Origin of the sequence: Candidimonas nitroreducens (assembly GCF_002209565.1) — a bacterium.
Classification (GTDB): domain Bacteria; phylum Pseudomonadota; class Gammaproteobacteria; order Burkholderiales; family Burkholderiaceae_B; genus Candidimonas; species Candidimonas nitroreducens.
On record NZ_NJIH01000011.1, the window covers coordinates 173,015 to 230,300 of the forward strand.

Genomic DNA, 57,286 nt, shown 5'->3' on the forward strand with positions numbered 1-57,286 from the left:
GCGAATTGCTGAAGTCCATGGCCGGGCTGCAGATCCAGCACGTACCCTACAAGGGGATCTCGCCCGCGATGGCAGACTTATTGGGCGGACGCGTCTCGATGACCTTCGACATGGCCACCGTGCTGCCCTACGTCCAGCAAGGGCGCCTGCGGCCGATCGCCGTGGCCAACCCGAAGCGCTCCGAGGCATTGCCGAAAGTCCCCACCATTGCCGAGGCCGGGGTGCCGGGCTATGCGGCCAGCGCCTGGTACGGCGTGTTTGCGCCCAAGGGCACTCCGCCAGAGATCGTCAGTCGGCTGAACCAGGCCATCAACCACATTGTGGCGCAGCCCAAGGTGCGTGCGGAATTGCTGCGCCTGGGCGCCGAGCCTTCCCCCATGTCCGCCGACGGCTTCAGGAAGTTCGTGGCCGACGAATCGGCCAAGTGGGAAAAGGTGCTGGGCCACGGGCCCGCGCACCATTGAAGCCGCTGCCGGCCCGCGGTGGCACAGGTGCCGCGGCAAGGCTGTTTGACCAGCGGGGCGGCGGCCGGTTGTGCCGCCGCCTCGGCCTACGCTACAGCGCCTCGCTGGCGTAGTCGGCCAAGCGCGAACGTTCGCCGCGCTGCAAGGTGATGTGGCCGGCATGCGGCCAGCCCTTGAAGCGATCGACCGCGTAGGTCAGGCCCGAGCTGCCTTCGGTAAGATAAGGCGTGTCGATCTGGGCGATGTTGCCCAGGCAGACGATCTTGGTGCCGGGGCCAGCGCGCGTGACCAGGGTCTTCATCTGCTTGGGCGTTAGGTTCTGCGCCTCGTCGATGATGAGGAACTTGTTCAGGAAGGTGCGGCCGCGCATGAAATTCATGGACTTGACCTTGATGCGCGAGCGGATCAGTTCCATGGTGGAATTCTTCGACCAGTCCGGGCCCGGGGCGGCGCCGGCGAGATCGCTGCCGTTGGCGCCCAGGTGCAGCACTTCCAGGTTGTCTTCCAGCGCGCCCATCCAGGGCAGCATTTTTTCTTCTTCTGTGCCGGGCAGAAAGCCGATGTCGTCGCCCACCGGCACGGTGGCGCGGGTGATGATGATCTCGTTGTAGCGCTTGGTTTCCAGGGTCTGGGTCAGCCCGCTGGCCAGCGCCAGCAGGGTCTTGCCGGTGCCGGCCTGGCCCAGCAGCGATACGAAATCGCAATCGGGATTCATCAGCAGGTTCAGCGCGAAGTTCTGCTCGCGGTTGCGCGCGGTAATGCCCCAGACATTGTTCTTGCCGTGGCTGTAGTCGCGCAGCGTGGCCAGCACCGCGCTCTTGCCGCTGACTTCCTTGACCTGCGCATACAGCGGCAGTTCGCCCTCGAAGTAGACGAATTCATTGACGATGAATTCGCTGCACAGCGGGCCCTTGACGCGGTAGTAGGTGGTGCCGCCCTGTTGCCAGGATTCGACGTCCTTGCCGTGCTTGGTCCAGAAATTTTCCGGCAGCGGCAGCACCCCGTCGTACAGCAGGTCGGAGTCGTCCAGTACGTGATCGTTGAAATAGTCTTCGGCGTGCAGGCCCAGCGCCCGCGCCTTCAGGCGCATGTTGATGTCTTTGGACACCAGGATGACCTGGCGCTTGGCGTAGCGGTCTTGCAGCGCATGCACCACGCTGAGGATGACGTTGTCGGCCTTGCCGGCGGGCAGCTCGATGGGCAGGCGCGCCTGCATGGCCGAAGTCTGGAACATCAAGGTGCCCAGCGCTTCCTGGTTGCCCAGCGCGTCCAGCGGCACGCCCTTGTCCAGTTCCTTCGTGCCGCCGGCCAGCCCGTCGAGCGAGCGGCTGACCTGGCGCGCATTGCGGGCCACCTCGGACATGCCCTTTTTTTGATGATCGAGCTCTTCGAGCACGATCATCGGCAGGAAGATGTCGTGCTCTTCGAACTTGAACAGCGAGTTGGAATCGTGCAGCAGCACGTTGGTGTCGAGCACGAACAGCTTGCGCTTGGCGACCGGCAGCCGGGTTTTTTTCTTGGCCGCCCGAAGCTGCCTGACCGGAGCGGGGGAGGCCGGCTGCACGGCGGCGGCCGCCGGCGCGGGTGCGCTGGTCTGGCGCGCCGTGGGCACCGCCGCCAGCAATGGCGGCGCTGCTGCCTCTATGGGGTCGGCCTGTGGCTCGGCATCGTTGCTGGGCGCAAGCAGTACTCCCATGCGGGTGGGCAACTTGGGTAGCGGCATATGGTGTCGGCTCCTGGTGCGGTAAGAGATGTGCGTAAGAGGTGTGCGGCGTAGGTGCTGTGGCGGGCGATGTGCTGCAAGGGTTGGGCGTAAGACGGGTTATGAAGGGTTATGTGTAAGGGTTACGTTGGGGGCGGGACGGTACGGATCCGCAAGGGCTGTCGGTTTCAGGCAATGCCGCGCACTGCCTGCAGCACTTCGTTGACGTGGCCGGGCACGCGCAGGCCGCGCCATTCCTGCACCAGCACCCCATTGGCGTCGACCAGAAAGGTGCTGCGCTCGATGCCGCGCACCTGCTTGCCGTACATGTTTTTCATTTTGATGACATTGAACTTGCTGCACAGGGTTTCGTCATCGTCCGAGATCAGCGGGAAGGGCAGGCTTTGCTTCTCGGTGAAGCTGGCGTGCGACTTGAGCGAGTCGCGGGATATGCCTACTACCTGGCAGTGGGCGGCCAGGAAGTCCTGGTAATGGTCGCGGAAATCCTGTGCCTCGGTGGTGCAGCCCGGGGTGTTGTCCTTGGGATAGAAATACAGCACCGCCGCCTTGCCGCGCAGGCTCTCGGGGCTGATTTCGCCTTGGGTGCTGGGAGCCTTGAAAGAGGGCAGCGGCTTGCCTATGGCGGCCTGGCGTGTCGCGCTCATGGGGTGTTCTCCTCGTGGGGCAGCAGGGCGGCGATCACGCGCCGGCCTTCGGCCATTAGTATGTTGTAGGTGCGGGCGGCCGCCTGGGTGCTCATGGTTTCCACGCCTATGCCCAGGCGGATGAGTTCGCGGGTGACGTGTTGCGGTAGGAATTGCTGCTTCAGGCCGGTGCCCACCAGCACCACCTCGGGGGCGTCGGGCGGCTTGGCGGGGGCGGTGCCGGCGTCCAGGAAGTCGAGCGGGTCGGCGGTGGCGGCGCCGAGGCCGGCCGCCAGGCGCAGTTGCTCGGCGGTGATGTCTGCGGTGGTCTTGACTTCCCAGGCGCGGATGTCGCCTTGCGGCCCGAAATAAACGGCGTGCTCGTAGGAAACCTGGTTGATTTCGATGTAGTCGCGCCCGTAGGCGGTTACCGTGTTGAGTGCGGGATTCGATTCGGTCTGCAGTTGCACAAAAATGCTCCCTGATTCATTCCGATGATAGCGCAATTGACCGGACGTTCCGTTGACGATATTCCCGGTTTTGCAGTTTTTTCGTATGGATTAAACTATCTGGCCGCGTTCGGGACGCGTGGCCCGGGGCGCACGCCCGTGACGGCCGGTTCGCAGCGCACAATCGGGAAAGCAGCCCAGGCCTGCGCGCTTCCTCCAGGCGGCCTGTCTGCGGCTCGCTTGCTCGCGGCCTGCGCTTAGGCTAGATTAGTACTTTTGCTGCGCTGCACACATCGAGCCCGCACGTTCATCCCCTAGGACTTCTCATGACGAACTTTCCCCGTATCGAGCGTTTACCGCCCTATGTCTTCAACATTACCGGCGAGCTGAAAATGGCGGCGCGGCGGCGGGGCGAGGACATCATCGATATGTCGATGGGCAATCCGGACGGGCCGACTCCCAAGCACATCGTCGACAAGCTGGTCGAGGTGGCCAGCCGCCCCGATACTCACGGTTATTCGGTTTCCAAGGGCATACCGCGGCTGCGCAAGGCGATTTCCGGCTGGTACGAGCGCCGTTACGGCGTACAGATCGACCCCGATTCCGAGGCCATCGTCACCATAGGTTCCAAGGAAGGCCTGGCGCACCTGATGCTGGCCACGCTCGACCGCGGCGACACGGTGCTGGTGCCCAATCCCAGCTACCCCATACATATCTACGGCGCGGTCATCGCCGGCGCCAACATCCGCTCGGTGCCCATGACGCCCGGCACCGACTTCTTCGAAGAAATCGAGCGCGCGGTGCGGGAAAGCATACCCAAGCCGAAGATGATGATTCTGGGCTTTCCCAGCAACCCCACCGCGCAGTGCGTCGACCTGTCTTTCTTCGAGCGGGTGGTGGCGCTGGCGCGCGAGCACGGCATCCTGGTGGTGCATGACCTGGCGTACGCGGACATCACCTTCGACGGCTACGTGGCGCCGTCCATCATGCAGGTCGAAGGCGCGCGCGACGTGGCGGTGGAATTCTTCACCATGAGCAAGAGCTACAACATGGCCGGCTGGCGCGTCGGCTTCATGGTGGGCAATCGCGAGCTGGTCAATGCGCTGGCGCGTATAAAAAGCTACCACGACTACGGCACTTTCACGCCCATCCAGGTGGCCTCGATCGCCGCGTTGGAAGGCCCGCAGGACTGTGTGGCGCGGGTGGTCGAGCAGTACCGCAACCGGCGCGACGTGCTGGCCAAGGGCCTGCACGAGGCGGGCTGGGAAGTGGACATCCCCAAGGCCTCGATGTACATCTGGGCGCGCATCCCCGAGTTCTACCAGAGCATGGGCTCGCTGGAATTCTCCAAGCGCGTGCTGGCCGACGCCAAGGTGGCGGTGTCGCCGGGCATAGGCTTCGGCGATTACGGCGACGGCTACGTGCGCTTCGCCCTCATCGAAAACGAGCAGCGCACGCGCCAGGCGGTTCGCGGCATCAAGGAAATGTTTCGCAAGGACGGCCTGAGCAAATGAAGCCCATCAAGGTAGGCCTGCTCGGACTGGGCGTGGTGGGCGGCGGCACCTGGAAGGTGCTGACGGCCAATGCCGAAGAAATCGCGCGCCGCGCCGGACGCCGCATCGAGGTCGCGGCCGCGGCCGTGCGCGACCTGGACAAGGCGCGCCACCTGGTGGGCGAGGGCGTGCGGCTGACGCGCGACGGCATGGACGTCGTGCGCGACCCCGAGATCGACATTGTGGCCGAGCTCATCGGCGGCGACACGGTGGCGCGCGACTGGGTGCTGGAAGCCATCCGCCAGGGCAAGCATGTGGTCACGGCCAACAAGGCGCTGCTGGCCAAGCACGGCAACGAGATCTTCGCCGAGGCGCATCGCCGCGGCGTGATGGTCGCGTTCGAGGCGGCGGTGGCCGGCGGCATCCCCATCATCAAGGCCATGCGCGAGGGCCTCACCGCCAACCGCATCCAGTGGCTGGCCGGCATCATCAACGGCACTACCAATTTCATTTTGTCCGAGATGCGCGTGCGCGGCCTGTCGTTCGGCGAGGCGCTGGCCGATGCGCAGCGCCTGGGCTACGCCGAGGCCGACCCCACCTTCGACATCGAAGGGGTGGACGCGGCGCACAAGCTGACGCTGCTGGCCTCGCTGGCCTTCGGCATTCCGGTGCAGTTCGACAAGGCCTACGTGGAAGGCATTTCCGCCCTGGCGCAGGAAGACATCGCGCATGCCGAGCGCCTGGGCTATCGCATCAAGCTGCTGGGCATCACCAAGCGCCGTCCCGACGGTATCGAGCTGCGGGTGCACCCTACGCTGATTCCGACCGAGCGCCTGCTGGCCAATGTGGAAGGCGCCATGAACGCCGTGGTGGTGTGCGGCGACATGGTCGGCGCCACGCTGTACTACGGCCAGGGCGCCGGCGCGCTGCCCACGGCTTCGTCGGTGGTGGCCGACCTGGTGGATGTCACGCGCCTGCAGGCGGCCGACCCCGAGCACCGCGTGCCGCTGCTGGCGTTCCAGCCCGATGCGCTGGCCGACACGCCCATTCTGCCCATGTCCGAGGTCGAATCTTCTTACTACCTGCGCCTGCGCGTGCACGACCAGCCAGGGGTCTTGGCCGACCTGGCGCGCATCCTGGCCGATGGCGGTATTTCCATCGATTCGATGTTCCAGGAACCGCACGGCGAGCACGACGCCGACATCATCTTCCTGTCGCACCGGGCGCGCGAGGGCGCGGTCGACAAGGCGATCGCGCAGGTGCAGTCCCTGCCGTTCGTGAAATCGCCGGTTACGCGCCTGCGCGTGGAGCACCTGTCATGAAATACCTGTCTACCCGCGGCGGCATGAAGCCGCAAGCCTTCTGCGATATTTTGCTCGAGGGCCTGGCCCCCGACGGTGGGCTGACCATGCCCGAATTCCTGCCCAAGGTCAGCGCCGATACGCTGGAGTCCTGGCGCGGCCTGAGCTACGCCACGCTGGCCACCGAGGTGCTGGGCTATTTCATTACCGATATTTCCAAGGGCGACCTGAACAAGCTCACGCGCGCGGCCTATACCAAAGACATCTTCTCCACCGAAGACATTGTGCCGCTCAAGCCCTTGTCCCGCGACCTGACGCTGCTGGGCCTGTCCGAGGGGCCGACGCTGGCGTTCAAGGACATGGCCATGCAGTTCCTGGGCCAGGTCTTCGAGTACGTGCTGGGCAAGCGGCGCACCTCCATCACCATACTGGGCGCCACCTCCGGCGATACCGGCTCGGCGGCCGAATACGCCTTGCGCGGCAAGCGCGGGGTCTCGGTGTACATGCTGTCGCCGTATGGCCGTATGAGCGATTTCCAGCGCGCCCAGATGTACACCCTGCAAGACGAGAACATCCACAACCTGGCCATCCGCGGCGTGTTCGACGAATGCCAGGACATCGTCAAGGCGCTGTCGTCCGACCTGGAGTTCAAGGCGGCGCATCGGGTAGGCGCCGTCAATTCCATCAACTGGGCGCGCATCGCCGCGCAGGTGGTGTACTACTTCTGGGGCTGGCTGCGCAGCACGCGCAAGGCCGGCGAAGTGGTCTCGTTCGCCGTGCCCTCGGGCAATTTCGGCAACATCCTGTCGGGCCACATTGCGCGCGAAATGGGCCTGCCCATACGCAAGCTGGTGCTGGCCACCAACGAGAACAATGTGCTCGAAGAGTTCTTCCGCACCGGCGTGTACCGCCCGCGTTCGGCCGAGCAGACGCACGCCACCTCCAGCCCGTCCATGGACATTTCGCGCGCCTCGAACTTCGAGCGCTTCGTCTACGACCTGGTAGGGCGCGACCCGGCGCGCGTGCGCGAGCTGTGGCAGCAATTGGCCGATAAGGGCGAGTTCGACCTGAGCGCGCTGCGCAGTAGCTTCGAGCAGCGCTATGGTTTCGTCAGCGGCGTCAGCACGCATGCCGACCGGCTGCAGACCATACGCGACGTGCACCGCGACAGCGGCGTGCTGATCGACCCGCACACGGCCGACGGCGTCAAGGTGGCGGCCGCGCACGTCGAGCCCGGCATTCCCATGCTGGTGCTGGAAACCGCGCTGCCGGCCAAGTTCGGCGCCACCATCGAAGAGGCTATCGGCGAGTCCGCGCCCATCCCCGCCAAGCTGCAGGGCCTGGCCGATCTGCCGCAGCGTGTCGAGGTCATGGACTGCGATGCCCAGTTAGTGCGGGAATATATCCAGAGCCATTCCGCCACCGCATAGGGCCGGCGAGACGGGGTGCGGCCCCGGCGGGGGCGCGCAAGCCTGCGCATTCACCGCGCAGCTGCCACGCATCCGCCGTGCAGCCACGGTGCAATGGCGCCGTATTGCTCGCGGATGCGGCGCCGGCTCGGATCCGCGTGCCGGCGCGGCGCCGGCCGCTATTCAGAAATACCGGTAGGTCTTCAAGTGCAGGCTGGTCTCGCTGCTGCTGATGCCGCGTATCAGGCGGATGCGTTCCAGCACTTCCGACATTTCCGCCAGATTGGCGGCGCGCAGCTCGGCCAGCAAGTCCCAGCGGCCGTTGGTGTCGTGCAGCGCCGCCACGCCGGGCTCGCCCAGCAGGCTGGCGATGACCACCCGGGTTTCATTGCCTTCTACCGCAATGCCCATCCAGGCGCGGATTTCCTGTGGCTCGGCATCGGGCCGCAGCCGCAGCGTGTAGCCCGCGATCACCCCCGCGGCCTCGAGCTTGGCGATACGGTTGTTGACCGTGCCGCGCGACACCCCGAGTTTTTTTGCCAAGGTGGCTACGCTGCTGCGTGCATTGCTGCGCAGCAGTGATATCAATGCCTGGTCTGTAGCGTCCATGAGCGGCCTGGGCTTGAAAGCGTGGTTGGATGATTGGAAATTGGGAAATTGGGAAATTGGGAAATTGGGAAATTGGGAAATCGGAAAATCGGGAAATCGGGAAATCGGGAAATCGGGAAATCGGGAAATCGGGAAATCGGGAAATCGGGAAATCGGGAAATCCAGGCAGCTCAAATTATGCACTGCCATTTCGATATTATTTTATGACGAAAATCATAATTTAATAGCATATTCTGCACAATAGTGACGATTTACATTGTCACGCGGCGGATCCAAACTAAGTGGGAATCAAGGGAAGTGCCGGCCGATCCGGCCCGGCTTCCCGGCGTCCGGCTTGCCCAGCCCCGTGGGCCGAGGGTAGAAGGCGCCAAGAGCCTGTATGCCACCAAGTTCCCATATGCCATTTAGGCTCCATTCATTCCATTTCAAGGAGACCGCCATGAGACACACTGGATCCAGCTCCCCATTGCAAACCCTGTTCCTGGACAGTGGCGACATTGCCGCCATGGTGCGTCGCAAGGGCCTGGACGCCTGCTTCGAAGGCCTGGAGGCGGCACTGCGTGCCGATTTCTTGCGCTGGAACGAGTTCGACAAGTCGGCGCGGGTTGCGCGCTACGGCCCGCAGGGCGTGATCGAGCTGATGCCGATCGCCGATGCGTCTACCTACGGCTTCAAGTATGTCAACGGGCATCCGGGCAATACGCGCCTGGGCCTGCCCACCGTCAGCGCCTGCGGCGTGCTGGCATCCATGCGCACCGGCGTGCCCGAACTGCTCAGCGAGCTGACGCTGACCACGGCCTTGCGCACCGCCGCCACCTCAGCCATGGCGGCGCGCATCCTGGCGCGCCCCGGCTCGCGCAGCATGGCGCTGATCGGCAATGGCGCGCAGGCCGAATTCCAGGCCCAGGCCTTCCGCTCCTTGCTGGGCTTGCGCGAACTGCGCCTGTACGACATCGACCCGGCCGCCACCGCCAAGCTGCAGCGCAATCTCGCGGGCAGCGGCCTGCGGCTGCAGGTCTGCGGCTCGGTGCGCGAGGCCGTGCGCGGCGCCGACATCGTCACCACCCTCACGGCCCACAATGGCCATGCCACGGTGCTGCGCGCCGACATGCTGGAACCCGGCATGCACGTCAACGCGGTGGGCGGCGACAGCCCCGGCAAGACCGAGCTGGAACCCGCTGCCCTGCGCCGCGGCCCGGTATTCGTGGAATTCGAGCCGCAGACCCGTGTCGAGGGCGAGCTGCAGCAACTGCCGCCGGACTTTCCGGCCACGGAATTATGGACGGTGCTGGCCGGCCTGGCGCCGGGCCGCGGCGATGCGCGCCAGATCACGCTGTTCGACTCGGTGGGATTTGCGTTGGAAGACTATTCGGCATTACGCTTTATGCGCGATCTGGCGCGTGAGCTGGGTGCGGGCCGGCCGGTACGGCTGGTGCCCGACATGGCGGATCCCAAGGATCTGTACTCCTGCCTGGCGCTGCCGGCGTCCGTGCAGGCGCCTGTAGCACCCCTGGAGGAATTGTTGCAATGAGCAGTGACCCACCCCGGATCAGCCTGATCGGCGTGCCCACCGATGTGGGCGCAAGCTGCCGCGGCGCCAGCATGGGGCCCGAGGCGCTGCGTGTGGCCGGGCTGGCGCAGGCACTGCAGCACCTGGGGGTGGAAGTTGTCGATTGCGGCAATGTCGGTGGCCCTGCCAACCCCTGCCTGCCTCCGGTGCATGGCTTTCGCCACCTGGCCGAGGTGGCGCAGTGGGCCCGGCTGGTGCACGCCGCCACATACGAGCAGCTCGTGGCCGGCAGGCTGCCGCTGCTGCTGGGCGGCGACCACAGCATGGCCATAGGTTCCATCAGCGCCGTGGCGCGCCACTGCCGCGCCAGCGGCCGGCCGCTGCGGGTGCTGTGGCTCGATGCCCATGCCGACTTCAACACCGCGCAGCTTACTCCCAGCGGCAATATCCACGGCATGCCGGTGGCGTGTCTGTGCGGCTACGGCCCGGCGGAACTCACCGCGCTGGGCACCGATGCGCCGGTGCTCGAGCCCGGGCAGATCCGGCAGATCGGCATACGCAGCGTCGACGAGGGCGAGAAGCGCTTCGTGCACGACGTGGGCATCGAAGTCTTCGACATGCGCACCATAGACGAGGTCGGCATGCGCCAGGTCATGGAACTGGCCTTGGGCGGGCTGGGCCCAGATACGCATCTGCACGTCAGTTTCGATGTGGATTTTCTCGACCCGGACATCGCGCCGGGCGTGGGCACGCCGGTGCGCGGCGGCCCCAGTTACCGCGAGGCACAGCTGTGCATGGAAATGCTGTTCGATTCCGGCCGGCTGGGCTCGCTGGACGTGGTAGAGCTGAACCCGGCCCTGGACGTGCGCAACGAGACCGCGCGCCTGGCCGTGAGCCTGCTGGAAAGCCTGTTCGGCAAGACCACTTTGATGCGCAAGTCCGCGGAACGGTAGGCCCGTTCCCATCTCTTCCCACAAGGAAAACATCGTGAGCCGCAAGACCCCCATAGAACGCTATCGCAACATCGGTATCAGCGCCCATATCGACGCCGGCAAGACCACGACCACCGAGCGCATTCTTTTCTATTCGGGAGTCAGCCACAAGCTGGGCGAAGTCCACGAAGGCATGGCCACCATGGACTGGATGGAGCAGGAGCAGGAGCGCGGCATCACCATTACTTCGGCGGCCACCACCTGTTTCTGGAAGGGCATGGCCGGCAATTACCCCGAGCATCGTATCAACATAATAGATACACCGGGGCACGTGGACTTCACTATAGAAGTCGAGCGCTCGATGCGTGTGCTGGACGGCGCCTGCATGGTGTACGACGCGGTCGGCGGCGTGCAGCCGCAGTCCGAGACCGTCTGGCGCCAGGCCAATAAATACAAGGTGCCGCGCCTGGCCTTCGTCAACAAGATGGACCGCGTCGGCGCCGATTTCTTCCGCGTGCAGCGCCAGATCCGCGAGCGCCTGAAGGGCAACCCGGTGCTGGTGCAGATCCCGCTGGGCGCCGAAGAAAATTTCCACGGCGTGGTCGACCTGGTGCGCATGAAGGCCATCGTCTGGGACGATGCCACGCAGGGCGTGAAGTTCGATTACATCGAAATTCCCGAGGCGCTGCGCGAGTCGGCGCAGCAGCATCGCGCCGCAATGATCGAGGCCGCCGCCGAGGCCGACGAGGCCTATCTGCAGAAATACCTCGACGGCGTCGAGCTGAACGAGGACGAGATCCGCGATGCCCTGCGCCGCCGCACCATCGCCGGCGAGATCGTGCCCATGCTGTGCGGCAGCGCCTTCAAGAACCGCGGCGTGCAGGCGCTGCTGGACGCGGTCATCGACTACCTGCCGGCGCCCACCGACATCCCGCCGGTGCAGGGCCACGATGCGCGCGACCAGCCGGCCGAGCGCCGCGCCAGCGACGACGAGTATTTCTCGGGGCTGGCCTTCAAGATCATGAGCGACCCCTTTGTCGGCCACCTGACCTTTTTCCGCGTGTATTCCGGCGTCATGCGCTCGGGCGACTCGGTGTACAACCCGGTCAAGGACAAGAAAGAGCGCGTCGGGCGGCTGCTGCAGATGCACGCCAACCACCGCAACGAGATCACCGAGGTCTATGCCGGCGACATCGCCGCGGCGGTGGGTCTGAAAGACGTCACCACCGGCGAGACGCTGTGCGATCCGCAGCACGTGATCACCCTGGAGCGCATGGTGTTCCCCGATCCGGTGATCTCGCAGGCGGTCGAGCCGCGCACCAAGGCCGACCAGGAAAAAATGTCCATCGCCCTGTCGCGCCTGGCCGAAGAAGACCCGTCTTTCCGCGTGCACACCGACGAGGAATCCGGCCAGACCATCATCTCGGGCATGGGCGAGCTGCACCTGGAAGTATTGGTCGAGCGCATGCGGCGCGAGTTCGGCGTCGAGGCCACCGTGGGCAAGCCGCAGGTGGCCTACCGCGAGACCGTGCGCAAGGTCTGCGAGTCCAGCGAAGGCAAGTTCATCAAGCAGTCGGGCGGCCGCGGCCAGTACGGCCACGTGGTGCTGAAGATCGAGCCGCAGCCGGCCGGCAAAGGCTTCGAGTTCGTCGATGCCATCAAGGGCGGCGTGGTGCCGCGTGAATTCATCCCGGCGGTGGAAAAGGGCGTGGTCGAGGCGCTGAACACCGGTGTCATCGCCGGCTATCCGGTGGTCGACGTCAAGGTGACGCTGATCTTCGGTTCCTACCACGACGTCGATTCCAACGAGAACGCCTACCGCATCGCCGCGGCCATGGCGTTTCGCGACGGCTGCCGCAAGGCCAGCCCGGTATTGCTCGAACCCATGATGGCGGTCGAGGTCGAGACGCCCGAGGAAAAAATGGGCGACGTCATCGGCGACCTGTCGTCGCGCCGCGGCATGATTCAGGGCATGGAAGACATCCCAGGCGGCGCCGGCAAGGCGGTGCACGCCGAAGTGCCGCTGGCCGAGATGTTCGGCTATTCCACGGCACTGCGTTCGCTGACCCAGGGGCGCGCGACCTACACCATGGAATTCCGCCACTATTCCGAGGCGCCGGCGGCGGTGGCCGAGGCCGTGATCCGTTCGCGCAGCCCGCAGGCGCGCAATTGATCAGGGCTAGCCTCAAGACCTGCTGGGCCTAGATGAAGGGCAGCCATTAAGCCCACGAGGGCTGCCCTCACCGGTTTGCGCCATTAGTTGTCGCACAGCTGCATGGGCAATAACAATAAGTAAGTAAGTAAGGCGTAAAACTTCTGTTGACTCAGCTCGGGTGTTTACTTCGCGAGAGCGAGGGTTGCTCCGGAATTTTTGAGCGCACCTAAAGCGGGATGCGACTGCCCTGATGGGTTGGAGCCAGCCGCTTCACCAGTTCGGTACTAGCGCTTTGCAGCACTTTTACCAAAAAACTCGAACGCTGTGATGTGATACGTGGCGCGATGGCGGCGATACTGAACGCAGCGATCGCGGGCCCTCCGGACAAGCATATGGGGTAGCCGATAGCGCGAACACCTGTGACGACGGGCACGTCCATCATTGAATAGCCATGCCTACGCGTAACAGCCACGGTTTTCCGTATGGACTCGTCTGTAAATCCGGGAAAGCGGGCGATGCGATCCGTATTGGCATCCATGGCTGCGTCCATCTCCGTATCCGACAACGTGGACAAAATGGCCATGCCACCTGCACCGATACCCAAAGGTCGCCGCGTCCCGACATCAACCACGAATGTCTTGATCGGATAATGGCCTGCTCTACGATCGGCACAGATTGCCTCTACGCCAACACGTACCATTAGAAATACTGTGTCTCCGGTTTCATCGGCAATGGCAGTTAGTAAAGATGCAGCCGTGTCCCGCAAATCACCCTGTTCGGATCCCATCAGCCCGAGATAGAACGAGAGAGGGCCAAGGTGATAGCGTTTGTCGTCCTCGGTTTGCATCAACATTTGCTCCGCCACCAGGCATTTAAGCAAGCGATGTGCCGTCGATCTGTCTAAGCCCGTGCTGGATATCAAGTCAACAAGCTTGGGCCCTTCCCGATTGCGAGACGCTACATCGCGCAATAGGGCGATCCCACGTTCCAGGGATTGTGTGCCTGATCTCTCAGTCATAAGTTTCCTAATTTCTTACATAGCAAGATTAAATTGTAGATCATCTAATTTAATAAGATCAAAATTCGGTCTGTACTTGGAATATCAATAAATAGATATCTCACTATGTAAGATTATGGAGAATTAATTTGAGCAGTTTGAGTTCTTCCGCCGCCAAATGGTTTCTTGCTCTCAGCTACGACGATCTGCCCGTGGACATCGTCGAGGAGACACATAGGGCAATCTTGAATACGATCGCAGTGGCAACCGCCGCCAGTGTGTTGGAGTACGGCTCACCTGTATGCGCCACAGCCAAAGATCTAGGCGGGATAGGTTCCGCGCATTTGTTCGGCTCGGGTGAGAAGACTTCTGCATCAGCTGCAGCCTTCGCAAATGCCACCATGTCAGCTGCTTTGGCCTACGACGACTCGCATACCGAAACTTTAATCCACGTCTATGGCACCATCGTGAGCACCGTTCTGGCACTTGCACAGCAGCATGCGATCGATGGCAAGGAAGTTCTCACGGTCGTGGCTGGTGCCAGCGAACTGACATGCCGAATAGGTATGATCGCGCCGACCGCATTTCATCGAAATGGACTGCATCCCACCGGAATAATTGGTGCCTTCGGCGCGGCCTATGCGGCCGCGCGTTTGCTGCGTCTGTCCTATACGCAGACGGTTCACGCTATTGGAATCGTGGGGAATCTCGCATCGGGGATAAATCAATGTTGGGTCGACGGAACTTGGTCTCAGTTGCTTGACAACGGCTGGGCTGCCCAGGCTGGGATCACCGCGGCGACGATCGCACGCCACGGCTATACCGGCCCCTCCGAAGTCCTCGAGGGCAAGCTGGGCCTGTTTCGCAGCCATATTCAACAGCCCGGCTATCCCTTCGATTTCGATTGCATGATCCACGATCTTGGCACCCACTGGGAGATGCGCGAGATTGAAATCAAGCCTTATCCATGTGGCCACGTCAGCCAACCTTTTGTCGACTGTGCACTCTCTTTGTACCGCCGCGGCTTGAAACACGAAGACATTGCATCAGTCACCTGCTTAGTGTCCGATTGGATGGTGCCTGTCGTCTGCGAGCCCTTGGAACGCAAACGGCGTCCAACAACGGCTTGGCATGGTCGCGTCAGCCTGCCTTACACAATAGCCGAAACCTTATGGTTCGGTCGACTCGACGCCGAAAGCTACCGATCCGAGTACCTTGCATCGCGAGAGCTTCTCGAATTGGCGGATCGGGTCAGCTATGAAATCGATACCAGCGTCAGGGGGGGGCGTACTTACAAGGGCTGGGTACGAGTGACCACGCACGACGGTCGCTTGCTAGAAGAAATCAAATCCGAAGAAGATAGCTGCAAGCATATGCCGCGTGAAGTATTCCTCGACAAAATCCGGTGCTGTCTGCGCACGGGCGGCATCGAAGATCGCCATGAAGCACTGGTAGCCGCCGTGGAAAGACTGAATGACGCATCTTCCATAGTCGAAGTGATGGCAGCGTGTGACCCGACATCGAGTCTGAAGGGAGGAAAGTAACGTGGCCTTGACTCAGTCCTTAAACCGCCAACTGGCTGTCTGGGCCTCTAATCTCGATTTGCGCAAGGTTCCTCCTGAGGTCGTCCATGCAACCAAGCTGAGGATTCTTGACATTGTGGGCGCCATGTTGGGTGGCTTGGATACAGAATTGGTTCAACAAGTGAGCGCCGCGACCCCCCCGTCGGGTGCACCGGATGCCGTTGGTCTCCCGGGCTTTGATATCCGCACAAACGCCAGAGATGCCGCCTTATTGATGGGCACGATGGCTTGCGTAATCGAATATGACGATTCGCATGTCTCGACCGGCGTACATCCGGGTTCTCCCATTGTTGCGACCGCGTTAGCGCTAGGCCAGCATCTCGACGTTTCCGGCAAACAGCTGATCCGTTCCGTCCTGCTTGGTAACGAGCTCACATGCAGGTTGGGGCTGGTTGCTCCGGGCGCTTTCCATCGCGTGGGTTTTCATCCGACGGGAATGGTGGGCGCGTTCGGTGCCGCATATACAGCGGCAAATTTGTATGGGCTGAATACAGAAGAAATACAGAACGCGACTGGTATCAGCGGTAGCTTCGCGTCTGGAATCATGGCATCTTGGGAAGACGGCACATCGGCCAAGTCTCTTCACGCCGGCTGGGGGGCGGCGGCAGGCATCGAAGCGGTGCGCCTCGCTTGTCATGGCGTGACCGGCCCCGCCGGCGTCTTCGAAGGACGGTTCGGCTTCTATCGCGCGCACGTCCAGAATTCGGATTGGATGCCTGATCATGGCGCAGCGGTGAGCGGCCTTGGCGAGCGATGGGAACTGCTCAATATCGCGCCGCGCGCTTATCCCTGCGGGCATTATATCCAGCCATTCATAGACGCTGCGCTATGGATCGCTCAACACAAACATTACGATCCAGCAGACATCAGCAAGGTCGTGTGCCTAGTCGCAGACTACATGGTGCCGCTTATCTGCGAGCCGGCGGCAGAGAAAGCGCGACCGATGACAACGTGGCACGCTCGCTACAGCTTGCCCTTCTGCATCGCCGAATGCTTGCTGTCTCGTAGCTTTACCAAACATAGTCTTTCCCCGAGCCAGTTGGTGGATCACGCTCATACCGTGCTAAGTGGCAAGGTCGGGTATGAGGTCAATTTAGCAGACGCAGACAGGGCTAAATGGAGCGGGGAAGTACGCGTCACACTACACGACGGTAGTGTTCTCAAGCACCGCATAAATCATATGCGCGGTACCCCAGAAAACCCCATGACTGAAGAAGATCTCATGGCGAAGTTTATGGGTAATGCTCAGCACATAATCGCGCCGCAGATAGCCGAGGACTTCGTCGATCGCGTTATGAGACTGGAAAACCAGGAAAACGTCCGAACCACGCTGTCCTCAATCTGCCGCCCAGGCGGCATTGCTGATCTCAAATAATCAAGGAGACTCCAAATGAAGCCAATCTTACCCCTCGCGCTTATGTCCTTTGCAATGGCCTTTACGTCATCGCAAGCCGCTGACATCTATCCGTCGCGTCCTATCACCTTGGTGGTGCCAGGGCCCGCAGGCGGCGCCATCGACAACCCAGCGCGAATCCTTGCCGAAGCTATGGCCGAGAAACTTCATGGGAGTATGGTCGTGCTAAACGCCTCTGGTGCTGGAGGCACGCTCGCGACCGGCAGGGTAGCGCACTCTAGCCCCGATGGTTATACATTATTGTTTCATCATATTGGTGTTGCTACGGCGCCAGCGCTGTATAAGAAGCTACCTTACGACACACTCAAAGACCTCGCACCTATTGGCCTGTCGACCGAGGTACCGCTGATCGTCATCGCGCGCAAGAATCTTCCGCCGCACAACGTCAAGGAGCTCATGCCGTATCTAAAGAAGCTAGGCCCAAAAATTTTGTTGGCAACCGCTGGCCCAGGCAATGTTTCCGACCTCTGTGGCACTTTGCTGATGTGGAAGCTCGGTGACAAATTCACCACTGTGCCGTACCGCGGTTCTCCCCCGGCCTTGCTGGACATGATGAGCGGACGAGTGGATCTGATGTGCGATCAGACCAGTACCGCTGCATCTCAAGTCAAGGCGGGCGCCGTCAAGGCCTACGGCGTGGCGTCGAAGTCCCGCCTGCCTTTGCTGCCGAAAGTGCCAACGCTCGCGGAACAAGGTCTGGACTTCCAGTTCTCGATTTGGCAAGGGTTCTATGCCCCGGAGGGAACTCCTTCAGCCATTATCTCCAAGCTTTCGAAAGCGTTGCAGGCCGTCATCCAAGAGGACAGTGTCAAGAAGCGCTTAGAAGCCTACGGCATAACCACAGTGGATCCCTCGCGCGCGACTCCGCAGGCGCATACAGCATTCTTGAAAGAAGAGCTCAAGAAATGGGCCGACCTGTATAAAAACTCCCCCAAGCATTGAGGGGATACAGATGAGCCTAGAAAAAGCTGACGACGGCGTCGAGTACGAAATTTTGGCGATCCGCTATGCGACTACTAAATCGCGTCAAGTCCGTGATAACTTCATCAGTACTCACGACCTGCATGATGGCCCAATGCCCATGGATTTTTTCGTCTGGGCCGCGATACATGGCGATCGCGTGATCTTGATCGACGGCGGAAGTGATGAAGAAACCTGCACGCGTCGAGGCTACCAGTTCTTGCGTTGCCCGGCCCAGGCCCTCGCGGGGCTCGGCTACGCCCCAGAATGCGTGACGGATCTGGTGATTACGCATATGCATTGGGATCACCTAGGAAATCTGGAGAAATTTCCCAAGGCTCGGTTCCATGTGCACAAGAGAGAAATCGCGCATGCTACTGGTTGCGCTATGTGCCAACCAACCTTGCGCCGCCCCTATGACGTCAGTCAAGTATGCAGCGTGATCAAGGCGCTATACGCGGACAGAGTGCAGTTCAACCATGGGGAAACCCGCATCGCTCCGGGAATTACGCTGCACCATGTGGGTGGACATACACCGGGCTTGCAAGTAGTTCGAGTGCGCACACGCCGGGGTCATGTAGTGCTCGCCTCCGATGCCTTGCACTTCTATGCCAATTCGCTACTAAGCAACCCCTTTCCGGTAGTCGTTGACGTCCAGGACTACCTGGAGGCGTTTCCGAAGATCCGGGGTTGGGCCGACTCATCAGATCACATTATTGCCGGACATGATCCGGTAGTCATGAGTATCTATCCACCGTGGTCAGAATTCAGCCGCGACATTGCCGTCAGGCTGGATGTCCCGCCCAAAGGCGAGCCTACGTCGCTTCTGCCCGTTGCGTGAGCGAGATGCATAAGCATTAATTTTTGATTTATACGGAATATTGTAATGAATGAATCCATATCAACGATTCAGGGCCTACCTCCGACGGGCTCGCTCATCAACGGCAAATGGCTGACATCCAATCGTGCTTTTGACGTTCTGGATAAGTTTTCCGGGGGCGTGATTGAGACAGTGGCCGAGGCCGACCGTTCGCAGGTTGCTCAGGCGGTTCAGACGGCGGCACAAGCGGCCCTTTCCGGCCCTCGCCCACCGTTTGAGCGCGCGACCGTGCTTCGCAAAGCGGCCTCTTTGATGGAGGGCTATCGACAGCGGTTCGTCGACATCATGGTTGGCGAAGCCGGCTTTACCATCGCCGATGCCAGTGGGGAAATCGATCGAGCCACCGTTACGCTTAATCTTTCCGCGGATGAAGCCTTGCGTCTGACGGGTGAAATGGTTCCATTCGGTGCAAGCCCAGGTGCGCATCGTCGTTTGGGTTTTACGCTGCGCTTCCCGATAGGGGTAGTGTGCGCTATCACACCCTTCAATTCTCCACTCAATACTGTGCTGCACAAGGTCGCACCCGCGTATGCGGGCGGTAACGCCGTAATCTTGAAGCCGTCGGCCTTTACGCCACTTACTGGCGCGTTATTGGGTGAGCTACTGCTCGAAGCTGGAATGGAACCGGAGTTTCTCTCAATAGTACAAGGGGGCGGCGATACAGTCGGGGCTGCACTGCTCGAGGAACAGGCCATCAATTTTTATACCTTCACCGGAAGTACAAGGGTCGGCCGAATCATCCAGCAAGCAGCCGGCTTGCGCCGCACACAAATGGAACTGGGTAGTATTGCCAGTACTATCGTTTGCGCCGACGCGGATTTGGAGCGCGCGATACCCAAAATCGCTAACGCAGGGCTACGCAAAGCCGGCCAGGTGTGCACTTCAGTGCAGCGGCTGTATGTTCAGCGCCCGATATTTGACGAAGTGACAAAGAGGCTGGTCGAATTCGCGGCGACTCTGCGTGCGGGGGATCCCCGTGATCCAGCAACTCGTGTTGGCCCGTTAATTACAGAGCAGGCGGCCATCCGGGCAGAATCCTGGATCGAAGAGGCGCGTGCACGCGGCGCTCAAATCTCGTGTGGGGGAAAGCGCACACGCTCAATCATAGATCCGGTTGTCATCACTGATGTGCCAGATGATGGGCGGGTATGGTGTCAGGAAGCGTTCGCTCCGCTATTGGTTTTACGTCCCTTTGATGACTTCGAAGGCGCCATGAACGGCGCCAACGATACCCCGTTCGGCCTGTCTGCGGGTGTCTTCACTCAAGACATCGGCCGCGCCCTGCAAGCCGCCCATACCTTGCGGTTCGGCACAGTTCAAATCAACGAATCGTCCAGCGCCCGATCTGACGTGATGCCTTTTGGCGGAGTGAAGGACAGTGGCTTCGGCAAAGAAGGGCCGTCCTACTCGATCCGAGAGATGACCGAAGAACGTCTCGTCATCTTCAATCCTTAATGCAGACAGGGTTTTTTACGGGGCTTCATCATGCTAAATGACATCTCCAGTTTTTTTTGTCCGACGCGCTTGTATATGGGCGTGGGTGCATATGTGCAGCTTGCAGACGTGATCCGTGTCAGTGGTTGCAAACGCATGTTTGTAGCACTGGACGCTGCATTGTTAGAGAGCGAATTTTATACGCGAGTGCGAAAGCTGCTGGAAGGATCGGGAGTAGCGATACAGCTTTTCAGCGATATCGAGCCCGATCCCAGTGTAGCCACGGTTGAGAAAGCCTTCAACGCCTGTAAATCTCATGAGGCGACAATGTCCTTGGCGATTGGGGGAGGTAGTACGATCGACGTCGCAAAGGCCGTGGGGATTCTATCCACGAATGGTGGCCGAATCCATGACTATGAGGGCATCGAAAAGTATTCGAAGCCGCCGCTGCCGCTGATCGTACTTCCAACTACCGCCGGTACCGGCTCAGAAGTCTCGGGATCTTGCGTGATCACCGATACCGAGAAGAATCTGAAGATGTCGATTCGTCATGCGGCTTTCAACCCAGCATCGATCGCCATTCTCGATCCACTGGCCTTGCGTACCGTACCTGCTCACGTCGCGGCGCACTCGGGCATGGACGCGTTTGTCCATGCGTTTGAATCCTTTTTGTCCAGATTGGCAAATCCAGTGACAGACGCAATAAATATCCGAGCATTGGAATTGATTGCCGCCAATATCCGGCAATTCGTCGCCAATCGGGAGAATCTGCAAGCAGCGCTGAACATGTTGTGCGGATCTGCCTTGGCTGGCATTACTTTCGGTCAAACGGGCTTGGGAAATGTCCATTGCATGGCCCGATTTGTTGGTGCGTACTTCCATCTTTCACATGGCTTGTCGAATGCAATCTGCCTGCCGCAAGTGGCCCGCTTCAACATGATAGCCAACCCAGCCAAGTATGCTCGCGTCGCTTGCGCCATGGGCCGCCCGGCGCACGGTATTCCGCAGCTCGATGCCGCGGCCATGGCCATCGAGGCAATCGACTCTTTGTGTCGCGATCTAGGTATTCCATCTCGACTACGGGACGTAGGGGCAGAGCCCGAGGTATTCGATGAAATGGCCGAACTGTGCATCAAGGCCGGATACAACCGTTGGAATCCACGGCACACGACGACAAAAGATTTTCGGTCGCTACTCGACCATGCTTATTGAATTGGCGCATAAGCGCGATGCAAGCCTAGCGACACCTTCTGAATAATGAAAAGCGTCGCTCATATAAAACACAAGGAGACATTATTATGCGAGTAGCCAGCACGTTACGGCAACAGTTTCGTAATCTCATAAGCATTGGTATGGCCGTCGGAATTTTATTTTCGGGCGCTGCGCGGGCGGCCGGATACCCGTCCCGACCTATTACATTGATCGTCCCCTACGCCGCGGGTACCAACGCAGATATGCTAGCTCGTGAGGTGGCGCCGCGCATGGGAGCACGCCTGGGTCAGCCTATCGTGGTGGTCAACAAACCAGGAGCAGGTGCCATCATTGGCACTCAGTCTGTGGCACAGTCGGCGCCGGATGGCTATACGCTGCTGTTCGGCGCCACGCAGACAGCGATTAATCCTTCGCTGTACAAAAAACTACCATATGACACGATGAAGGCCCTGCGACCGGTCGTTCGTGTATCCAATCAGCCGATGGTCATGGTCATCGACAAGTCGATGCCCGCGCGCACTGTATCCGAGTTTGTCGCCTATGCAAAAAAACACCCGGACAAGCTCAATTACGCGGACACTGGCACTGGCAATTCGGTGCATTTGGCTGGAGCTTTCTTCACATCGGAGAGCTCGGTTCGGATACAGCGCGTGTCCTTCAACAGCTTTGGAGATCTGATGAGCGGAATGATGCGTGGGGACATCAATTTGCTCTTCTATCCGTATCAGGCCGTCGCCGGCCAGATTTCAGCTGGCTCCTTGCGTGCTTTGGCAACTACGGGTGACAAGCGTGCAGCATTTCTCCCAAACCTGCCCACGATGGTCGAACTGGGCTACAAAGGATTTGTACTGCCCGCCTGGCAAGGCATCTTCGTACCAGCCAAAACACCAGAATCTATCGTAGATGCGCTCTACCACTCTGTGGCCGATGCATTGAAAGATCCAAAAGTGCAGGAAAAGTTCCTGAAGACGGGTACCGAGGTGCGCGTCGAGTCACCACAGCAATTCGAGAAATTTTTCCAGGAACAAGTCAATAAATATCGAGGCTTGGTCAAGATGACCGGCGCCACCGTGAATTGAGGGGGTAAACGAGGATGAAAATTGAAGTTCATAAGTATGGACGGCCTCTTGGGCATGAGATATTGGGCGTCGACCTCAGCACCGGCATAGACGAGACAGATCTCAACCAGATCAAGGCTGTTTTTCATGAATGTGGTGTCGTGGTGCTGCGAGGCCAGCATCTGACGCCAGACGAGCAGGTCTCATTCAGTAAGCGGCTTGGCGATCTAACGCATTACATGATCAACGATTACCTTTTACCGGGATATCCAGAGATATTCGTCGTTTCCAATATTATTGAGAACGGCAAGCCGATCGGATTGGAAGATGCAGGCAGTACTTGGCACAGTGACATGTGCTTCAGTGAGAACCCGCCTTACGGTTCACTACTCTATGCGTTGGAGGTGCCAACCAAAAATGGGAAGGTGTATGGCGATACTTTATTTGGCAGCACACAGGCTGCCTACGATGCATTGCCGCAGTCAATGAAGCATCGCTTGGAAGGATTGAAGGTGGTGAACAGCTATGGTCGCTATATTGCCGGCAAGAAGGTAGCGAAGGTGCAAACCACGGGGGAGAAGAGTGCTGTGTTGAGGTTTGATATGCCCCCCGACATCGCGCAACCCCTCGTTCGGCGTCATCCCATCACTGGCCGCTGCTGTTTATATTTGAGCCAGGGACTGTCTCATGAGATCGAGGGTTTGCCGGAGACGGAAAGTAAGGCATTGATTGCCGAACTTCTGGAGCACATGACCAGGCCCGAATTCACATATCGCCACAGCTGGCGTGTTGGCGATCTAGTTCTTTGGGACAATTGTTCCGCAATTCATCGCGCTACAGTGGATTATGCTTTGCCGCTGCGTCGCCTAATGTATCGAACCACGCTCGCAGGACTGGGGAGGCCTCAATGAACGATGATGCACAGCATATCCGCAAGGATCTCGCCGCATGCTATCGCCTGGTCGCCCACTATGGTATGACCGACGTGATCTACAACCACATTACAGCCAAACTGCCGGGCCCCGAGCCGTTATTTCTTATCAATGGATTTGGATTGCACTACGATGAAGTGTGCGCGTCAAACCTCTACACCGTCAACCTGGCAGGTGATATCGTCAATCAGCCAGCAAGTATGACTTACGGCATTTCGCGTGCGGGCTACGTTATCCATGGTGCCATCCATGCTGCCCGGGAAGATGTGAAATGCATCATCCATACCCATACACGGGCGGGCTTGGCCATTTCGGCCATGAAAGAAGGTCTCATGCCGTTGACACAGACGGCCATGCGGTTTCATGGGCGTATCGCCTATCATGATTACGAAGGCCCGGCTGTGGATGCTGGCGAGCAACGCAGATTGGTTGCCGATCTCGGGCCACATAACGTCATGGTGTTGCGCAACCATGGGCTGCTGACATGCGGCAGCAGCATTGCGGAGGCGTTCAACCTGATGTGCTGGCTTGAGAGCGCTTGCCAAGCTCAGGTCAGCATTCTGTCCATGGGCAGGGAACTAACATTTCCTCCCATGGACGTTGTTGAGAAAACAGCTCATCTGTATGACCCTTCGGTACGTCATTTTGGATACTTAGAGTGGGCCGCGTTGCTTCGGATGCTAGATCGGACTGATCCGTCATATCAAGATTGACATTTTGGAAGTCACGCAGCTGGCACGGCAGGCACGTTCCCGGCCCCGACTGTCAGGAACAATGGTCGAGTGCATGGAAGTGCATGGACGGTATTGGGACAAGCCTGATATGAGCTAGTCGCTGCGAGAATGGCAGCTTCACTTTGTCTCGCTATTTATATCGCCTGCAGCTGTTGCTATGTTGGTTGGCCTATATATGACGGAGACCGTCAGTCGACCGTTTCGAAGGGCAGGCCTACATAGTTCTCGGCGATGGTGCGCATGCCGGCCTCGGAGCCGGTGTAGTAGTCGAGTTCGGCGCGCTGTATGCGCTGGCTGAAGGGGTCGTCGGACAGCTTGTGCAGCACCGAGGTCATCCACCACGAAAAGCGTTCCGCCTTCCAGACGCGCCGCAGGCAGACTTCGGAATATCTGTCGGGCAGGTCGAGGCGGCCTTCTTTGTAGCGCCGCGTCAGCAGGGTGTACAGGGCCTGCACGTCGCTGGCGGCCAGGTTCAGGCCTTTGGCGCCGGTGGGCGGCACGATGTGGGCCGCGTCGCCCACCAGGAACAGCCTGCCGAACTGCATGGGCTCGGCCACGAAGCTGCGCAGCGGCGCCAGGCTTTTCTCGATAGAAGGGCCGGTGACCAGGCGCGCGGCGACGTCTTCGGGCAGGCGCGCCTTCAGCTCGTTCCAGAAGCGCTCGTCGGACCACTGCGCGGGTTTTTCGTCGAGGCCGCATTGCACGTAATAACGGCTGCGGGTCAGCGAGCGCTGGCTGCACAGTGCGAAGCCGCGCTCGTGGCTGGCGTAGATGAGCTCATGATCCACCGGCGGCGTGTCCGACAGCACGCCCATCCAGCCGAAAGGGTAGACCCGTTCGTAGACCTTGATGGCCTGCGCCGGCACCGATTTGCGCGAAACGCCGTGAAAGCCGTCGCAGCCGGCGATGTATTCGCATTCGAGTTCGTGGCGCTGGCCCTTGTGGCTGTAGCTGACGCGCGGCCGTTCGCTGCTGTAGTCGTGCACTTGCACGTCGGCGGCTTCGTAGATGCTGAGGCCGCCGTCGCGCCGGCGCGCGTCCATCAGATCGCGGGTCACCTCGGTCTGGCCGTAGACCACTACGCTTTTGCCGCCGGAGTACTGCTTGAGGTCGATGCGCTTGCGCGTGCCGCCGAATGACAGCGAGATGCCTTCGTGCACGTGGCCGTCGCGATCCATGTGCTCGCCGGCGCGGGCGGCGCGCAGCAGATCGGCCGTGCCCTGTTCGAGCACTCCGGCGCGGATGCGCCCCAGCACGTAGTCGGGGCTGCGGGCTTCGAGTATGACGGTGTCTATGCCCTGCAGATGCAATAGTTGCCCCAGCAGCAGCCCCGAAGGGCCGGCCCCGATGATCGCTACCTGTGTCTTCATTTTCCCTCCTGCTTTGGCGGACAGCGCCCCGGCGGGCGCGTATCGCTTCCTGGCCCGTATGCCTGCCGTGTATGTCTGGCCTGTATATCTGGCTCGTATGCCTGGCCTGCTCAGGCATACATATTGCGTCTTCCGGGCCGGGCCGTGAATGGATTTATGGGCCATAGACTTGTACTATTCATGGATCCACTGCTCTTGCCATATATCCTTTCGTACCCCATGCCATGCGCAAGATAGACGTTCCCACCTACGAGTTATATGGCGAACACCGCCTCTGGCAGACGCCCGACCTGGTGCATTGCGAATCCATTGCCGACCGCAGCCGCTTGCACGATTGGCGGATCCGCCCGCATCGCCATCACGGCCTGCTGCAGTGGCTGTACCTGCGGCGCGGCCGGGCGCGGGTGGTGCTGGACGACTTGCGCCTCGAGATTTCCGGCGGCCGTGTGGTGGTGGCGCCCCAGTTGTGCGTGCACGGCTATGAGTTCTCGGCCGAGGCCCAGGGCAGTGTGGTGACCATGGCCTATCCGCTGATAGAACGGCTGAGCCGTGACGCCGACCAGACGTGGTCGGCGCTGGCCGCCCCGGGCGTATACAAGATGGGGCGTTCGGCCGACGATGCCCATGCCGCCATGGCCTTCGCCGCGGTGGCGCGCGAATACCCAGGCCGCGCCGCGCACCGCAGCCTGCTGCTCGAGGCCGCGCTTACCTCCATCTTGGTGTGGCTAGAACGCCATGCGGCGCGCAGCGTCGCCGAGCGCGGTGCGCAATCCAGCGGCCAGCGGCATTTCCGCCGCTACCGCCAATTGGTCGACGAGCATTATGCGGATCACTGGCCCATAGAGCGCTATGCCGCGCAGCTGGGCATCACCGCCGCGCACCTGAACGCGCTGTGCCGGCAGTGGGCCGAGCGCTCTGCGCTCGATCTGGTGCACGAACGTATCGTGCTCGAAGCCCGGCGCAGCCTCGTCTATACGTCTATGACGGTAAGCGTGGTGTCTTATTCGCTGGGCTTTGCCGATCCCGCTTATTTCACCCGCTTCTTCAAGCGCCGGGTGGGGGTGTCGCCGCGCGAGTTCCGGCTGCGCGGGCCGGGGCGCGCGTCAGCATAATGAATTATCATCCGCAATGAATGCCGGACGGCCCCGCGCATAGGGCGCAGGCGGCTTGCGCTCCACGCGCCCCATGCGGCGCACGGCGACACGGCACAGCCTGGAAGGAGAAATCTCGATGCAGATGCATAAACTCGCAGCCGGTATTGCGCTGGCGCTGGGCGCCTGCGCCTCGGCCGGTGCGGCCGATCTGAAGGTCGGCATGGTGCTGCCCATGTCGGGGCCGTTTGCCGCCTACGGCAGGCAGATACTGGACGGGGCGCGCCTGTACATTGCCCAGCACGGCGATACGGTAGCGGGACGCAAGGTGGTGGTGCTGGTCAAGGACGACACCGGCGTGGCACCCGAGATCAGCAAGCGCGATGCACAGGAATTCATCGTCAAGGACAAGGTCGATGTGCTCGCCGGTTTCGGGCTCACGCCCTCGGCCTTCGCGGTGGGGCCGCTGTCGGCTCAGGCCAAGGTGCCCATGGTGGTGATGAACGCGGCAACGTCGTCGGTGACCACCAAGTCGCCCTATATCGTGCGCACCTCGATGACGCTGCCGCAGGTGACGGCGCCGCTGGCCAGCTGGGCCGCCAAGCACGGTATCAAGAAGGTCTTCACGGTGGTGGCCGACTACGGCCCGGGCCACGATGCCGAAAAGCAGTTCAAGAAGACCTTCACCGAAGCGGGCGGCCAGATCGTCGGCGGGGTGCGCACGCCGGTGAAAAACCCCGATTTCGCACCCTTCCTGCAGAAGGCCAAGGATGCCCACCCGGACGCGGTGTTCCTGTTCATCCCGGCGGGCGAGCAGGGCGTGGCATTCAGCAAAGGCTTCAAAGAACGCGGCCTCGACCAGGCCGGCATCAAGCTGATCGCCACCGGCGACCTCACCGATGAAGACGTGCTCGATGCCATGGGCGATGCGGCGCTGGGGGTGATCACCTCCTTCCATTACGCCGAGGCCCACAAGTCGCCCGAGAACCAGGCCTACGTGCAGGCCTATCATCAGGCCTACAAGGGCCACCGCGCCAACTTCATGTCGGTGGCGGGCTATGACGGCATGCACCTGATCTACGACGTGCTCAAGAAGACCGGCGGCAGCGCCGCCGGCGACAAGTTCATCGCCGCGGCCAAGGGCGATGCCTGGGTCAGCCCGCGCGGCCCGATCTCCATCGACCCGGCCACGCGCGACATTGTCCAGAACGTCTACATACGCAAAGTAGAGAAGGTCGACGGCAAGCTGCAGAACGTCGAATTCGATCACGTGGCCGCTTTCAAGGATCCGGGCAAGCAGGGTTCCTGAGCCGGGTAGGGGCCTGGACGACGCGGCGGCCGGCGCGCCGCCGCAACGGAATCTTCCATGACTATATTCTTCGACGGCATCGCCTCGGGGGTGCTGCTCTTCCTGATCAGCGTCGGCCTGTCGGTGACGCTGGGGCTGATGAACTTCATCAACCTGGCCCACGGCGCTTTCGCCATGTTCGGCGGCTACGCCTGCGTGGTGCTGCTCAACCGCTACGGCGTGCCGTTCCTGGCTGCGCTGCCGCTGGCGGCGCTGCTCTCGGCATTGCTCGGGGCCGTGCTGGAGCGTGTCCTGTACCGGCGCCTGTACCGCGCCTCCGATCTCGACCAGGTGCTGTTTTCCATAGGGCTGGTGTTCATGTCCATGGCCGGCGCCAATTATTTCTTCGGGCCTACGCAGCAGCCCCTGGCGCTGCCTGCCTTCCTGCAGGGCCAGATACACCTGCCTGGCCTGGACGCCGGCGTCTACCGGCTGTTCCTCATCGCGGTGGGGCTGGCGATCGTGCTCCTGCTGCAATGGCTGGTGGTGCGCACCCGCTTCGGCGCGCAGCTGCGCGCTTCGGTCGACAACCAGCGCATGGCGCGCGGCGTGGGCATCGACGTCGATCGCGTGTTCAGCCTGACCTTCGCGCTGGGCTCGGGCCTGGCCGGCCTGGGCGGGGCGCTGGGGGTCGAGATGCTGGGCCTGGATCCGGGCTTCCCGGTGAAATACATTGTGTATTTCCTGATCGTGGTGGCCGTAGGCGGCAGCGGCAGCATCAAGGGTTCGCTCATCGCCGCCCTGATCCTCGGGGTCTGCGACGTGGCCGGCAAGTATTACGTGCCGCAGGCCGGCGCCTTCGTCATTTACGCGGTCATGATCGTCATGCTGCTGCTGCGCCCGCAAGGCCTGTACGGCCGCCGGGCGGCGAAATGAGGCGGCTGGAACGAGCGCGCCCGCGCGGCCGCTCGGAGGACACGCTCCCTCTCGTGAGGATGATGTCGCGCCCGCGCGGCTGCCCGGAAGGCGTGTTCCATCCCATGGGGAGGATGTCGCGCCTGCGCGGCTGCCTGGAAGACGTGTTCCCTCCCCTGGGGAAGATGTCGCGTAGCGACAGGAGGATACGCACGTGAGCCCCGCCGATGCCGCCGCCGATGCGCGCGACGTTTCAGTCGAGCTGGGCCCGCTGCGCCGCGCGGCCCGCTGGACGGTCTGGGAATACCTGTTCTGGCTGCTGCCCGTGGCCGCCTATTTCGCCTTCGGCGACAGCCTGCTTTTTCTCAGCCAGATCGCCATCACGGCCCTGTTCGCGCTGTCTCTGGATCTGATACTGGGATACGCGGGCATCGTGTCCCTGGGCCACGCCGCCTTCTTCGGGCTCGGGGCATATGCCGCCGGCCTGCTGGCCAAGTACGGCATGGGGGCGCCGCTGCTGGGGCTGGTGGCGGCCGCGGCGCTGGCCGGGTTCGCCGGCTTCGTCTCCAGCTTCCTGCTGCTGCGCGGCAACGACCTGACGCGGCTCATGGTCACGCTGGGCGTGTCGCTGATGCTGTTCGAGCTGGCCAACAAACTCACCGACCTGACCGGCGGCGTCGACGGCCTGCAGGGCGTGGTGCTGCGCCCGCTGCTGGGGCGCTACGAGTTCGATCTGTACGGGCGCACCGGCTACATATACTGCGTAGTGGTGCTGTTCGCGCTGTTCTGGCTGGCGCGGCGCCTGGTGCACGCGCCGCTCGGCCTGGGGCTGCGCGGCGTGCGCCAGAACATACTGCGCATGCCGGCGCTGGGCGTGCCCGTGCATCGCCGGCTGGTGCTGATCTACACGGTGGGCGCCGTCTACGCGGGCGTGGCCGGCGCGCTGCTGACGCAGACCAATGCCTTCGTGTCGCTGGACGTGCTCAGCTTCCAGCGCTCGGCCGAACTGCTGGTGATGCTGGTATTGGGCGGCGCGGGCAGCCTGTACGGGGCACTGATCGGCGCGACGGTATTCATGGCCGCCCACGATCTGCTGGCGGGGCTCAATCCGCAGTACTGGCAGTTCTGGCTGGGCCTGTTCCTGGTGTTGATCGTGCTGTTCGCCCGCGACGGCATCATGGGCGGCCTGCGGCGCCTGCAAGCCGCCGTCCGCAGGGCGAGCCGCGGCAGCGGCGCAGGCGGCCCGCGCGAGGCGGACGAGCCATGAGCAGCGCCCTGCAGACCCGCGGCCTGGTCAAGCGTTTCGGCGGCTTCACGGCTACCGCCGATGTCAGCCTCGACATCGCCGGCGGTGCACGGCATGCGCTCATCGGCCCCAACGGCGCCGGCAAGACCACGCTCGTCAATCTGCTGACCGGCTTTCTTGCGCCGACCTCGGGCAGCGTATTGCTCGAAGGCCGCGACGTGACGCGCATGGCGCAGCATGTGCGGGTGCGCCGGGGCCTGGCGCGCACCTTCCAGATCAACCAGCTGTTTCCCGGCATGACGGTGCTGGAATCGGTGGCCATGGCCGTGTGCGAACGGCGCGGACTGGGCGCGCGCTGGTGGCGTCCGCTCGCCGCCCATGCTGACGCGCTCGGCGAGGCGGCGGGGCTGCTGCGGCAACTGGGGCTGATGGACGAGGCGCACGAGCCCACCGCCAAACTGGCTTATGGCCGCCAGCGCCTGCTCGAGATCGCCCTGGCGCTGGCCACGCGGCCGCGCGTGCTGCTGCTGGACGAACCCGCTGCCGGCGTGCCGGCCGGCGAGAGCCGCGAGCTGTTCGAGACCATTGCCCGTCTGCCGCGCGAGGTCACCATAGTGCTGATCGAGCACGACATGGATCTGGTGTTCCGCTTTGCCGAGCGCATCACGGTGCTGGTCAATGGCGCCGTGCTGGCCGAAGATACCCCGCAGTCCATTGCCCGCGACGCGCGCGTCAGGGAAGTCTATCTGGGCGAGGCCGCCGATGACTGAGCTGCTGCGCCTCGAAGGCGTCTGGGCGGGCTACGGCAGCGCCATGGTGCTGGAAGACATCGCGCTGACATTGCGGGAAGGCGCGAGCCTGGCGCTGCTGGGCCGCAATGGCATGGGCAAGACTACCCTGCTGGCCACGCTGATGGGCGCGGCGCGGCTGCGGCGCGGCCGCATGTGGCTGCGCGGTGCGGATCTGGCGCGCGTGCCGCCGCAGCGGCGCGCGGCGGCGGGCCTGGGCTGGGTGCCCCAGGAGCGCGACATCTTCGCCTCGCTTACGGTTGAAGAGAACCTGGCCGTAGCCGCGCGGCCAGGCGCCTGGGATCTGGCCGCGGTCTATGGCCTGTTTCCGCGCTTGCGCGAACGCCGCGGCAACCTGGGCAGCCAGCTGTCGGGCGGCGAGCAGCAGATGCTGGCCATGGGCCGCGCGCTCATGCTCAACCCGCGCATTATGCTGCTGGACGAGCCGCTCGAGGGGCTCGCGCCGCTTATCGCCCAGGAACTGCTGGGCATCATCGGCGACATGGTGCGCCAGGGCGGCATGAGCGTCATATTGGTCGAGCAGCACGCGCGCCAGATTCTGCCGCTGACCGAGATGGCGCTGGTACTGGAACGCGGGCGCGTGGTCTACGACGGCAGCAGCGCCGCGCTGGCGGCCGACCCGGGCCGGCTGGATCAGTGGCTGGGCGTGGCCGCCCGAGGCGCGACAGCACCGTAGTTCCATTTCCAAATCAAACGTGTACTTTGGCAGCTTCGTTTCAACCGTGCACTTTGGCAGCTTCGTTTGCCGTACCAGGTGTACTGTCTGCGCTTCGCTTGCGCGTTCACGATTGATTGAAAAATAGAATTACAGGCGCTGCGTGAATCGCCAGAGGGCCTCAGGCAGCGATGTGCGTCATTCGGCGCGCGGCCGCAGCTCGGCGAGGAATTCCTCGACCGCGGCGGCGAAAGCCTCGGGCTGCTCGGCCACCGCCAGGTGCGAGGCCTGGGGAATGACGACCAGGCGGGCATCGGGTATGGCCTGCGCCATGGTTTCGGACATGGCCACCGGCGCACCCTGATCCAGTTCGCCGGCGATGACCAGTGTCGCGGCGCGTATGCCCGCCAGGCGCGAAGTGGTGTCGACCGTACCCACTGCATGGCAGCAGCCGATATAACCGGCCCGATCCGTGCCCACCAGCCGGCGGCGGAAGGCCGCCACCGTGCCCGTGTGCGACTGGCGGAAGCCGTCGTGGAAATAGCGCTCCATGACGGCGTCGGCGATGGCTTCTATGCCCTGGGCGCGTACGGTGGCGATGCGCTCGCGCCAGGCGGTGCGCACCGTCTCGGGGTAGCCCGAGGTGGAATTGGCGATAACCAGGGCCGAGACCAGGTCGGGATGGCGCAGGGCGAGTTCCTGGCCCACCATGCCGCCCATGGACAGGCCGATCCAGGTCACCGGCCCGGTTTGCAGCTCGCGCAGCAGGTTCGCCGCGTCTTCGGCCAGCTCGGCCATGGTGTAGGGCCCTTCGGGGGAGTCCGAGCCGCCGTGGCCGCGATGATCGTAGCTGACCACGGTGTAGTCGGCGGCCAGCCGGTTGGCCAGGAAGTCCCACATGTCCAGGTCGCAGCCCAGTGCGTGGCTGAGCACGACCACGCCCCGCGAGTCGGCGCGGCGCGCTTCGCGCACGCTATAGCACAGGGCCGGGCGGGCGCGCGTCGAGCCCATGCGGCCGACCCCGGGATGGTCGGCCTGCAGCGGCGAGGCCGGGGCCAGTTCATAGCCCAGCGCCGGGCCGATCTCGCGCAGGATCTTCTGCGCCAGGGCGAAAGCGGTATTGGCCGCGGGCACGCCGGCGTAGACGCCGATCTGCATCAGCACTTCCTTGAGTTCGTCGGGCGTAAGCCCGGTCTCGCCGCCTTGCAGGCCGGCGCGCACGTGCAGTTCGAATTCTTCCCAGCGGCCCATGGCGGCGGTGATGGACAGCACGATGCAGCGCCGGGTCTGGGCCGGCAGCCCCGGCCGGCTCCAGATCTCGTGCCAGGCGAAGCGCGTGATCATGTTCTGGAATTCGGCGGTGAAGTCGGTGGCATTGCCCAGCGACCGCTCGACCCAGGCCTCGCCCAGGATGGCGCGGCGGTTGCGCAGGCCGCGTTCAAGGTCGTGATCGATAGGGTCTAGGCTCATGGCGTACTCTTCGGTTTGAGGGTTGGGGTTGGCGGCATGCATGCGCCCAAAGGCGCGGGCAGTCCGCAAATGGGATGGCAGAGCAATGAAATCGATTGTGCCATACCGTGCGCGCTCTGCAGCCGATAGCGGCGGCCGGTGTCCGCGGAGTGTTCGCATAGAGCCTCGTTGCTGCGCGGACACCTGGCATACGGCCAAGCCCGGCCTCGTGAGCGGCGCGTTTTTTCAGGGCCTTCACTGTTCGCGCATGAGAATTGCCCGCTGCATCCGTCAGATATAATTTTCGCCGTCAATACGAGTGATATATGGGCATTCAGGGGCGCTGCGATAATAATGCGCTGCGCCGCAGAGACCGATGGAGTCAGGAATACGGCGGGCTCCTCATCACGCTTTGACCTGGCAAGTCGCAGTGTCAGTCTTCTCCTGGGCGTGCATATGGATCTCAAACGTCTTGAGTATTTTCTGCTGGTTGCCGATCATGGCAGCTTTTCTCGCGCGGCCAGTATCATCGGTGTGTCACAGCCGGCACTGGGGCGCCAGGTTCAGCGTCTCGAGAAAGACTGCGGTGCCAGGCTGCTTTATCGGCATGGCCGCGGCGTATCGCTGACGCCCGAGGGGCTCGACTTCGCCGACCGGATACGCCCGCTAATCCGGGATCTGGCGCTGGCCATGGAAGGCCCGGCGGCAGCCCAGCGGCCGCTATCGGGCGAAATTACCATAGGGATGACGCCCACTCTCATGTCTCTGATGGGGCTGCATTTGCTGCAGAAGCTGCGAGAGGTGCACCCGGGGATCAAGCTGAATTTTCTTACCGGCTACAGCGGCTACGTGCACGAATGGCTGGTCGACGGCCGTCTCGATATTGCCATTTTGCATGATGCGCGCCGATCCCGGCATATCGCGGTGGATTTTCTCGCCAGCGCGCGGTTGTTTCTGGTGTCGCATCCCGATGCCGCAGCCGCCGAAGGCTTCATCTCGGGGGCTAGTGTTCCGGCCCGCAGCCTGGCCCGCTTGTCGCTTGCGCTGCCCAGCCGCACACATGGTCTGCGTCGGACGCTGGAGGCCGTGGCTTCCAAGCTGGGTATTGCATTGCGTGTCGATTATGAACTCGACACTCTGGAACTGCTGAAGGATGTGGCTCTGGCCGGCGTGGCCCACACTGTTCTCGCATTGCCTGCCGTGGCCGGGGAGGTCATGAGCGGGTCATTGAAAGCCGTAGCGTTGCGTTCGCCGCCCGTCGAGACGCGCTTGATGGTGGCCACTTCTTTAAACCGGCCGCAGACGCAGGCCGGCCGGGCCGTGCTCGAAGCCATTCGTCCCGTCCTGGTTAGCTCCATCGAGCGTAGCCCGATTCCGCTGCACATGGCCGTGGCGCAGGCACGATGAATCCGTGCTGCGGTGCACCGGCTCGCCTGTTCGCCGGCGCCGCACTATGGATCCCTGCGTGAGCGGCCCGTCGGAGTCCATATGTCTCTTGGCCTGAACAGGCCCTAAAGCAAATCGGCATAGCTGATAGAAGCGATAAGTTATTGGACAAAGTTCCGCGGCGGGACATAATCTTTGAATAAGTTCAGGCCTGCACGAAGCCGGCCCGGCTCGACGAACAACATATATACGGGGAGACCATGCCCAGGGACTTGCGCGGCGGCGCAGGGGCCGCTGCCGCAGCCCGCACCGGAGGCCGTCCGCTTGAGGCCACGGTGCTGCGAACCCCGGATGGGGGACTCCATGACAAAGAACATTCCGGCCGGGGCGGTGGATTGCCACGCCCACGTCACGCAGGCTGATGCGTCGGGGCCGCAGGGGCCGAATGCCGCGCATTCCGGAAACCATAGCGTCGAAGCGTACCTCGATGTACTGGATGGCGGCGGCATATCCCGCGGTGTATTGACGGCCCCGAGCTTTTACGGCACCGACAATTCGCTGCTGCTCTCGGCATTGGCTCGATCGGGGGGGCGCCTTCGGGGTACGGCGACCGTCGCCCCTTCGATAGACGCGGCGGCACTCGGCCAGATGCACGATCTCGGTGTGGATGGAATCCGGCTCAATTATATTGGCCGCAAAGAGTTCATCGATCTGTCTACGCCCGACTACCAACGGCTGTTTTCCCTGCTCTGCGACCTGGACATGCATGTGGAGTTGTGGATCTATTCAGAGACGCTGCCGCAGGTGGCGCCGCATTTGCAGAAAAGCCGCGTGAAAGTCGTGCTCGATCATTTCGGCGGGCCACAGCCGAAAGACGGCACGGGGGCCGGGGACGTCTCTCCGATACTTGAGCTTTTGGCGCAGGGCCGCACTTGGGTGAAGCTTTCGGCGCCTTTCAGGCAGCGTGGCGTCCACCTCCAACCATGCGTGGATGCATTTCTCGACGCGGGAGGAGAGGAGCGCCTTGTATGGGCTTCTGACTGGCCATTCGTCCGGTTTGAAGACTCGGTCACATATGCGCAGTGCATAGACTGGTTGTTCGAATGGATCCCCGACGAGCGGATTCGGAACCGGATACTGGTCGAAAACCCCAAGAGCCTGTTTGGTTTCAGTTGATCAGCGAGCGTTTGTGCTGAGACCCATTCATCGGAGAACGATAATGAATACTTTATATCGAGCCTTGGCGGGAGCGCTGGGGTGCATGTTTGCGGCCATCGTCTGGGCGGCGCCACCCATGACGCTGATTTGGCCCGCTTCTCCCGGCGGCGGCGGCGATCTCTACTTCCGGATCATTTCCAAAGTCATGGGCGCCAAGGGAGTGAATCTGGTCGTCAGGAATGTCCCCGGAGGCGGAGCCACGATCGGCGTCCAGGAGGTGCTGCACTCCAAGCCGGACGGCAACACGATCGGCGGAGTCTGGACGGGGCCGATCTCGATTTCTCCGCATACACTGGGGGTGCCCTACAAGCGCGACGATTACATACCGGTGCTGCAGTTCAGCAGCGCGCCCTACGTATTGTGCACAAGGCCCGATTTTCCCGCGAATACCGGGGCGGAACTCATAGAGCTCGTCAAGAAGAACCCGAACAAATACACGTACGGTACCGATGGCCCGGGCGGGCTGGGGCAGCTTGCGGCGACGCGAATCTTCATGGCGTTCGGCACTTCCGAACGCGATATCCCCTACAAAGGGGCTTCGGAGTCGAGCCTCGCCATGCTCAGCGGCGTGGTCGACATGTATTCGGGCACGATTCCCACTATTCTTCCGCACGTCAAGAGCGGCAAGGCCAAGTGCCTGCTGTTGACTTCGGCCCGGCACAACCCCGCGCTTCCGGGGGTGTCCAGTCTTGCGGATGTAGGAATACCCAAGGAGGAATCCCTGTTGTGGCGCGCCATCCTGGTTCCCAAGGGTACGCCCGCCGCCGATATCGAGCGGGTCGAGAAATTGTTCGAGGATGCAGCGCGGTCGCCGCAGGCTCTGGCTTTCCTGAAGCAGGTCGGAGAAACGCTGGAGCTTTTGAAGGGCAAGGAACTGAAAGCATCGTGGGATCGTGAATACGAGGCATATGGAAAGATCGTCAAATTGGCCGGCATGGCCCGCAAGCAGTAGGTTTCTCCGCGACGGGGCGCGAGCATCGGCCGGATTGCGGGCAAACAGGTGAAGGAGTGTCGAAGTGGCTGTGAAATCTACTGCAAGGCAACGATTCCGCGAAATTCTGGGCCGCTCGGGGTGTACCCAGGCGGCGTCGATTTTCGACCCATTGTCCGCACGTATTGCGAGCCTGCAGGGGTGGGAGCTGTGCAAACTATCGGGCTCCGTGGGCAAGTTCTCGAATCTGGCGGTTCCCGACGACATCCCCATGGCCAATATGTCGGATCTGGTCGACTTGTGCTGGAGGATCAACCGGGTATGCGATGCGTGTCTGGTCGTCGATGCCGACGATGGCGGCGGCAGCGCCCTGAATGTATTCCGTACGGTCAGAGAGCTGGAAGCGGCGGGCGTTGCGGCGATAGAGATCGAGGACAATACCGTTCCGCAGCGTTTTGGCGTTGCGCAACGGCGCCATGAAATGATCGTCTCGCAGGAAGAGCAGGTTGGCAAGCTGTGTGCGGCGGTCGAGGCGCGGCAAGATTGCTCCACCGCCATTGTGGCACGCACGAGCGCTCTCAATGAGCTGCCTCGCGATGATGCGATGCGGCGGATCAGCGCTTATTCCGCTACGGGGGTGGATGCCATAATGCTGCCCGGCATGGCGCACGGAAGAAGCGACATCGAGGCGGCAATGCAGGCCACCGACCTGCCCCTGCTGCTGCTGCGCATTCCGGAAGACGTCCTCGGGGACACGGACTTCCTTGAGCGAGCCAGGGTACGCGTCCGGTATCAGGAAAGCATCCTGTACTCCATCGTGGTGAAAGCCATGGACGATTGCCTGCGTCATTTGCAGAATGGGGGAACGGCGGCGGAGCTGGCGGATCGGACGGCCGAAGCCCGGCTGCTCCGATCGGTGGATCGCACCTATGACATGCAGGCGTGGCAGGACAAGTACGTGCGCGGGTGATCCGTGCGCCGCCGGCCCGAAGGCGCAGGCATCCGGCTGCGCCGCGTTCGGGCCGGACAGGGGCGGGGCTGGCCGATCCAGGCGCCATCTATATTGCTCAAGGAGCCGGCAATGATGCGGGATCTCGGGTTTGCGCCTTTTGCGCCTACGGCGGTTTCGGCGTCGTACCTGGAGTTCATGTACGAGAAATACAGAAGCGATCCGTCGTCGGTGGGGCCAGGCTGGTGCAGCGTCTTCGAGTATGCCGACGCTTGGTCAATCGAGCCCGGCGCGGCCGCGCATGCGGCATCGGCGGGGGGCGGCGGCGCCGATCGGATCTTGCGTGCCGAGTGGCTGCGCAGGCGCGGCCATCTGTATGCGGACGTAAATCCCTTGAAAGGCCCCGGCGGGGCCTTGCCGGGCGGCCGGGCAATGCTTCCGGCGCTGCAGCCGCTGGCCGTGCCGGATCCCGACGCGCTCGAGCCGCTATACACCGGCAAGCTGTCGGTCGAGTCGTCGCATATAGACAATATCGCATTGGTGCGATGGATCGATGCCTGGATGGAATCCGGGCTTCCCCCTTTGGATGAAGTAGCGCTGCGCCGCGCCCACTTCCGGCTGGTGCAGGCGGAAGAATTCGAGCGCTTCCTCGGCAAGCGGTTTCCGGGGAAAAAGCGGTTCGGGCTGGAGGGGGCGGAATCCGCTGCGGTACTCCTGGATCGGCTGCTGGTTCGGGCGGCCGATCAAGGCATCGACGAGGTGCTGATAGGCGGCATGCATCGGGGACGTCTGAATCTGATGGCCAATGTACTGGGCAAGCCACTGGAGGCCTTGTTCGCGGAATTCAAAGGAGCGTATCCCTTCGCCGGCCTCCCGGCCGACAGCGCGGATGTTCCCTACCATCTGGGCCTGCGCACGGTTCTGCGTATCGGAGGGCGGGAATTGCGGATCACACTCCTGCCCAATCCCTCCCATCTGGAGGCAGTCGACCCGGTGGTGCTCGGTGGGGTTCGGGCCGCGCAGGATGCGAGGCCGGATGCTGACCGCCGCCGGGTGCTCGGTGTCATTCTCCACACCGATGCCGCTGTTGCCGGGCAGGGGGTCGTGGCCGAGACGCTGCAGTTATCGGGCATCGAGGCTTACACCACGGGCGGCACGATACATGTCGTCATCAACAACCAGATCGGGTTCACGACACAGCCCGAAGAAGGCCGTGCCTCGCAATATTGCACGGGCCCCTGGAAGGCCATAGACAGCCTGATCCTGCACGTCAACGGCGATTCTCCCGAGGCGGTGATCCGGGCGGCCGACATGGCCATGAGTTGCCGCATTCAGCATGGCTGCGACGCCGTGATTGATCTGCTCGCCTATCGTCGCAATGGCCACAATGAAATGGATGAACCCAGGTTCACCCAGCCTTTGCTGTATCGTCAGATCGATGACAAGCCTGCCGTACGCGAGCTGTTCGAGAACCATTTGATGGAGCTGGGGGTCATGTCCGCGGAAGATTGCGGGCAAGTGGCGGCGGCATACCGCCAAGAGCTTGCCGGCGGCTACGCTGGCGCGGGCGCCCATGTGCCGGCTGCCAGCACGGAGCCCGGCGAAGGCGGGTGCGAAGCCGCAAGCCGGGCGATGCGCGACGCAGCGCAGTGTGACCCCGGAACCGGGCTCGATCGCGAGGAGGTGCTGCATCTGCTCGAGTCGATATCCACCGTTCCTCCCTGGATGCAGCTAGGGGACAAGCTGCGGCGACTGGTCGAGGAAAGAGCATTGCCAGAAAAAGGCGTGGCGTGGGCCACGGCAGAGGCGCTGGCCTTGGGCAGCTTGCTCATGAAAGGCATTCCGGTCAGGTTCAGCGGCCAGGATTCGCTGCGGGGCGCCTTCTCGCAGCGCCATTTCTGTTTGGTCGATACGCGCACCGGCGCCCGCCACGTGACCTTGGACAACCTCGGTGCTCCGGCCCGCTTCGTTGCGGTGAACAGCCCTTTGTCGGAATATGCGGCGCTGGGGTTCGAATACGGCTATAGCCTCATGCAGCCCAGTACGTTGGTCGTCTGGGAGGCGCAGTTCGGGGATTTCGCCAATGGCGCACAGGTGATGATCGACCAGTTCATTTCCAGTGGCAAGGCGAAATGGCGGCAGGCGTCGAAACTGGTGATGCTGCTGCCGCACGGACTGGAAGGGCAGGGGCCCGAACATTCGTCGGCCCGCATCGAGCGTTATCTGCAGTTGGCTGCGGGGGACAATCTCATGATTGCGAATCCCACGACTCCGGCAAATTACTTTCATTTATTGCGAAGGCATGTATTGTCTGGCTCAGCCTGTCCGCTGGTCGTCATGGCGCCGAAGACGCTGTTGAGGCTGCCTGCCGCCGTGTCTGCGCTCGAGGACTTCGGCACCGGCACGGCGTTCAAACCCGTCATCGTTACGACACCTGGCCCGGCGCCGAGCCGGATCCTGTTCTGCTCCGGCAAGATAGCCTACGAGCTGGAGCGGGAACGGGAACGCCGCCAAGCGTGGGACGTGTCGATCGTGCGCATCGAAAGCCTCTATCCTGTCCCGACGGAAGCTCTTGCCGATATTGTGCGATATCGGCTCGATGCCGAACTGGTTTGGGTTCAGGAAGAGCCAGAGAACATGGGAGCCTGGGCCTGGTACGACAGAAAACTGGAGGACATCGCCAGATCCGTGGGCCATCGTTCGCCACGTTTTGTATATCGGGGCCGGGCGCCGTCGGCTTCGCCGGCTGCCAGCTTTCATGGCAATCATGACACCGACCAGGCGGCCATCGTTGCATCGGCATACAGTCGTTGCTAGCGTCCTGCTCCCGGGCGGCTCTGCCGCCGCCCGGGCAGGGTGGCCAGCAGCAGGCCCGCCAGTGCGATGGCGAAGGCCAACAGCTGCGTCGCCGACAGGGGTTCGCCCAGCACCAGGATGCCGACCAGTGCGGCGCTGATGGGCAGCATCACGGTGAATACGCCGGCCTGCGAAGCGGGCACCGATTTCAGGCCCGTCATCCACAGCCACACCGTCCAGACGCTGGCCGCCAACCCATAGAACAAGAGCAGCAGCCAGATGCCCGGGGTGACGCTCTGGAAATCGAAGCGGCTGGCGCTGTACAGGCCGAAGGGCGTCATCAGCGTGAAGCCCCACAGATTGATGACGGCGCTGATGCGCTTGGGGCCCAGCACCGCGGTCAGGCGCTTGCCGATCACCGCATACGAGGCCTCGCACAGCACGGCGCCGAAAAGCAGCAGGTCGCCCAACAGCATGCTGGTGGCCGTGGCCCCGGCTGCCGCGGCCGCGGCCGCGCCGCCGCGGGTCAGCGCCAGCAGGCCTATGCCCAGCACGCCGCAGGCCACGGCCGCCCTGGTGCGCGGGCCTATGCGTTCCTTCAGGAACAGCCGGCTCATCAGCGCTATGGTGGCCGGGATCGCCGACATGATGACTCCGGCCGATACTGCCGAACTCAGGCTTACGCCGTACACCATGCACAGCGTGAACAGGAAGTTGCCGAGAAATGATTCGAGGAAGATGAGTGTGCGGGTGTGCGCCGACAGCGGCGCTTCGGTGGCCGGCTTGCGCAGCCAGCGCAGCATCGCCACCGCACCTATGCCGAAGCGCAGCCAGGCCAGCAGAAACACGGGCATGGCGGCGGCCAGCGGCCGCGACAGCGCCACATAGCTGCCCACCAGCGACATGCTCAGCGCCAGGCAGCCGTAGGCCGCCGCGCGGCTACGCAGCAGTGTCGTCGTCATGAACCGGCACGCGGGCCGCCTCCGTGGATGAAGAGTCGTCGCGCCCTGCGTTGTTCGTCTTGTGTGTATGGACGCGCACCCTGCGCCGGCCACCTTGTTCAGCCTGGTTTTGCATGGATTCGCGACCTGTTGATCGGTGTCAGCAGACCCTGCGCCTCAGACGTCGATCGCCGCCGTCGAGGCGGCGCGCTTGCGCAGCTCGAACTTCTGGATCTTGCCCGTGGAAGTCTTGGGCAGCTCGCCGAAGATGAACTGGCGCGGCACTTTGAAGCCGCTCAGGTGCTGGCGGCAGTGCGCTTCCAGTTCCTGGGCAGTGGCCGAGGCGCCGGCCTTCAGCTCGACGAAGGCGCAGGGCGTCTCGCCCCATTTCGGGTCGGGCCGCGCTACTACCGCCGCTGCCAGCACCGCGGGGTGGCGGTACAGCACGTCTTCCAGCTCGATGCTGGATATATTCTCGCCGCCCGAAATGATGATGTCTTTGCTGCGATCCTTGATCTTGACGTAGCCGTCGGGGTACATCACCGCCAGGTCGCCGGTGTGGAACCAGCCTCCGCGGAAAGCCTCGCGCGTGGCATCGGGGTTCTTCAGGTAGCCCTTCATGGTGATGTTGCCGCGGAACATGATCTCGCCCATGGTCTCGCCATCGGCCGGCACCGGCTGCATGGTTTCGGGATCCAGCACCGAGATCGCGTCCTGCAGGTGGTAGCGCACGCCCTGGCGCGCATTGAGGCGGGCGCGCTCGCCCACGTCCAGCGCGGCCCAGTCTTCGTGCTGCGCGCAGACCGAGGCGGGGCCGTAGACTTCGGTCAGGCCGTAGACGTGCGTAAGCTCGAAGCCCAGCTGCTCCATGCCTTCGATCATGGCGGCCGGGGGCGCGGCGCCCGCCACCATGGCGTGCACCTTGTGCGTGATGCCGGCCTTCATGGCCTCGGGCGCGTTGATCAGCAGGTTGTGCACGATGGGCGCGCCGCAGTAGTGGGTGACGCCGGCGCTGCGGATCAGGTCGAAGATGGCCTGGGGGTCGACCTTGCGCAGGCAGACGTTGACGCCGGCGCGCGCCGCCACCGTCCAGGGGAAGCACCAGCCGTTGCAGTGGAACATGGGCAGCGTCCACAGGTACACGGCATGCTTGGGCATGTCCCATTCCAGGATGTTGCTGATGGCGTTGGTGTAGGCGCCGCGGTGGTGGTAGACCACGCCCTTGGGGTTGCCGGTGGTGCCGGACGTGTAGTTCAGGCAAATGGCATTCCATTCGTCTGCGGGCGGCTGCCACGCGTATTGCGGATCTCCGCCGGCCAGCAGGGCTTCATAGTCGAGTTCGCCGATGCGCTCGCCGGGGCCGGTGTATTCGGGGTCGTCGATGTCTATCACCAGCACGGGGTGGTCGACCTTGCCGAGCGCCGCCGCGACCAGCGCGCTGAATTCGCGATCCACCAGCAGCACCTTGGCCTCGCCGTGATTCAGCATGAAGGCGATGGTATCGGGATCCAGCCGCGTGTTCAGCGTATTGAGCACGGCGCCGCTCATGGGCACGCCGAAATGCGCCTCGACCATTTCCGGGATGTTGGGCAGCATGGCAGCCACCGTGTCGCCGATTCCTATGCCGCGCGCCGCCAGTGCGCTGGCCAGGCGCCGCGAGCGTTCGTAGGTCTGCCCCCAGTTGCGGCGCAGCTTGCCGTGCACGACGGCGCTGCGTTCGGGATAGACGGCGGCGGCGCGTTCGATGAAGCTCAGGGGGGTGAGCACGGCATAGTTGGCAGCCGTCTTGTCCAGGTCTTGTTCGTAGATATTGCCCATGATGTCTCTTCCTGGTTTTGGGTAACTGGCCATGGCACCCCGAGGCCGCAGCCGCTGGCTCGTTTCCGCGGCTAGCCTGCGACCGGGGTCGAAGGCGATTCCTGTTCTGGAAAAATCAATTCATCCTACCCCGTTCCGCGCGCGCTTGTCCACGCGGCCACGGCGTGTCGCCATTACTGTGTCGAGCGCCCGCCCGCCAGTGCGGACACGGCCAGCGCCGCCGCGCGCCGGCCGCTGCGCACCGCGCCTTCCAGCGCCGCCGGGTAGCCGGTGTCGGTCCAGTCGCCGGCCACCCATATCCGTGGCCAGGGCGTGGCGTTGCCGGGGCGGGCCAAGCCGGGCACGGCGGCAAAGGTGGCGCGCTTGTCCACCAGCAGCTCGCTGGCGATGACTTCCGGTATGGGGGGCAGGGCGGCGCTTTGTGCGCGCAGCTGGGCCTGGATGCCGGCGGCCAGATCCGAGCGGCTCAGTTGCGCCGCGGCGCGGGCGTCGCTGACTACGACCGTGGCGGTAGGCGGAGCGTCCGGGGAATCCGCGCCATCCGGCATGCCGGGGGCCGCCGCGATTCCCGGCCGCGGCGGCGGGCGCTCGAACAGCCATTGCCCGTGCCAGCCGCGGGCGGGGTCGTCTTCCAGCATCAGCATGGGCCAGGGCAAGTTCCAGGGCCGTGCCAAGCGCAGCGTCAGGGTGGCAATCGGCCGGTAGTCGAAGGCGTCCAGCTCGTCCAGGAAGGCCGCACCCGAAAGGGTGCGCTCGGAAGCCGCGCAGCGGGGCGTGCCCGCAGTTGAATCCGTCCCGCCCGGAACTGTGCTGCCAGGAGCCCTCGCATCCCGGAGAGCTTGGCTGACAGGAAGCCCGCCGGCCGCGTCCGACGGGCACTGGCGCAGCAGGCGCTGCGCCACCGGCACATTGCTTGCAAGTATGGCGGCGTCGAAGGCCATGCCGTCGAGCTCGACGTGCGTCGGGAACCACGCCAGGCGGCGCACGGCGTGGCCATAACGTATGTCGAGCAGGGCGGCGGCGTCCGCCGGCCACAGCTCCGACAGGCCAGTGCGGGGCAGCAGCATGTCCGACGCGGATCGCGGGCCGCCCAGGCTGTCGCGCAGCACATGGGCCAGGAGCTGTGCACAGGCCTCTTGCGGGGCGGTGTTCAGCGCCGCCAGGCACAGTGGCCGCCAGAAACGGCGCATCAGCCGATTGGACTGGCATTCGGCCCTCAGCCACTGTTCCACGGTGGCCGCCGGCGGGGTCTGCCACAGCTGGCGCTGCAGTCGCCGCATCAGCGCCGCCAGCGCGCAGCGATCCGGCCAGCCCAGGCCGCGGGCCGTGGCGATGCCGGCCAGCAAGTGCAGGGGCCGCGGCAGTCGCGGCCAGGCCTGCAGGCGATAGTGGCCGTCGGCCGAGCGCAGCCCCAGGCCCAGGCGCTGCAGGCGCTGTTCGGGATCTATGCCCAGTTCCCGCATCAGCGCCAGGGTTTCGGTATAGGCACCCAGCAGAATGTGCTGGCCGTTGTCGATGCGCATGCCCAGCGTGGCGGAATCCACGCTGCGGGCGCGGCCGCCGGGCTCGCGGCCCGCCTCGAACAGCGTGGTTTCCCAGCCCAGCTCGCGCAGCCGCAAGGCGGCGGCCAGTCCCGCCCAGCCGGCGCCCACGACCGCCGCTTTCATTGGCGCAGGCGCCGGATCACTCCGCGGCCGCCGCCCACCCAGGTTTTCCAGGCGAGCCAGAACTTGCGTATGGGGGTGAGCGAAATGCGCTGCTCCAGCACATGCCAGCCGTCGCGCTCGATTTCGTCGAGCAGCGCGTGATAGATGGCGGCCATCATCAGCCCGGGACGCTGCGCGCGGCGGTCGGCCTCGGGCAGTTCCTGCACCGCCTCGCGGTATAGCTGCCTGGCGCGCGCGGTCTCGAAACGCATCAGCTCCCGGAAGCGTTCGGAATATTGGCTGTCGAGAATCTCGGTGGCCTTGACGTCGTGCTGCTGCAGGTCTTCGACGGGCAGGTAGATGCGGCCGCGCCGCGCATCGTCGCCTATATCGCGGATGATATTGGTGAGCTGGAAGGCCAGGCCGAGTTTGCCGGCATAGGCCAGGGTGGCGGGCTGCGTATGGCCGAAGATGCCGGCCGACAGCTCGCCCACCACGCCGGCGGCGCGCCAGCAGTATGTGCGCAGCTCTGCCCAGTCCATATAGCGTGCCTGATCCAGATCCATTTCCATGCCGTCGACGATCTCGATCAGGCGTGCGGCGTCCAGCCCGCAGGGGCCTATGTGAGGGGCCAGCGCTTGCGTGACGGGGTGTTCGGCCTGGCCGGCAAACATCTTTTCGACTTCGGCGCGCCACCAGGCCAGCTTGATGCGGGCCACGGACGGATCGCTGCATTCGTCCACCACGTCGTCGACCTCGCGGCAGAAGGCGTACAGGGCGGTGATCGCCTTGCGCCTTTCGGGCGGCAGGAACAGGAATGCGTAATAGAAGCTGGAGCCGCTGCGGGCGGCCTTGTCCTGGCAGTATTCGTCGGGGCTCATGCTTTATGGAATTGCGGGTTCGTGGTTCGGCCCGCCGGGCGGGCAAGTGTGCGTAGCCGGCGGGCCGCGGCCTGTGCCCGCGGCGGCCGGGCTTGCCGCATCAGCGCAAGGCGCGCCACAGCAACAGCGCCCAGTCGCTTTTGCGCAGCGTCGGCCGGTGGTGGAATACGTCGTAGTGTATCCGTTCCAGCCGTTCCAGGATGCGCAGGCCGCCGTGGGCCACCATGCGCAATTCCAGCCCGATGCGCCCGGGCAGGCGGCGCGCCAGCGGCAGGCCGGCCTGCAGCATTTCGCGCGCCTGCGCGGCCTGGGCGCGCATCAGCTGCTGCCAGGCTGGGCCGGTGTCGCCGCGTGCGATCTGCGCCTCGTCCACGCCATGGCGGCGCAGTTTTTCACGCGGCAGGTAGACGCGGCCCTTGGCCCAGTCCACGGCGACGTCCTGCCAGAAGTTGACGAGCTGCAGGCCGGTGCATAGCGAGTCGGCTGCGCGCAGGTTTTCGGGCGACACCGCCTGGTACAGGTGCAGCATGAGCCGGCCCACCGGATTGGCCGAACGCGAGCAATAGTCCAGCAGCTGCGCGTCGCTTTCGTAGCGGTGCAGGCGCACGTCCTGCTCGAAGGCCGAGAGCAGGTCGAAAAAGCATTGCAGGGGCAACTGGTGCTGCTTGATGCTGCGGGCCAGCGGCACGAAGACCTCGGCCAGGGGGTCGCCGCCGGCCAGCGCCAGCGTGCCGGTGCCGATGTCCTGCAGCGCGCGGCGGTAGGCTGCCAGCCGGCGCAGGCGGCTGGCGTCGTCGTCGCTGCCTTCGTCGGCGATGTCATCGGCACTGCGCGCATAGCGATAGATGTCCCTGACCGGCCCGCGCAGGCGCGCGGGCAGCAGCAGCGAGGCAACCGGGAAGTTTTCGTAATGGTCGACGGCCATGGGCAAAGCGCGAAAGATGTTGCAGGTCGTTCCATTTTAAGTGCCTGCAGGCAGCCTGCCACGGCCGCCGGGCGGCGCGCCGGTATCGCGCCGGTATCGGCATGTATCCGCGGCCGGCAAGGCCCCGCCGGATGGCTTGGTGCGGCCGGGCTTGCATCCGCACGCTGTGTAAACTATTGTTACTGCGCTCTTAACTTGTCCACGCAAACTGAATTAGACTTCGGCATGTCCGGCCCGGCCCGACGAAAACCGGCCGCACATGCAGACTACGGGAACACTCATGCCTCGCCCCATTTCGGCGCACATTTCATGGTCGGCCATGCGGCACAATCTGCTCGCGGTCCGGCGTCACCTGGACAGCCCTCGGGTTGCCGCCGACCGCGCCCGGCCGCACGTATGGGCGGTGATCAAGGCCAATGCCTATGGCCACGGCATACTCAATGCCGTGCAGGGCTTTGCCGCGGCCGATGGCCTGGCGATGCTCGATCTCAACGAGGCGGTGCGCTGCCGCGAGGCCGGCTGGAGCGGGCCGATTCTGCTGCTGGAAGGCTTCTTCGAGCCCGCCGATATTCCTGTGTTGGATCAACATCGTATATCTATTACCGTGCATTGCGCCGAGCAGCTCGACATGCTGGAGCAGGCGTCGGTAGGCCGTCCGCTGGATGCCATGGTGAAGCTGGACAGCGGCATGAACCGCCTGGGATTCCAGCCCGCCGAGTACCGGCCTGCGTATGGCCGCGCCCTGGCCTTGCAGCAGCGCGGCGTGCTGGGCGCTTTGGGCCGCATGACCCATTTCGCGCGCGCCGACGATGACGCACAGGCTACGGCGCGGCAAATAGCCGTGTTCGACGAGGCCGCGCGCGGCCTGCCCGGCTCGGCCAGCCTGTGCAATTCCGCCGCGACCCTTACCGACGGCCTGTGGGCGCGCTGCGTGGCGGCCGGCGAACAATGGGTGCGGCCCGGCATTTGCCTGTATGGCGCCACGCCTTTCGATGAGCGGCCGGCGGCGGGGCTGGGGCTGCGGCCCGTCATGACCCTGCGCTCGCGCCTGATCAGCGCTCACGTGCTGCCAGCCGGTGCCGGCGTGGGCTATGGCTACACCTACACGGCGCCGCACGATACGCGGGTGGGCGTGGTCGCCTGCGGCTACGCCGACGGCTACCCGCGCCATGCGGCCACCGGTACGCCGGTCTGCGTGGGCGGCGTAATGACGCGCACTCTCGGCCGTGTTTCCATGGACATGCTGGCGGTCGACCTGGATCCGGTGCCGCACGCGGAAGTCGGCACCGAGGTCGTGTTGTGGGGCGAAGGCGGGCCGCCGGTCGACGATGTGGCCCGCGCCTCGGGCACCGTGGGCTATGAGCTGCTGTGTGCCCTGGCGCCGCGCGTGCCCGTGCACATCGAGCGGGACTGATTTTTTGCCTGGCGGATCCAGGCGGCATGCGGGCGGCGAGAAGCAGGGCCGGCGGGTGTCGACCCGTGCGGCGCGAGGTTTTTTTCTAGGGATCGAATCGTGAAAGACAAATGCGTACTGGTTACCGGGGCCACTAAAGGCATAGGCTGGGCCATTGCCCGGCGGCTGGCCGACATGGGCTGTCATGTGGTGGGGCTGGCGCGCCACACCCAGGAAATCGACTTCCCGGGATACCTGTACTCATGCGATCTGCAGAACGCCGGCGAAACGGAAGACATATTGCGTGTCATCCGCGAAAAGTATCCGGTGGACGCGATCGTCAACAACGTCGGGGTCGTGAAGCCCGAGCCGCTGGGCGAGGTGGATCTGGCCTCGCTCTACGAAGTGCTGGATCTGAACGTGCGCGTCGCGGTGCAGGTCGTGCAGGCCTTCGTGCCGTCCATGAAGGCGCGCAAGGAAGGGCGCATCGTCAACATCTGCAGCCGTGCCACGCATGGTTCGATATGGCGCACCAGCTACTCCGCGGCCAAGAGCGCCCTCATAGGCTGTACCCACACCTGGGCGCTGGAGCTGGCCGAATACGGCATTACGGTCAACGCCGTGTCGCCCGGCCCGATCGAGACCGAGCTGTTCCGCGTCAACCAGCCGGTAGGCAGCGAGGGCGAGAAAAAAGCCCTGGCTTCGATTCCCATGGGCCGCCTGGGCCAGCCAGCCGAGGTCGCGGCCGCGGTCACTTTCCTGCTGTCCGACGAGGCGGGCTACATCACCGGCCAAGTGCTGGGCGTGGACGGCGGCGGCAGCCTGGCGGGGCGTTAGACATAAGGCATTAGGGCTGCAGTGCTTTGACATGGGGGCCGCGCCCCAGGCCCAAGCTGCCGGCGGCATCGCCCCGGGCTGATCCGGCAGCCCGATCTGATTCCGCGCTCCGTGCCAAGGCCGCCGCCGGCTTTGGCCGAGCCGGATGCCCGTCCGGTTACACTGTCGCATGGCCAAAACCAAGACCACCTATATATGCAATGAGTGCGGCGGCTCCAGCCTGAAATGGGCGGGCAAGTGCCCGCATTGCGGAGCCTGGAATTCCCTGCAGGAATCCGTCGAATCCGAGCCCGGCGGGCACCGCTACGCGCCGCTGGCGGGCGCCGCCAGCGCGGTGCTCAACCTGGCCCAGGTCGAGGCGCGCGAACAGCCGCGCCAGCCCTCGGGCATTGCCGAATTCGACCGTGTGCTGGGCGGCGGCCTGGTGTCCGGCGGCGTGGTGCTGATCGGCGGCGACCCGGGCATAGGCAAGTCCACGCTGCTGCTGCAGGCGCTGGTGTCGCTGTCGCACGCCGTCAATGTCTTGTATGTGTCGGGGGAAGAGTCCGCCGAACAAGTAGCCCTGCGCGCCCGCCGCCTCGACCTGGACACCAGCGGAGTAAGCCTGCTGGCCGAGATACGCCTCGAGGCCATCGTCGCCGCCCTGACCGAGCACCGGCCCGGCGTGGCCGTCATCGATTCCATCCAGACCCTGTACTCGGGCGAACTGAGCGCCGCGCCTGGCTCGGTGTCGCAGGTGCGCGAATGCGCCGCCCAGCTTACCCGCCTGGCCAAGCAGACCGGCATCGCCATCGTGATGATCGGCCACGTCACCAAAGACGGCTCGCTGGCCGGCCCCCGGGTGCTGGAGCACATCGTCGACACGGTGCTGTATTTCGAGGGCGACACGCATTCGGCGTTCCGCCTGGTGCGCGCCTTCAAGAACCGCTACGGGGCGGTCAACGAGCTGGGTGTGTTCGCCATGACCGACAAGGGGCTGCGCGGCGTGAACAACCCTTCCGCGCTATTCCTGTCGCAGCACGAGCAGGGCGTATCGGGTTCCTGCGTGATGGCCACGCAAGAAGGCACGCGGCCGCTGCTGGTCGAGATCCAGGCCCTGGTCGACGGCGCCAACGCGCCCAACCCGCGGCGCCTGTCGCTGGGCCTGGAGGGCACGCGCCTGGCCATGCTGCTGGCGGTGCTGCACCGCCATGCCGGGGTCGTCACCTTCGACCAGGACGTGTTCGTCAATGCCGTGGGCGGGGTCAAGATCACCGAACCGGCGGCCGATCTGGCAGTGCTGCTGGCCATCATGTCGTCGCTGCGCAACCGGCCCCTGCCGCGCGGCCTGGTGGTGTTCGGCGAGGTCGGGCTGGCCGGCGAGATCCGGCCCGCGCCGCGCGGCCAGGAGCGCCTGCGTGAGGCCGCCAAGCTGGGGTTTTCCACGGCACTCATCCCCAAGGCCAACGCGCCGCGCCAGGCCATCGAGGGCCTGGAGATCTGGGCGGTCGACCGCGTCGACGCGGCGATCGCCCGTGTGCAGTAAGGCAGGCGCATCGCAAGCAGGTGGCGCCTCGCAGGCCGTGTCCAGTGGGCGCGGGTTTCGACCAGCCGCTTTGAAACGCATGTGGCAAGCGGCAATGATCCCGAGTAGCGGGCAGAATTCGGCAAAATCAGGAGTCGTCAGTTGGAGTGGTATTTAGTCGGCTTGGGCTGCCTGCTGGCGGGGGCCCTGATAGGTTTCACCGGCGGGGTGCTGGGCATAGGCGGAGGCCTGCTGGCCATTCCCTTGCTGGGCCTGGTGTTCGACATGCCGCAACAGGCGGCGCAAGGCACGGCGCTGGTGATGGTGCTGCCGGCGGTGCTGCTGACGGTGCGCAAGTACAACCAGCGGGCGCGCATCGACTGGCATGCGGCGGCGGCCGGGGCGGCGGGTTCCATCGTGTTCACCTGGATCGGCGCGCGCATCGCGCTGGGCATCGACCCGATATTGCTGCGGCGGGTCTATGCAGCCTTCATCCTGTGCATCGCCATTTTCTATTTCTTCCAGAGCCGGCCCAGGAAAAACAAGACCGTTGCGAAGGGGGGAGAATCGGGCAGGATCGGCGCCCGCAAGGGGGCATCCGATAAATTTGCGGCCGGCAAGGCTGCCTCGGGCAAGGCCGCCCAGCCCCCGCCCGCGCGCAGCCCTGCGCAGGTTCACAAGGGCTGGTTTGCCCTGGTGGGGGTGATGGCCGGCATGGCCAGCGGCATCTTCGGCGTGGGTGGCTCGGTGCTGGCGGTACCGTTCCTGACGACATATTTTCGCCTGTCGCAGACCTCGGCCCAGGCCCTGGCCCTGAGCATGATCGTCCCGGGCGTGGTGGTGGCGCTGGCCACTTACACGGCGCACGGCCAGGCGCACTGGCTGATCGGCCTGCCCCTGGCCGCGGGCAGCATCTGCTGCGTGCCTTATGGGGTGCGCTGCGCCTACGCCATGCCCGAGCCGCGGCTGAAGATGATATTTGCGCTGATGCTGCTGGTGATAATCTTTCTGCTGTTGATCAAGGCCTGAGGGGCTGTTATGCCTGAAGATTCCTGCGCTGAACTGGCCTTGCCGGGCGGCGCCATGCGCTACGATCCGCGGCGGCTGGCCCATCCCGGCGGCTTCCTGTTCGATCCGCAGGCGCCGGCCAACGCCGCCGTGCCGGTGGGCGAGGGCGGCCGGCAGGCGGCCTGGTTCACCCAAGGGGAATACGGTGCCGCCGTGCTGCGGCATTACCGCCGCGGCGGCCTGGTGGCGCGCATCAGCCGCGACCGCTATGTGTGGGCCGGCGCCGGGCGCAGCCGTTCCTATGCGGAATTCGAGCTGCTGCGCTATATGCACGCGCGCGGCCTGCCCGTGCCCGCGCCGCTGGCCGCGGCCTGGTGGCGCAGCGGCTGCACTTATCGCGCCGCCATACTGGTCGAGCGCCTGCCTGGCGTGACCACGCTGGCCTCGGTTCTGCGGTCGCCCAAAGATGCCACGGGCGCGGACTATGACGGCCGATCTCCGGAGGAAGATTCAAGCAGCGCGTCGGGGCACGATGCGTCCGGAGAGGGGGCATCGCAGCATCGCCTGCTGGTTGATCGGGGTTTGCCCAGCCAACAGGCGGTGGCGTCCGCCATCCACGCGATGCACCAGGCCGGGGTCTGGCACGCCGACCTGAACGCCTACAACATCCTGCTCGACCGGCAGGGCGCGGCCTGGCTCATCGATTTCGACCGCGGCCGCCGCGGCAAGCTGACGCCGCGGCAGCGCCGCGACAATCTGCTGCGGCTGCGGCGTTCGCTGCTGAAGGTGGCGGGCGAGCCGGGCCTGGCCTATTGGCAGGGCCTGGAGCAGGCCTACCGGCGCCTGGGTGAGGCATAATGCGGGCTTGCGATGGATAGCCGGCCCGTCATGCAATGACGGCCGAGTCGATGCAGTGCCGGCCGGGCTGCAGAGCCGCTGCGTGCGCTGCTATATGGCGCACGGCGGCAATAGTCAGGAGATACGATGAAATCCGTGGAACTTTACGGTTTGGAAAAATGCAGCACGTGCCAGAAGGCCAGGGCCTGGCTGGACGAGCACGGGCAGGCCCACAACTTCGTCGACTACCGCGAGCACCCGATCGCGCCCGCGCGCCTGAAGCAGTGGGCGCAGCAGTTGGGCGGTTGGGAAAAGCTCGTGAACCGGGCCTCGATGACCTGGCGCAATCTGCCGCAAGAGCGCAAGCAGCCGGCCGACGATGCACAGTGGCTGGCTCTTGTCGCCGAATATCCGGCGCTGGTGCGCCGGCCCGTGACCCTCATGCCCGACGGCACAGTCGCGGTGGGGTTCACCGACAAGAAATACGCCGCGCTGTTCGCCTGATGCGGCCGTACCCATGCGATCGGTGTGTTTGCGATCGGGGCGTTTGGACTAGGAAAGAAAAATGTTGAGCCAGCAAGAACTGAAACAGCGTGTCGCCGCGGCGGCCGTCGAATATGTGTTGCCCTTCATGGGCGCCGACGTCGTGCTGGGCGTAGGCACGGGCTCCACCGCCGACCTGTTCATCGACGCCCTGGCGCTGCATCGGCAGCGCTTCAAGGGGGCGGCGGCCAGTTCCGAACGCAGCGCCGCGCGCCTGGCGGCGCACGGCATCAAGGTCTACGACCTGAACGAGGTGCAAGGCATGCCCGTGTACGTGGACGGCGCCGACGAAATGGATGCCGGCCTGAACATGATCAAGGGCGGCGGCGGCGCGCTCACGCGCGAGAAAATCGTTGCCTCGGTGGCCGAGCGTTTCGTCTGCATCGCCGATGAATCCAAGCTGGTCGAGCGGCTGGGCGCCTTTCCCCTGCCGATCGAGGTGATTCCCATGGCGCGCGCCAGCGTGGCGCGGCGGCTCGAGCTCATGGGCGGGCGGCCGCAATTGCGCAGCGGTTTCGTCACCGACAATGGCTGCCAGATCCTCGACGTCGCAGGGCTGCGCATCGATGTTCCCGCAAGCATGGAAGCCGAGATCAATAATATTCCGGGTGTCGTCACTTGCGGCCTGTTCGCCATTGCCGGCGCGAACGTGGCTCTGCTGGCCACGCAGCAGGGCGTGCGCGAACTGCGCCGGCCGTCATGAAGCCGTAACAATCCCCGTGTAGCCTGCCGTGTTGTATCCCGTCGCGGGCCGCGGCGGCGCCGTGCTGCTTGCCGGCGCCCGCGCAAACCCCCGCGGCTTATCGCAACATGACACTGGGCCGCACATGTCCGAACACACCAACAAGCAATTCGACGCCGATCTCGAAGCCATCCGCACGCTGTTCCTGAGCATGGGAGGCGTGGTGGAAGCCATGGTGAGCCTCAGCATGCTGGTGCTGGCCGAAGGCCGGGAAGACCAGGTCGAACGCGTACGCGCCCGCGAGCGCGAAGTGAACCGGCTGGAAGTCGAGATCGATGAGCGCATCGGCCTGCTGATCGCGCGCCAGCAGCCCGCGGCCATTGACCTGCGCCTGCTGTTGTCGGTGTCGAAAATGCTGACCGACATGGAGCGCTGCGGCGACGAGGCCAAGAAGATCGCCAAGACCGCGCGCAGGCTGCATGAGTCGACCGCGCAGCCGGATCCGCTGGAAGGCATGGATCGCATGGCCTCGCGGGTCACCGGCATGTTGCGCGACGTGCTGGACGCCTTCGCGCGCCAGGACACGCCCAAGGCCTCGAGCGTGCTGTGGGCCGACGAAGACGTGGATCAGGACTGGAAGGCATGCCGGCGCAACGCCATCGAGGGCATGGCTGCGCTGCGCGATCCGGCCGCCATTGCCGGGGTGTTCGAACTGGTGTTCATCGCCCGTTCGCTGGAACGTATCGGCGACCATGCCAAGAACATGGCCGAGCAGGTAATTTATCTGGTGCACGGCGCCGACGTGCGGCACACCGGCCTGGAAAACGCCGCGCGTCTGGTGCGCGGGGAATAGGGCGCACGCCCTCCGCGCGGGGCGGTGGCTGAATGAAGCCGAAGAATTGAAGCTGAAAGGGCGCCGCAGCGGCGCCCTTTCAGTGTGAGCCCGGCCCTGGCGGGCTTGCGGCTCGGGTCTTTATTCTTTTCGAAGCACCCTGCTAGGCAGGCGCCGCCGGAATTCGATCCGCCATTTGCGCCAGACCGGCCCTAGTTCGAGGGGGGCACGTAGCCCGGGGCGTCGACCGCGGAGTCCTCGAACAGAAAGCTTTCCATCTGCTGGGCCAGGTATTTGCGCGCGCGGGCGTCGGCCAGATTCAGGCGGTTTTCATTCACCAGGCGCGTCTGGATGCCGATCCATTCCTGCCAGGCCTCTTTGGAAATGCTTTGCCAGATGCGCGTACCCAGGGGCCCCGGATAAGGCGGGAAGTCCAGCCCTTCGGCCTCGCGCTTGAGCTTTACACATTGAACCATACGTGCCATGGCGGTACACCTTGCTGCGGATTGATCGATGGCATGTATTGTACCGCCCGCTGTACTGCCACGCCGCCGCGCAGGCGTGGCGCACCGGTACGCGCGCCCATCCCCGGGTGCCGGGCCCGGCGCGGCCTGCCGGCGGCTCGGCCGCCGCCCGGCGTGAGGTTCGGTTCCATAGGGGCGGCCAGGAATGGGTGGCTGGCACGGTCAGACAAACCACGTGGCACGTAGGGCCAAGACAATCGAGACCGGGCGGCATAGAGTGGCAGCGAAGCTCCGGCTTGAATTCGGGTGCGGCAAGTAATGCTATCCATATCTTGTGCGGCCGATTGCAGCGATGAAGAATTGCAACGGACGGCCGATGGCGGCCGATTCCGGGCGATATAAGAATTGTGTATAGGAGGCCGGCGAAGCATGCCCTGTTGCGGGATTGGCCTGGCATCGGGGTTTCGCTGGCACTGGGTAGGAACGGAAAATAACTGCGAGGAGGCAGCTGTGAGATCCATTTCCAGGCTTGTCGTAAGTTTTGCCCTGTCGGTAGGCGTAGGCGCAGCCGGCAGCTTGTCGCCGACCGCTTCTTTTGCGCAAACGCTGGCGGGGAAGCAGCTGCGCCTTATCGTTCCCGCCCCGCCCGGGGGCGGATTCGACAGCCTCGCCCGCTTGGTCGCCACTAAAGTCAGCGAAAACCTGAAGACTTCGGTCATTGTAGAGAACCGCCCCGGGGCCGGACAGCAGATCGGAACAGCCGTCGCGGCCCGGGCTGCGCCGGACGGCACGACCATACTGATGGTGGGTACGAACTTCACTACCAATCCGCTCTTCAATCGAAATCTGCCCTACGATGCGCTCAAGGATTTCGAACCGGTAATGATCATGGCCCAGACGCCGTTCATGCTGGTGGCCACCCGGACTCTTCCGGTCACGACTCCTCAGGAATTCGTGGCCTATGCAAAAGCACACCCCGGACGCTTGAGCTATACGGCCACCCAGCCGCGCGGCGCCGCGCAACTGGCGGCCGAGCTTTTGAAGCTGGACGCCGGGATAAACATGACATTTGTTCCTTACCAGGGCAGCGCGCCCGCGCTGACCGATCTTATGGCGGGCAGGGTGCAAGTAATGGTCGACGCGCCGGTGACCTCCATGCCTCACGTCAAGGCTGGCGCTTTGCATGCCTTGGCCCTTACCTCGGCGACCCGCAGCCCTTATCTGCCCGACATCCCTACGCTGGCGGAATCGGGCTGGCCGCACATCGATGTCACGGCCTGGGCGGGGCTGGTGGTGCCGGCGCGCACGCCCAAAGAGGATGTTGCGTGGCTCAATGCCGCTTTTACGAAAGCTTTGTCCGATCCCCAACTGCAGAAAGCGCTCGCGGCTCAATACTGGGTCGTCACGCCGAGTTCGCCCGCAGAAACGAGGAAGTTCCTCGACAAGGAAATGAAGCGATGGGCCGACCTGGTCGCGCGTGCCAAGTTGACGGTCAATTGACCCCTGATGGACACATGTTTGCGTAATGGAGAGAACAAAAATGGAACCTGTAGGAAACGTCGCGGATCTTCCATGGGAAGACGGGTCTGTGCTGCGCGGGGCGCGTGAGTTTCAGATCATGGAGCTTGTGGCGAATGATCCGACATATACGAAAGCGTTCAGTCTCGAGTATGTCCGTATTTCCCGGAACGGCCATTCGGTGACGCACGTCAACTCGTGCAGCCACTTTCTGTATGTGCTGGACGGGGTGGGCGAAATCACGATCGAAGACCGCACCTGGCCTTTGCGTGCCGGATCCTACGCAAGAGTCAAGGGAGGCAAGCGCCACTCGCTGCGCAACCAGGGCGACGGCGATATGTATGTGCTGGCCGTCTACGATCCTCCGCGGGTCACCGACACATCGACCAAGGTAGGCTAGGCGATGGAAGATCGAACCATAGTTTTCGCCGTAGGCCGCCTTATCGATGGCCGCAGCCCCGAACCCAGGCCCGACGTATCGGTGGTGGTGCGTGGTTCGCGGATCATCGAAGTGCGCCCCACAGAGGCCCTCGATATTCCCGAGGCCTCCGATTGCTTGAGAGTCGATCTTACGGATCGCGTGTTGTTGCCGGGCCTGATCGATTCCCATGTCCATTTGTGGGGAGAGCTGACGCTCGATCATTTCCACAATATAGGCGTGCCCAAAGAAGTCAAAATTCTGCGGGCTGCGCGGGATCTGGAAAGCCTCATCAAGGCGGGCTTCACTTCCGTCAGGGACTGCGGAAGCAAATTCGCCGTCCATCTTCGCACCGCGGTCGAAGAAGGGACGCTGCTGGGGCCGAGGATCGTGACGCCGTACTGCTGGCTGAGCCACACGTCGGGCCATGGCGATCTGACGTTTCTGCCGCCCGAATGGGCGGACGTCGTATCGATCAAGTCCCGGATTGTGGATGGTGTCGACCAGTGCAGGAAAGCGTGCCGGGAGCACTTCCGCATCGGAGCCGATTTTTTGAAAGTCGTTACGTCGGGCGGAATAATGTCCGAAATCGTAAGCGCCAAAGAGGCGCAGTTCACTCTGGACGAGGTGCGTACGGTCGTTGAGGAAGCCGATCGGGTGGGTACGTTCGTGGCCAGCCATGCGGGTGGAAATGCGGGAGTGCGCTTGGCGCTCGAGGCGGGGGTGAAAACCATTGAACACGGGTACTTCCTGGACGATCCCGAGGTGTTCGAGCTGATGCTTGAAAAGCGTATTGTCTATGTGCCTACGCTATGCGTAAGCAAGAAGCTCGCGCAGGGCGCGGCATACGGGGTCGGCAGTATTGCCGTGCGCAAGGCGCAGGAAACATTGGGGCCGCACAGCCGGGCTTTCCAGCTTGCCAGATGTGCTGGCATTCCCATCGCAATGGGTACGGACTTTGTCGGCGGGCCCTTGCTGCCGCATGGAGAAAATGCCCAAGAACTGGAGAATCTGGTCGAAGGAGGGATGACCCCCATGCAGGCGATCATGGCCGCCACCCGCGT

General features: G+C 63.6%; 51 protein-coding genes and 2 pseudogenes (2 of these 53 cut by a window edge). 39 read left to right on the top strand and 14 right to left on the bottom strand.

What is annotated here, in order from left to right:
* Positions 1-464: the end of a Bug family tripartite tricarboxylate transporter substrate binding protein gene (locus CEY11_RS19520; RefSeq protein ID WP_088605091.1), read on the top strand. The gene continues 532 nt to the left of window position 1, outside the view; 464 of the gene's 996 nt are visible here — the last part of the coding sequence; its start codon lies off the left edge, out of view; its stop codon occupies positions 462-464.
* Between the two features lie 91 nt (positions 465-555).
* On the opposite strand, the gene CEY11_RS19525 is transcribed toward CEY11_RS19520, so the two are convergent.
* The 3 genes from CEY11_RS19525 to CEY11_RS19535 all read right to left on the bottom strand — a co-directional run bounded on the left by CEY11_RS19525 (position 556) and on the right by CEY11_RS19535 (position 3,280).
* Complete coding sequence (locus tag CEY11_RS19525) at positions 556-2,187, bottom strand: PhoH family protein (protein ID WP_088605092.1); 1,632 nt, start codon at positions 2,185-2,187, stop codon at positions 556-558.
* A gap of 167 nt (positions 2,188-2,354) precedes the next feature.
* Entirely contained in the window at positions 2,355-2,831 is a 477-nt protein-coding gene (locus tag CEY11_RS19530; protein ID WP_088605093.1) for a peroxiredoxin, read from the bottom strand.
* Positions 2,828-3,280, bottom strand: coding sequence for an Mth938-like domain-containing protein (locus tag CEY11_RS19535; RefSeq protein ID WP_088605094.1), 453 nt, complete (start codon positions 3,278-3,280; stop codon positions 2,828-2,830). The genes CEY11_RS19530 and CEY11_RS19535 overlap by 4 nt, the downstream gene beginning before the upstream one ends.
* A 305-nt stretch (positions 3,281-3,585) precedes the next feature.
* Here CEY11_RS19535 and alaC point away from each other — a divergent pair, with 305 nt between their 5' ends.
* The 3 genes from alaC to thrC are packed head-to-tail and all read left to right on the top strand — an operon-like array spanning position 3,586 to position 7,483.
* Positions 3,586-4,773, top strand: coding sequence for an alanine transaminase (alaC, locus tag CEY11_RS19540; protein WP_088605095.1), 1,188 nt, complete (start codon positions 3,586-3,588; stop codon positions 4,771-4,773).
* Positions 4,770-6,074 carry a homoserine dehydrogenase gene (locus CEY11_RS19545; protein WP_088605096.1) on the top strand — a complete coding sequence of 435 codons (1,305 nt, stop codon included), beginning with the start codon at positions 4,770-4,772 and terminating at the stop codon, positions 6,072-6,074. Before alaC ends, CEY11_RS19545 begins: the two co-directional genes overlap by 4 nt.
* On the top strand, positions 6,071-7,483 hold the full coding sequence (gene thrC, locus CEY11_RS19550; protein WP_088605097.1) for a threonine synthase: 1,413 nt from the start codon (positions 6,071-6,073) through the stop codon (positions 7,481-7,483). Before CEY11_RS19545 ends, thrC begins: the two co-directional genes overlap by 4 nt.
* A gap of 162 nt (positions 7,484-7,645) precedes the next feature.
* Here the strand turns inward: thrC and CEY11_RS19555 are convergent, their stop codons facing one another.
* Positions 7,646-8,071, bottom strand: coding sequence for an Lrp/AsnC family transcriptional regulator (locus tag CEY11_RS19555; protein WP_088605098.1), 426 nt, complete (start codon positions 8,069-8,071; stop codon positions 7,646-7,648).
* 439 nt (positions 8,072-8,510) lie between these two features.
* Here CEY11_RS19555 and CEY11_RS19565 point away from each other — a divergent pair, with 439 nt between their 5' ends.
* From CEY11_RS19565 to fusA, 3 genes are read left to right on the top strand one after another with little or no spacing between them, the layout of a single operon-like run.
* Positions 8,511-9,602, top strand: coding sequence for an ornithine cyclodeaminase (locus CEY11_RS19565; protein ID WP_088605100.1), 1,092 nt, complete (start codon positions 8,511-8,513; stop codon positions 9,600-9,602).
* A complete protein-coding gene (rocF, locus tag CEY11_RS19570; protein WP_088605101.1) occupies positions 9,599-10,534 on the top strand; it encodes an arginase in 936 nt (311 codons plus the stop codon). Before CEY11_RS19565 ends, rocF begins: the two co-directional genes overlap by 4 nt.
* Positions 10,535-10,568: 34 nt before the next feature.
* The gene (gene fusA / locus CEY11_RS19575) at positions 10,569-12,686 is read left to right on the top strand and encodes an elongation factor G (RefSeq protein ID WP_088605102.1); all 2,118 of its coding nucleotides are present in this window, start codon (positions 10,569-10,571) and stop codon (positions 12,684-12,686) included.
* 208 nt (positions 12,687-12,894) lie between these two features.
* Here the strand turns inward: fusA and CEY11_RS19580 are convergent, their stop codons facing one another.
* Both CEY11_RS19580 and CEY11_RS26125 read right to left on the bottom strand, forming a co-directional pair.
* Entirely contained in the window at positions 12,895-13,515 is a 621-nt protein-coding gene (locus tag CEY11_RS19580) for an IclR family transcriptional regulator (RefSeq protein ID WP_233154988.1), read from the bottom strand.
* Positions 13,516-13,521: 6 nt separating this feature from the next.
* A pseudogene (locus CEY11_RS26125) lies at positions 13,522-13,686 on the bottom strand (helix-turn-helix domain-containing protein); the annotation flags it as partial.
* Positions 13,687-13,814: 128 nt separating this feature from the next.
* On the opposite strand from CEY11_RS26125, the gene CEY11_RS19585 reads away from it, so the two are divergent.
* The 9 genes from CEY11_RS19585 (at position 13,815) to CEY11_RS19625 (ending at position 23,851) form a co-directional block, all read left to right on the top strand.
* The gene (locus CEY11_RS19585) at positions 13,815-15,209 is read left to right on the top strand and encodes an MmgE/PrpD family protein (RefSeq protein ID WP_158215388.1); all 1,395 of its coding nucleotides are present in this window, start codon (positions 13,815-13,817) and stop codon (positions 15,207-15,209) included.
* Position 15,210: 1 nt separating this feature from the next.
* Positions 15,211-16,623 carry an MmgE/PrpD family protein gene (locus CEY11_RS19590; protein ID WP_088605105.1) on the top strand — a complete coding sequence of 471 codons (1,413 nt, stop codon included), beginning with the start codon at positions 15,211-15,213 and terminating at the stop codon, positions 16,621-16,623.
* Positions 16,624-16,638: 15 nt separating this feature from the next.
* Positions 16,639-17,604 (top strand): tripartite tricarboxylate transporter substrate-binding protein, encoded by a 966-nt coding sequence (locus tag CEY11_RS19595; protein WP_088605106.1) that lies wholly within the window; start codon positions 16,639-16,641, stop codon positions 17,602-17,604.
* Positions 17,605-17,614: 10 nt separating this feature from the next.
* The gene (locus tag CEY11_RS19600; protein ID WP_088605107.1) at positions 17,615-18,463 is read left to right on the top strand and encodes an N-acyl homoserine lactonase family protein; all 849 of its coding nucleotides are present in this window, start codon (positions 17,615-17,617) and stop codon (positions 18,461-18,463) included.
* Between the two features lie 45 nt (positions 18,464-18,508).
* The gene (locus CEY11_RS19605) at positions 18,509-19,957 is read left to right on the top strand and encodes an aldehyde dehydrogenase family protein (protein ID WP_088605108.1); all 1,449 of its coding nucleotides are present in this window, start codon (positions 18,509-18,511) and stop codon (positions 19,955-19,957) included.
* A gap of 30 nt (positions 19,958-19,987) precedes the next feature.
* On the top strand, positions 19,988-21,148 hold the full coding sequence (locus CEY11_RS19610) for an iron-containing alcohol dehydrogenase (protein ID WP_233154989.1): 1,161 nt from the start codon (positions 19,988-19,990) through the stop codon (positions 21,146-21,148).
* 86 nt (positions 21,149-21,234) lie between these two features.
* Positions 21,235-22,227: a Bug family tripartite tricarboxylate transporter substrate binding protein gene (locus CEY11_RS19615; protein WP_088605109.1), complete on the top strand. Its 993-nt coding sequence runs from the start codon at positions 21,235-21,237 to the stop codon at positions 22,225-22,227.
* Positions 22,228-22,241: 14 nt separating this feature from the next.
* Positions 22,242-23,117: a TauD/TfdA dioxygenase family protein gene (locus CEY11_RS19620; RefSeq protein WP_088605110.1), complete on the top strand. Its 876-nt coding sequence runs from the start codon at positions 22,242-22,244 to the stop codon at positions 23,115-23,117.
* On the top strand, positions 23,114-23,851 hold the full coding sequence (locus CEY11_RS19625; RefSeq protein WP_088605111.1) for a class II aldolase/adducin family protein: 738 nt from the start codon (positions 23,114-23,116) through the stop codon (positions 23,849-23,851). The genes CEY11_RS19620 and CEY11_RS19625 overlap by 4 nt, the downstream gene beginning before the upstream one ends.
* A 209-nt stretch (positions 23,852-24,060) precedes the next feature.
* On the opposite strand, the gene pobA is transcribed toward CEY11_RS19625, so the two are convergent.
* Entirely contained in the window at positions 24,061-25,242 is a 1,182-nt protein-coding gene (gene pobA, locus CEY11_RS19630) for a 4-hydroxybenzoate 3-monooxygenase (protein WP_088605112.1), read from the bottom strand.
* A gap of 224 nt (positions 25,243-25,466) precedes the next feature.
* Between pobA and CEY11_RS19635 the strand changes: the two genes are divergently transcribed.
* The 6 genes from CEY11_RS19635 to CEY11_RS19665 all read left to right on the top strand — a co-directional run bounded on the left by CEY11_RS19635 (position 25,467) and on the right by CEY11_RS19665 (position 31,267).
* Entirely contained in the window at positions 25,467-26,354 is an 888-nt protein-coding gene (locus tag CEY11_RS19635; protein WP_088605113.1) for a helix-turn-helix domain-containing protein, read from the top strand.
* A 124-nt stretch (positions 26,355-26,478) separates the two neighbouring features.
* Positions 26,479-27,642: an ABC transporter substrate-binding protein gene (locus CEY11_RS19640; RefSeq protein ID WP_408608150.1), complete on the top strand. Its 1,164-nt coding sequence runs from the start codon at positions 26,479-26,481 to the stop codon at positions 27,640-27,642.
* A 57-nt stretch (positions 27,643-27,699) separates the two neighbouring features.
* Entirely contained in the window at positions 27,700-28,557 is an 858-nt protein-coding gene (locus CEY11_RS19645; RefSeq protein WP_088605115.1) for a branched-chain amino acid ABC transporter permease, read from the top strand.
* Between the two features lie 241 nt (positions 28,558-28,798).
* On the top strand, positions 28,799-29,803 hold the full coding sequence (locus CEY11_RS19655; protein ID WP_233154992.1) for a branched-chain amino acid ABC transporter permease: 1,005 nt from the start codon (positions 28,799-28,801) through the stop codon (positions 29,801-29,803).
* Positions 29,800-30,552, top strand: coding sequence for an ABC transporter ATP-binding protein (locus tag CEY11_RS19660; protein WP_088605118.1), 753 nt, complete (start codon positions 29,800-29,802; stop codon positions 30,550-30,552). Before CEY11_RS19655 ends, CEY11_RS19660 begins: the two co-directional genes overlap by 4 nt.
* Positions 30,545-31,267: an ABC transporter ATP-binding protein gene (locus CEY11_RS19665; RefSeq protein ID WP_088605119.1), complete on the top strand. Its 723-nt coding sequence runs from the start codon at positions 30,545-30,547 to the stop codon at positions 31,265-31,267. Before CEY11_RS19660 ends, CEY11_RS19665 begins: the two co-directional genes overlap by 8 nt.
* Before the next feature lie 177 nt (positions 31,268-31,444).
* On the opposite strand, the gene pcaCD is transcribed toward CEY11_RS19665, so the two are convergent.
* Complete coding sequence (gene pcaCD, locus CEY11_RS19670; RefSeq protein WP_088605166.1) at positions 31,445-32,716, bottom strand: bifunctional 4-carboxymuconolactone decarboxylase/3-oxoadipate enol-lactonase PcaCD; 1,272 nt, start codon at positions 32,714-32,716, stop codon at positions 31,445-31,447.
* A 435-nt stretch (positions 32,717-33,151) separates the two neighbouring features.
* Between pcaCD and CEY11_RS19675 the strand changes: the two genes are divergently transcribed.
* The 6 genes and pseudogenes from CEY11_RS19675 (at position 33,152) to CEY11_RS19695 (ending at position 39,996) form a co-directional block, all read left to right on the top strand.
* Positions 33,152-34,102, top strand: a complete 951-nt coding sequence (locus CEY11_RS19675; RefSeq protein WP_088605120.1) for a LysR family transcriptional regulator — start codon at positions 33,152-33,154, stop codon at positions 34,100-34,102.
* Positions 34,103-34,444: 342 nt separating this feature from the next.
* Positions 34,445-35,257, top strand: coding sequence for an amidohydrolase family protein (locus CEY11_RS19680; RefSeq protein ID WP_158215389.1), 813 nt, complete (start codon positions 34,445-34,447; stop codon positions 35,255-35,257).
* Between the two features lie 43 nt (positions 35,258-35,300).
* Positions 35,301-36,251, top strand: coding sequence for a Bug family tripartite tricarboxylate transporter substrate binding protein (locus CEY11_RS19685; protein ID WP_088605122.1), 951 nt, complete (start codon positions 35,301-35,303; stop codon positions 36,249-36,251).
* 64 nt (positions 36,252-36,315) lie between these two features.
* The gene (locus CEY11_RS19690) at positions 36,316-37,200 is read left to right on the top strand and encodes an isocitrate lyase/PEP mutase family protein (protein WP_088605123.1); all 885 of its coding nucleotides are present in this window, start codon (positions 36,316-36,318) and stop codon (positions 37,198-37,200) included.
* Between the two features lie 114 nt (positions 37,201-37,314).
* A pseudogene (locus CEY11_RS26130) lies at positions 37,315-37,428 on the top strand (2-oxoglutarate dehydrogenase E1 subunit family protein); the annotation flags it as partial.
* Between the two features lie 183 nt (positions 37,429-37,611).
* Complete coding sequence (locus tag CEY11_RS19695) at positions 37,612-39,996, top strand: 2-oxoglutarate dehydrogenase E1 component (protein ID WP_233154990.1); 2,385 nt, start codon at positions 37,612-37,614, stop codon at positions 39,994-39,996.
* Here CEY11_RS19695 and CEY11_RS19700 read toward each other — a convergent pair.
* The 5 genes from CEY11_RS19700 to hpnC form a co-directional block, all read right to left on the bottom strand.
* On the bottom strand, positions 39,993-40,937 hold the full coding sequence (locus tag CEY11_RS19700) for a DMT family transporter (protein ID WP_088605125.1): 945 nt from the start codon (positions 40,935-40,937) through the stop codon (positions 39,993-39,995). The two genes, CEY11_RS19695 and CEY11_RS19700, sit on opposite strands and share 4 nt — an antisense overlap.
* Positions 40,938-41,093: 156 nt before the next feature.
* Positions 41,094-42,734 carry an acyl-CoA synthetase gene (locus tag CEY11_RS19705; RefSeq protein WP_088605126.1) on the bottom strand — a complete coding sequence of 547 codons (1,641 nt, stop codon included), beginning with the start codon at positions 42,732-42,734 and terminating at the stop codon, positions 41,094-41,096.
* Positions 42,735-42,907: 173 nt separating this feature from the next.
* On the bottom strand, positions 42,908-44,401 hold the full coding sequence (locus CEY11_RS19710; protein ID WP_088605127.1) for a hydroxysqualene dehydroxylase: 1,494 nt from the start codon (positions 44,399-44,401) through the stop codon (positions 42,908-42,910).
* The gene (hpnD, locus tag CEY11_RS19715; protein WP_088605128.1) at positions 44,398-45,261 is read right to left on the bottom strand and encodes a presqualene diphosphate synthase HpnD; all 864 of its coding nucleotides are present in this window, start codon (positions 45,259-45,261) and stop codon (positions 44,398-44,400) included. The genes CEY11_RS19710 and hpnD overlap by 4 nt, the downstream gene beginning before the upstream one ends.
* 100 nt (positions 45,262-45,361) lie before the next feature.
* Complete coding sequence (gene hpnC / locus CEY11_RS19720; protein WP_088605129.1) at positions 45,362-46,186, bottom strand: squalene synthase HpnC; 825 nt, start codon at positions 46,184-46,186, stop codon at positions 45,362-45,364.
* Positions 46,187-46,466: 280 nt separating this feature from the next.
* Between hpnC and alr the strand changes: the two genes are divergently transcribed.
* The 8 genes from alr to phoU all read left to right on the top strand — a co-directional run bounded on the left by alr (position 46,467) and on the right by phoU (position 53,843).
* Entirely contained in the window at positions 46,467-47,600 is a 1,134-nt protein-coding gene (gene alr, locus CEY11_RS19725; protein ID WP_088605130.1) for an alanine racemase, read from the top strand.
* A gap of 99 nt (positions 47,601-47,699) precedes the next feature.
* On the top strand, positions 47,700-48,416 hold the full coding sequence (locus CEY11_RS19730) for an SDR family oxidoreductase (protein ID WP_088605131.1): 717 nt from the start codon (positions 47,700-47,702) through the stop codon (positions 48,414-48,416).
* Between the two features lie 169 nt (positions 48,417-48,585).
* Positions 48,586-49,941 carry a DNA repair protein RadA gene (gene radA, locus CEY11_RS19735; RefSeq protein WP_088605132.1) on the top strand — a complete coding sequence of 452 codons (1,356 nt, stop codon included), beginning with the start codon at positions 48,586-48,588 and terminating at the stop codon, positions 49,939-49,941.
* Positions 49,942-50,082: 141 nt separating this feature from the next.
* Positions 50,083-50,949, top strand: coding sequence for a sulfite exporter TauE/SafE family protein (locus CEY11_RS19740; RefSeq protein ID WP_088605133.1), 867 nt, complete (start codon positions 50,083-50,085; stop codon positions 50,947-50,949).
* 9 nt (positions 50,950-50,958) lie between these two features.
* A complete protein-coding gene (locus CEY11_RS25820) occupies positions 50,959-51,786 on the top strand; it encodes a lipopolysaccharide kinase InaA family protein (RefSeq protein WP_233154991.1) in 828 nt (275 codons plus the stop codon).
* Positions 51,787-51,912: 126 nt separating this feature from the next.
* Positions 51,913-52,269, top strand: coding sequence for a Spx/MgsR family RNA polymerase-binding regulatory protein (locus tag CEY11_RS19755; RefSeq protein ID WP_088605134.1), 357 nt, complete (start codon positions 51,913-51,915; stop codon positions 52,267-52,269).
* A gap of 61 nt (positions 52,270-52,330) precedes the next feature.
* Positions 52,331-53,011, top strand: coding sequence for a ribose-5-phosphate isomerase RpiA (gene rpiA / locus CEY11_RS19760; protein WP_088605135.1), 681 nt, complete (start codon positions 52,331-52,333; stop codon positions 53,009-53,011).
* 124 nt (positions 53,012-53,135) lie between these two features.
* The gene (gene phoU, locus CEY11_RS19765; protein WP_088605168.1) at positions 53,136-53,843 is read left to right on the top strand and encodes a phosphate signaling complex protein PhoU; all 708 of its coding nucleotides are present in this window, start codon (positions 53,136-53,138) and stop codon (positions 53,841-53,843) included.
* Positions 53,844-54,034: 191 nt separating this feature from the next.
* Here phoU and CEY11_RS19770 read toward each other — a convergent pair whose 3' ends face one another.
* Positions 54,035-54,307 (bottom strand): oxidative damage protection protein, encoded by a 273-nt coding sequence (locus tag CEY11_RS19770; RefSeq protein ID WP_088605136.1) that lies wholly within the window; start codon positions 54,305-54,307, stop codon positions 54,035-54,037.
* 489 nt (positions 54,308-54,796) lie between these two features.
* Between CEY11_RS19770 and CEY11_RS19775 the strand changes: the two genes are divergently transcribed.
* The 3 genes in view from CEY11_RS19775 to CEY11_RS19785 are tightly spaced (at most 40 nt apart) and all read left to right on the top strand, a layout consistent with a single transcriptional unit that may run on beyond the window.
* On the top strand, positions 54,797-55,786 hold the full coding sequence (locus CEY11_RS19775) for a Bug family tripartite tricarboxylate transporter substrate binding protein (protein WP_158215390.1): 990 nt from the start codon (positions 54,797-54,799) through the stop codon (positions 55,784-55,786).
* Positions 55,787-55,826: 40 nt separating this feature from the next.
* On the top strand, positions 55,827-56,204 hold the full coding sequence (locus tag CEY11_RS19780; protein WP_158215391.1) for a cupin domain-containing protein: 378 nt from the start codon (positions 55,827-55,829) through the stop codon (positions 56,202-56,204).
* 3 nt (positions 56,205-56,207) lie between these two features.
* Positions 56,208-57,286: the 5' portion of a metal-dependent hydrolase family protein gene (locus tag CEY11_RS19785; RefSeq protein WP_088605139.1), read on the top strand. The gene runs 250 nt beyond the window's last position; 1,079 of the gene's 1,329 nt are visible here — the first part of the coding sequence; it begins with the start codon at positions 56,208-56,210; its stop codon lies beyond the right edge, outside the window.

Bases quoted from the DNA above. Each gene is read 5' to 3' on its own strand.
- CEY11_RS19625 (WP_088605111.1), top strand. From the start codon at position 23,114: ATGAACGATGATGCACAGCATATCCGCAAGGATCTCGCCGCATGCTAT.
- rpiA (WP_088605135.1), top strand. From the start codon at position 52,331: ATGTTGAGCCAGCAAGAACTGAAACAGCGTGTCGCCGCGGCGGCCGTC.
- hpnD (WP_088605128.1), bottom strand. From the start codon at position 45,261: ATGAGCCCCGACGAATACTGCCAGGACAAGGCCGCCCGCAGCGGCTCC.
- phoU (WP_088605168.1), top strand. From the start codon at position 53,136: ATGTCCGAACACACCAACAAGCAATTCGACGCCGATCTCGAAGCCATC.
- pcaCD (WP_088605166.1), bottom strand. From the start codon at position 32,716: ATGAGCCTAGACCCTATCGATCACGACCTTGAACGCGGCCTGCGCAAC.
- radA (WP_088605132.1), top strand. From the start codon at position 48,586: ATGGCCAAAACCAAGACCACCTATATATGCAATGAGTGCGGCGGCTCC.
- CEY11_RS19770 (WP_088605136.1), bottom strand. From the start codon at position 54,307: ATGGCACGTATGGTTCAATGTGTAAAGCTCAAGCGCGAGGCCGAAGGG.
- CEY11_RS19600 (WP_088605107.1), top strand. From the start codon at position 17,615: ATGAGCCTAGAAAAAGCTGACGACGGCGTCGAGTACGAAATTTTGGCG.
- CEY11_RS19525 (WP_088605092.1), bottom strand. From the start codon at position 2,187: ATGCCGCTACCCAAGTTGCCCACCCGCATGGGAGTACTGCTTGCGCCC.
- CEY11_RS19530 (WP_088605093.1), bottom strand. From the start codon at position 2,831: ATGAGCGCGACACGCCAGGCCGCCATAGGCAAGCCGCTGCCCTCTTTC.
- CEY11_RS19695 (WP_233154990.1), top strand. From the start codon at position 37,612: ATGCTTCCGGCGCTGCAGCCGCTGGCCGTGCCGGATCCCGACGCGCTC.
- CEY11_RS19780 (WP_158215391.1), top strand. From the start codon at position 55,827: ATGGAACCTGTAGGAAACGTCGCGGATCTTCCATGGGAAGACGGGTCT.
- CEY11_RS19615 (WP_088605109.1), top strand. From the start codon at position 21,235: ATGCGAGTAGCCAGCACGTTACGGCAACAGTTTCGTAATCTCATAAGC.
- rocF (WP_088605101.1), top strand. From the start codon at position 9,599: ATGAGCAGTGACCCACCCCGGATCAGCCTGATCGGCGTGCCCACCGAT.
- CEY11_RS19705 (WP_088605126.1), bottom strand. From the start codon at position 42,734: ATGGGCAATATCTACGAACAAGACCTGGACAAGACGGCTGCCAACTAT.
- CEY11_RS19565 (WP_088605100.1), top strand. From the start codon at position 8,511: ATGAGACACACTGGATCCAGCTCCCCATTGCAAACCCTGTTCCTGGAC.
- alr (WP_088605130.1), top strand. From the start codon at position 46,467: ATGCCTCGCCCCATTTCGGCGCACATTTCATGGTCGGCCATGCGGCAC.
- CEY11_RS19580 (WP_233154988.1), bottom strand. From the start codon at position 13,515: ATGCAAACCGAGGACGACAAACGCTATCACCTTGGCCCTCTCTCGTTC.
- CEY11_RS19685 (WP_088605122.1), top strand. From the start codon at position 35,301: ATGAATACTTTATATCGAGCCTTGGCGGGAGCGCTGGGGTGCATGTTT.
- CEY11_RS19660 (WP_088605118.1), top strand. From the start codon at position 29,800: ATGAGCAGCGCCCTGCAGACCCGCGGCCTGGTCAAGCGTTTCGGCGGC.
- CEY11_RS19665 (WP_088605119.1), top strand. From the start codon at position 30,545: ATGACTGAGCTGCTGCGCCTCGAAGGCGTCTGGGCGGGCTACGGCAGC.
- CEY11_RS19755 (WP_088605134.1), top strand. From the start codon at position 51,913: ATGAAATCCGTGGAACTTTACGGTTTGGAAAAATGCAGCACGTGCCAG.
- CEY11_RS19635 (WP_088605113.1), top strand. From the start codon at position 25,467: ATGCGCAAGATAGACGTTCCCACCTACGAGTTATATGGCGAACACCGC.
- CEY11_RS19675 (WP_088605120.1), top strand. From the start codon at position 33,152: ATGGATCTCAAACGTCTTGAGTATTTTCTGCTGGTTGCCGATCATGGC.
- CEY11_RS19680 (WP_158215389.1), top strand. From the start codon at position 34,445: ATGACAAAGAACATTCCGGCCGGGGCGGTGGATTGCCACGCCCACGTC.
- CEY11_RS19700 (WP_088605125.1), bottom strand. From the start codon at position 40,937: ATGACGACGACACTGCTGCGTAGCCGCGCGGCGGCCTACGGCTGCCTG.
- CEY11_RS19605 (WP_088605108.1), top strand. From the start codon at position 18,509: ATGAATGAATCCATATCAACGATTCAGGGCCTACCTCCGACGGGCTCG.
- hpnC (WP_088605129.1), bottom strand. From the start codon at position 46,186: ATGGCCGTCGACCATTACGAAAACTTCCCGGTTGCCTCGCTGCTGCTG.
- CEY11_RS19620 (WP_088605110.1), top strand. From the start codon at position 22,242: ATGAAAATTGAAGTTCATAAGTATGGACGGCCTCTTGGGCATGAGATA.
- pobA (WP_088605112.1), bottom strand. From the start codon at position 25,242: ATGAAGACACAGGTAGCGATCATCGGGGCCGGCCCTTCGGGGCTGCTG.
- CEY11_RS25820 (WP_233154991.1), top strand. From the start codon at position 50,959: ATGCCTGAAGATTCCTGCGCTGAACTGGCCTTGCCGGGCGGCGCCATG.
- thrC (WP_088605097.1), top strand. From the start codon at position 6,071: ATGAAATACCTGTCTACCCGCGGCGGCATGAAGCCGCAAGCCTTCTGC.
- CEY11_RS19640 (WP_408608150.1), top strand. From the start codon at position 26,479: ATGCATAAACTCGCAGCCGGTATTGCGCTGGCGCTGGGCGCCTGCGCC.
- CEY11_RS19545 (WP_088605096.1), top strand. From the start codon at position 4,770: ATGAAGCCCATCAAGGTAGGCCTGCTCGGACTGGGCGTGGTGGGCGGC.
- CEY11_RS19555 (WP_088605098.1), bottom strand. From the start codon at position 8,071: ATGGACGCTACAGACCAGGCATTGATATCACTGCTGCGCAGCAATGCA.
- alaC (WP_088605095.1), top strand. From the start codon at position 3,586: ATGACGAACTTTCCCCGTATCGAGCGTTTACCGCCCTATGTCTTCAAC.
- CEY11_RS19710 (WP_088605127.1), bottom strand. From the start codon at position 44,401: ATGAAAGCGGCGGTCGTGGGCGCCGGCTGGGCGGGACTGGCCGCCGCC.
- CEY11_RS19645 (WP_088605115.1), top strand. From the start codon at position 27,700: ATGACTATATTCTTCGACGGCATCGCCTCGGGGGTGCTGCTCTTCCTG.
- CEY11_RS19610 (WP_233154989.1), top strand. From the start codon at position 19,988: ATGCTAAATGACATCTCCAGTTTTTTTTGTCCGACGCGCTTGTATATG.
- CEY11_RS19595 (WP_088605106.1), top strand. From the start codon at position 16,639: ATGAAGCCAATCTTACCCCTCGCGCTTATGTCCTTTGCAATGGCCTTT.